Genomic DNA, 57,671 nt, shown 5'->3' with positions numbered 1-57,671 from the left:
TAGTGTTTGCAATTTCAAGGGCTTTTTGAGCGGCATTTTCCGCTTTCTGATGCAAATTTTGATTAGAATATGCAACTGCCAAAGTAAGCAAAGGCTCAATAGTAGAAGGCACATCATTGATAGACTGATAAAAGGAAATGCTTTTTTCGGCTTCTTCTACTGCCTTTTTCCAATCTTTTTGGTTTTCTGCAATTTTGGCTAAGGTAGCATAACAGTAGGCTACGCCTCCCCAATCTTCCATCTCTTGGGAAAGCACCAAACTCTTTTGGGTATAAAAAGTAGCCAAACTATCCCTTTGTGTTAGGGCGTAATCTGTTCCCAAATTCGAAAGGGCAATCACATAACTAAGTTCGTCATCGGGGTGACGGTATTTTTCGTGTAAAGCGACTGCCTTTTTGTAATAGTTAATTGCCGTTTCAAAATTTTGGTTCAAGCTATGAATACTACCAATATTAACTAAGGCAGCAACCGTTTTAGATTCATCTTCTTTATCAATTTCATATACTTTTTCGTAATAAATTAAGGCTTTGTCGTATTCCCCTTTGTAATAATAACCAATACCGACCGAATTAAGCAAAGAAGCCTCCATGCTCCTATCTTCGCTTTTGGGCTGCCATTCCAAACCTTTTTCTGCATACAAGATAGCCGAATCGTACTCTCCCATAGTAGAATAGGCAATACTTAGGGCAAAATAACTTTCTAAAATGCCCATGATATAATTTTCTTTTTGGCAGGCAATCAGACTTTTATTAGATAAAATAACAGCCGTATCAGGGTCTATGTAGCTATATTCATAAGCGATTTTTGTTTCTAAGAACAAACGTGTCGTATCGCTGGTACTGCTTTCGTAAAGCCGCCGCAAACTATCTATCTTTCTATTCTGGGCGAATAAAAATAGGGGCGAGAACAAAAAAAATGCAACAAAAAGGGTTTTGCACCCAAAAGAGGAAGGCATACCTTAGGGCTTTTTAGCACGTAAAAAAGGGAAATGCTTTTATTTATGAAGGATTTAAAGCCAAAGATAATATTTTTTCGCAAAGAAGGGCGTTTTTTTTTCGCCTATGTTAAAAAAGTGAAAAGAAAAAACCTGACACCTCTCTCCTACCTGCGATAACTGCGAAAAAGGCTCTGTATTTTCATCTGAATTACGCCAAAAAAAGCCTCTTTGAAGATTTTAGACGACATTTTAGAAACACCTTTGGTGCGGTCGGTGAAAATAATGGGTACTTCTACTACTTTGAAGCCATATTTCCACGCCGTAAATTTCATTTCTATCTGAAAAGCGTACCCTACAAATTTTATCTTTTCGAGTGGTATGGTTTCTAAAACGTTGCGGCGGTAACATTTGAAGCCTGCCGTTGCGTCCATGATGGGCATGCCCGTAATCAAGCGGACGTACATGCTTGCAAAATAAGACATCAGCACCCTGCTCATAGGCCAATTCACCACATTTACACCCTTGATGTAGCGCGAGCCGATAGCTACGTCGTTTTGCCCTTCTGCACAGGCTTGATAGAGGCGTACCAAATCTTTGGGGTCGTGTGAAAAGTCTGCGTCCATTTCAAAAATATAGGCATAGCCCCAAGCTAAGGCTTTGGCAAAACCATGCAAATAGGCAGTTCCTAAGCCTAATTTGCCCTTGCGCTGCTCTAAAATAAGCCTTCCGCCCCACTTCTGCTGCATCTGCTGTACCTTTTGTGCCGTTCCGTCGGGTGAGCCGTCATCAATAATTAGGACATCAAAAGGAAGTGGCAAGGCGAAAACAGCTTCGATAATGCCCTCGATGTTTTCGATTTCGTTGTAGGTAGGAATGATAACGATACGCTCTTTCATCAAAAATATGCTTTTTAAAATAAAACAAACCTTGACAAGGCAAATCCTTGTCAAGGTTGTGGCAGAGAAACTTGTTTATTTAACCAGTTTCATCTCTTGGATAAGACGCTCTCCGCCTAATACTTTGTCTATTGTCCAGAGGACGTAGCGGATATCGACATTGATGCAACGCTTGTACTCTACATCATAGACTAAGTCGCCTGTCATGGCTTCCCAGTTGCCGTCGAAGGCAAGCCCTATGAGTTCGCCATTAGCACCAATGACAGGGCTACCCGAATTACCACCCGTAATGTCGTTATCGGTAATAAAAGCGACAGGGAGGTTGCCATTTTTGTCGGCATACGTGCCAAAGTCTTTTTTCTGAATTAGCTCCTTTACTTTGGCAGGAACTACAAACTCGGCATCATTGGGGTTTTCTTTTTCCAAAATACCTTTGTGGGTAGTGAAATAATTGAACTGCACGCCATCTTTCGGCGCGTAATCTCTTACCGTACCATAAGAAAGGCGCAAAGTAGAATTGGCATCAGGATAGAAAACCTTGTCGGTTTGCATGGCACGCAAGCCCTCTACATAGTCGCGCATTGCCATCATCAAAGCTCCCTGCGACTGACCAATGGCAGGGGCAATTTTCTGACGATAGTTATTAAATACGTCTAAGAAAAGGCTAAAACCTAAATCGCTTTCCATTGCCTTTAAAGAAGGATTTTTTGCAAAAGCCAAAGCGCGTTCTTTTGAAGTAAGGAAAGAAGAAGCGAACATTTTGTCGGCATACTTTTCCCAATTACCCTTGTATTTTTTCGCCACTACACTTTCGAAAAGGGCAGGCTGCTGGCTTTTAGGCACATCTTGGGCATAGAAGCTAAATAGTTTGGCAAAAACGCGCTTGTCGATAGTGGTATTGTATTCTTCGAAATGTGCATTGATAGCCGCTTCTTTTGCTGCTGCCGCTTCTTTTGTATCGTTGCCTGCTTTGAGAAGGTCGTAAAGGTCATAAAATTCGTAAGCCAACTCCATCAATTCTGCGCCAAAGGCGGCTTCTTGTAGGTAGATGTAAGAAAGTTGGTACTCTGTCATGGCTTTCTGTGCCTCCTCGATGCGCTTCAAAGCAGTGGCATAACGCTCTTCTCCGCTTTTATCTGCCCAATCTTGGAATTTGGCTTCATTCTCACGCTTCAAATCTACTGTTTTCAAACGCGCCAAACCTTCATTCTGACCGATAAAATACTTGTAGTAGTTGCTAATTTGTGCATATTTGGCAGCATACATAAGGCGTACTTTGGGGTCTTTGTCCATGCTTTCTTTCATCAAATTGAGGCGATTCTCACGCAATTTGATGCGAGCAGGATTCGACATTTCAAAATCTACCAAAAGGCTATATGAGGTTTTGTAGCGTTCTGTACGACCGGGAAAGCCAAAAGTCATGGCAAAATCGCCTTCTTGGATACCTTTCACCGAAACGGGCAGGAAGTGCTTAGGCTTGTAAGGCACGTTATCGGTGCTATAATCAGCAGGCTTGTTGTCTTTGTCGGCATAGATGCGCAAGATAGCGAAGTCGCCTGTATGACGAGGCCACATCCAGTTGTCGGTATCGCCACCAAATTTGCCTACCGCTTCGGGGGGGGCAGCCACCAAACGCACGTCGCGGAAAGTTTCAAACACAAAGAGATAGAACTCATTGCCGAAGAAAAAGTCCTTTACGATGGCTTTGTAGTGTGTATCCTTTGTAGCCTCCTCGATGATTTGCTGCTGTACCTGATAAGCAGTGCCATTTCCCATAGCGGCTTTCATTTTTTCGGTTACATCTTCCATACGCACCAAAAAAGAAGCCGTAAGCCCTTGATTGGGTAGCTCCTCTGCCTTTGTAGCCGCCATAAAGCCTTTTTCTAAGATGTTGTTTTCAGGCGTGCTGTGGCTTTGGATTAAATCATAAGCGCAGTGGTGATTGGTAAGCAATAAGCCTTCGCTCGAAATTGCCTCCGAAGTACAGAAATTAGAACCGGGGTTGCCATATCCTAAGCCAAAGATAGCATCTTTAAGGCTCGAATTATTGACGCTATAAATCTGTTCGGCAGAAAGTTTTAGCCCTTTCGCCTTCATGTCGACTTCATTGAGTTTGCCTAAAAGCATGGCAAGCCACATGCCTTCGTCTGCACGCAAGGGCGCGTAAGAAAGCAGGGTAAAGACTGCAAGTAGCAGTGCAAGACTTGTTTTTTTCATCTCTAAATTTGGTTTGTGAGTAATAGGTAGTCTATTGGGCGGCAAACTTACCAAATTCTACTCAAATTTCAATCGTGATGATGCAACTTTGTTGCATTAGGTAGAGAAAAGCCAGCAGAAAGCCCAATAAAAGGCAGAAAATAAAAAAAACGCCTCTTTAAGTGCGTTCTATCCCTTCAAAGCGGCAATGGTCTGACTTGGATTGGCAGAGGAAAAAACAAAACTTCCTGCCACTAAGACATCTGCCCCTGCCTGCACCAAAAGTGGTGCGTTGTGTGCATTCACGCCGCCATCAATTTCTATCAGCGTTTGAGTCTGGTGTTTGTTGATTAAAGCCTTCAACTTGCGCACTCTTTCGTAGGTGCGCTCGATAAATTTCTGCCCCCCAAAACCCGGATTGACCGACATCAGACAGACAACATCGATATCAGAGAGGACATCTTCTAAAAGCTCTACCGAAGTGTGTGGATTGATAGCCACTCCCGCTTTCGCGCCTAAGGCTTTAATTTGCTGTAAATTGCGGTGCAAATGAGGGCAGGCTTCGTAATGCACCGACACCACCTGCGCCCCCAATTCTATAAAAGCAGGGACATATTTTTCAGGCTCAACAATCATCAAATGCACGTCTAAGGGCTTTTGTGCCACCTTCGCTATCGCTTGCATGACGGGCAGCCCGAAGGATATATTGGGTACAAAAACGCCGTCCATGACATCTATATGCAGCCAATCGGCAGCACTTTGGTTGAGCATTTCTACATCACGCCCCAAATGAGCGAAGTCGGCAGCCAAAAGAGAAGGCGCAATCAGGGTAGGAGTTTGCATAGAAAGAGAGTAGGAAAACGAAAAACAAGATTGAGAAAGGCAAAGGTAGCGATTTTTTTAGGTTCGAAAAGTGCCTTTTCCCAACAAATGCTACCCCGAAAGCGCGTTTTTTTCTTACTTTTGTGGCGTTGTCGGGCGTTATTGCAACGGTCTGAACCCCCACCCTGCCCTCCCCCCATAGGGGAGGGTTCGAAAACCAAATCATTTTTTTCGCATAAATGCGAAAAAAATGATACGAAATTGAAGCCCCTCCCTTTTGGGGAGGGGTTTGGGGTGGGGTGCATTTAACACTTTGACGCAACTATGCCGCTTTGTCGCAAAAAATTGCCCTCTCCTTTCTAACTCCACTTTTGATGATGCCCAAACAAAAATTTTGTAGAGAATCGCTGGTTATCATGACCGAAATGGTCTTGCCCAACGACACCAACCCTTTGAACAACCTAATGGGCGGCAGGCTGCTGCACATGATGGACGTAGCAGGTGCGATTGCCGCACAGCGGCACTGCAATAGAGTCGTCGTTACGGCTTCGGTAGATAATGTATCCTTCGAGCATTGCATCAAAATTGGCAGTGTCGTTTCCATTCGCGCCTACGTAACACGTGCCTTCAATTCCTCGATGGAAGTTTATGTAGAAGTAATGGGCGAGGAAATCTTGGGAACAGGCTCTAAAACGGTAACCAACAAAGCCTATCTCACCTTTGTCGCCGTCGACCAAATTGGAAAACCCATTCCCGTACCTGATGCCATTGCCGAAACTGCCGAAGAAAAAGCACACTACGAAGGGGCTTTGCGCCGCCGCCAACTGCGCTTGGTCTTGGCAGGCAGAATGAAACCCGAAGAAGCTACCGAACTCAAATCTATTTTCTTTACAGAAAAAGCGTAGAGTTATCCGAAATGGCTTTCATTCGGTATCATTTTTTTTGATAAAAAACAAAAAATTGATTTGGTTTTCGAACCCTCCCCTATGGGGGGAGGGCAGGGTTGGGGGTTCAGTAGGTTTGTTCGAAACACAAAACCCTATTGCAGACCTTTTGACGCTATAAAGCATAAGATTATACTGCAAAATTTACTTTTAATTGTATCATTTAGAAAACTAAAGCCACAAGCAAAACCTTTTATTAGCAAGTGCAATATTTAAAAAATTAGTATATTTTTTTCATAAAAACAAACCACAAGTAAGCGACGGTACGGATTCAAACGCGCCCGACATTTTAAGTTTAAATAATTTAACCAAATTTTATTAAACTTCTATTAAAATTTTAGTTTCGCTTTTGGATAGAAAATGCTATTGATAGTCTAAAATTTCTGTCATTTTTTGCTGCACTTGCTTTTCTACCTCAATAGAAGCCTCTGCAATAAAAGAAACTAAGGTTTCGATTTGATTGAGTGAAAGCCCCGTTTCCGCGCTTGTTTCTATGTCGGAAAGGGTCTGATTGAATTGAGAAAGCCCTGTATAGGCGGTGCAGGATTTGAATTTATGCGCAAGCTGTCGCAATCCAGCCAAATCGCCATTTAGGAAACGTTGGTGCATTTGTTCGGGATATTCTTGCAAGTTTTTAGCTAAAATCATTAACATGGTCTGCACCATTTCCACTTGCCCATCTACGATTTCGTAGATTGTGGTGAGGTCTATCTGTTCTTGATACACTTTTTTAAGGGGTTTAGAAAGTAAATGTTTGATTTTTTGTGCCAAAGCAGTCGGCTCGAAGGGCTTGACCAGATACTCCAATCCCTGCTCTATTGCCCACTTTTGCCATTCCAAACTAAGGGCGGGCAGGATAAGTATGCCTTTCCCCTTTTCAAGACAAAGCTTCCAGCGTTCCAATTCGGAAAGCCTTGCGATACTTTTGGGACTAACGAAAAAAATCTTCGTTTTATTGTTAGAAAAAGCCGCTTCTACCTCGAAAGCCGTTGCTTCTGTGGGTATAACACGCTGCCAAGGAATATGGTTTTGGCTGCAAAAAGTCTGCAAAGCCCAACTTTCCGTAGGGTCTTCGGTATAGATAAGAGCCAGACAATCAAATCCTTGCGGCTCTGTTTCTTGTAGGGCAGGCTGCACCTGCACCTGTACCTCCACACAGACCTTTTCAAGCCCCACCTTACCTACAACGGTAGCGCGTGCCGCCGCCGCCCATTTTTGCATCATCCTAAATTCGGGAATACTCTCGATGTCTTGAAAATGAAGGTCTTGGAAGGTTTCGCTAAAAGGTAGGAAAGGCGACTGCTCCTGATTTTTCCCTGCATTTTCTATCCAAAGTGCAAAACCCGTTTTGTGAATTTTAATAGAAAGATATGTTTTTTGTAGCAAAAAGCGAACCCTTACCCATCTGACCAACATAAAAACCGCCTTTGCCAAAGCCAAGCTATCCACCTGCCAAAACGCAGGAAGAAGCGAAAGCGGCGGCAAATCTTTCTGTTTTATCTCTATTTTGCCCCCTTGTAAAAATTCGATGTGCCAAAAGGCTTTTTCTATTTCTTCTAAAAAAAGAGGCAAATTAAAAACTTTTTCACCCTCCTTTCTGCTATGTAGCGCGTAGTCCTCCAAAAGTTCGACGTGTTTGAGTGCGCTTTCGAGAGCCTCTTTTAGTCGCAATCCTTTTTCTTGTAGTGGCAGCAAAATAAGCTGTTGTAGGGCAGCCAAAGGCAGATGAAACCACTGCTGAATTTGTGCCTGAAATGCCTCTTGCTGACGGCGCAAAAGGTCTTGGTGTGTCTGTTCGAGCTGCTGATATTGGTGCTTTAAAGTTAGATAATCATTGCTTAGTTCTAATAAAGCGGCTTCATTCTTTTTTTTCTGCTTCAAAAAAAGTTCGTATTCCTGATTTTTATGATACAAAAAGACAAGCCACTTATCCTCCTTTCTTTCGAAAAAGACATCAAACCAGGTAGAAGAAACCTCGCCCTCTGCCTGTTGAGCAAGTGGAGGCGCAAGGGCAATTTTTTCGATAAAAAGCGTAGGCTGATTGCCTTCCAAAAAAAGCGGTTTGAATTTGGCAAGCGGCTTGAATAGCTCGAAGAGCGACACCTGCAAAGAAGCGGCTTGCGCCCTTTCCCTGCCTGCCTCCTCTGTGGGAAGAAGGGAAAAAAGGCTTTCACAACTTTGCACAACAAAGCCTTTTGCATCTAAAACTAAGACTTGCAAACGTTTATCGAGGGCTTGCTTTTTGAGCAAGTTTAAATCAAATTTTATATTAGAGTTTGAATCTTGCATAAAAAATAGCGAAAGGATAGATAGGGTATGGAAAGATACGAAAAAAAGCGCGTACCAACTAACTTTATAGGTATAAAATGGTTACTTTGCAAAGAATACCAACTGAAAACGCCTTTTTTAAAGGCAATTATTCCCTTTCCAACCATGAAAACAGTTATCATCACAGGCGGCACAGGCTTGGTAGGCACGCGCCTGACCGAAATGCTTTTGGCATCAAAGGCGTATAAGGTTGTGCATTTTAGCCGTAGCAGCAAAAAAACACACCCCTTAGTGGAAGTCTGCAAATGGGACGTAGAGCGCGGCGAAATAGATGAGCAAGCCTTTTTGGAAGCCGATTATCTCATTCATTTGGCGGGTGCAAATGTGGGCGATAAGGCTTGGATAGAAACACGTAAGCGCGAAATTTTGGATAGCCGCACCTATTCTACCCAACTTTTAGAAGAAAAAATACGCAAACTTTCACACCGTTTGAAAGCCTTTATTTCCACCTCTGCCATTGGATATTACGGCTACAAGTCGGGCGACCAGCCCAAAGATGAACAAGGGAGAGCAGGGGACGATTTTTTGGCACAAGTCTGTGTGGCTTGGGAAAAACCAGCCTTGCAGGTGAGAGAAGTGCGGACGGCTATCCTACGCATAGGCATTGTGCTTTCTGAAAAGGGCGGTGCTTTGGAAGCCATGCGCAAGCCTATTGCCCTTTATGCAGGGGCAGCATTGGGCAGTGGCAAACAGTGGGTTTCGTGGATTCACCTCGACGACCTATGCCGTTTCTTTATTTTTGCGATGGAAAATGAAAGTGTAAAGGGAATTTACAATGCGGTAGCTCCCAATCCTGTAACGAATGAGGAACTAACCAAAATCATAGCCAAGACGCTTCACAAGCCACTCTTTCTACCTGCCGTCCCCGAAGCCGCGCTTTATCTGCTTTTGGGCGAACAGGCGCAAATGCCTTTGAGCAATATCTATGCTTCGCATCTGAAAATGGCAGAAACAGGTTTTGAGTGGGAATATGAACAGGCACAGAAGGCAGTGCAGAATTTATTGGGCAAACGATAAAAGTCCAGACAGGTGTAGCGCGAAGCTCCAGCTTCGCAATAAAATCGGGATTAAACCCTATTTTTTGGGTCTGAAAACGCTTTTTTGTTTCAATTAAAAATTTAGGACAAGGCTGTGCCTTGTCCCTACATTTGTACCTAATTTTTAAAACCTAACCCAATAACACAACTTTGGAATAGGCTTAGAGGCGCGTATTTAGAGAAGCGAAAAGGTGAGCCAAAAAATAAGTTAAGCAATTAGCCAAAATTTTCGCCACTCTCGTCAGTGTAATCATTCCACACAAAAGAAACGACACGCCATTTCTTATCTACTAAGATGCACTGCAAACTGGCTCTACCATAGGTCTTGGGCAGGCTGCTATTTGGGTAGGCGATTGTGTAGTAGCTATAACGGTGCGCAATTTTGCCAAAAATTTCGGTCTTGTGGTCTTTTTCTGCTACGATAAAAGGTTGAAAATCGCGCTGCAAAGCCTGTGAGCGGTATATGGCAATAAAATTAGAAATGCTCATCAAAATAGGCGAAGTGCCATTGTTATTGATAAGACGCGCTTCGGGGGTAAGACATTCGAAGAAAGTTTCCCAATCTTGTTTGGGGTTTTGGCGAAAAGAGAGTACCTCATAAAATTTGGCGACCAGCGTGTCGAGGCTATTTTCGTGTTGTTCTTGTAGGCTACTTTCGGCATCTTGTCCGCTTTTAGAAGGCGTTTGGGCTACGGCTTGGTCTTTTTTCAACAAAGTGGAATCGGTCAGGAAAGTCATGGGCAGGGAAATTGAAGGGTGAGAGAAAGAAACGCTTTTGCCTATGCACAAGATACAACATTTTTCAGACTAAAAAAAATCGCGCCCGTACTTTTTCTATCCCAACGCCCACTTTACGCAAATTTGAAAGATACGCAACACAATTCTCAAAAAATTGCTATCTTTGCAGCCTTATTCTTTGATATTGTTTTTTTTACACTAAGTAAAAATGCTGCTATGTTGCTACAAAATTACCTCCTTCGCCTTTGGGAATACAATGAATGGGCAAATCAGACCTATCTAACTTGCTTGGTTCATCTTGAAGAAGCGGGTGTTGAGCTGCCGCCGCGCCTTGCCCTTCTCAATAGCCATGTGATATTGGCACAAAAGTTATGGCTTACACGCATCAAGGGCAATCCCGATTTGAGCATTGATATTTGGGAAAGCCTCCCTTTTAAGGCATTAAGTCCTATTTCGGCTCAAAATTTTGAGAATTGGAAGGCACACTTAGCCACTGCCGACGAAGCAGAATTGGAGCGAAAAGTGTCCTATCTCAATTTTGAGAAAAAACCATATATCAGCAGCGTTTTCGAAATTTGCATGCAGAATATCAACCATGCCAGCTACCATCGCGCCCAGTACGCACTTTTATTGCGTCAGCAAGGCATAAAGCCGCCCAATACCGACTTCATTACCCATGCACGCCTTATCAGCGGACAGCCCTTGTAGGCTTAGATTTAATAAAAAAAGACGCAACCTTTTCCTTTTTTTTTGCATCTTGCTTGTAAGATGGCTCTTTATTTTTGACCTCACCCTTACCTAAATTGCTACAAGATGAAAACGAACTACTTTTTTTTCGCACTCTTTTTTTTATTGATGCCCTTTCAGGCAGCAAAATCGCAGAATATCGCACAAGTAGGCTTTTCTTTGGCGGCAGGTTTGCCTCTCAACGATTTCAAGCGCGAATCGGAGGTAAATGTCAGCGGAGGGGTGAATGGCTATTTGCTTTTCCCGATTCTAAGTCAGCGTCTTGCCGAGCGCAACCTCAACCTTTCCTTAGGGCTTGATTTTGGATACCAAATTTATGGCATGGAGAGCTTTGATACGCAAGATTTTTACAACGGGAATTTCGTTACGGTAACAGAACGCACTACCAACAATATCGTACAGACTCACGCCCTATTGCGCCTTTCGCCAAAGGATAAGGGAGCGCGTTTGCAGCCCTATTTGGAAGCACTGGTAGGAGGAAAATATTTTTTCACGCGCACCGTTTGGGAAGAAGCAGGGGAAGTGTATGATTCGGTAGAAGACCATAGCGACTTTGCTTTTAGTTATGGCGGAGGCGGAGGAATCGGTATTCGCCTCTCATCTTGGGTTTATCTCGATTTGAGAGCCACTTACTTGCGCGGCGGCTTTGCCGACTACCTCACCGAAGGCTCTATCCTACCAGACCCCAACAACATCGATGCCGTTATCTATGATATAAAAAAATCGCGTACAGATATGTTGCTTCCACAGCTCGGCATCAATTTTAAAATTCAATAATAAAAACAGAAACTATTTTGTAAATATTCATTTTTTTGAGGCGTTGTTACAACGATAAAAGCCTTAAATGCACCCCACCCCAAACCCCGCTCCCACAGGGCGGGGCTTTTATTTGGTATCATTTTTTTGCATTTATGCAAAAATGATTTGATTTTCGAACCCTCCTCTATAGGGCAGTGATGTTAAGTTCTGTAAAAAAACTTGTTTTGTCAAATTAGAAACGAAATAAAATTGGGACTTAAACCCTAAGGCTCTTGAAGACCCTTAGGGTTTGGGGCATAGGACAAGGCAGTGCCTTGTCCCTACATTTGCATCTAATTTTTAGAATTTAACATCACTTATTTGCAACCCTACCCCAAATGGCTTTGTCTTTATGGGCAAACAACAACAACCCAAACCGACTTTTGTGGAAACAACGGCTTATCAGGAAAAAAATGCAGACATCATAGCCAAAGCCCAAGAAGGCGACCGTCGTGCGCAATACCAACTCTATCAAGACTATGCGTCAGCGATGTTCCACACCGCGCTGCGTCTTATGGGGCGCAACGAAGAAGCCGAAGAAGCCTTGCAAGATGCCTTTTTACAAGCCTTTCGCAAACTTGGCGAGTACCGTGGCGAAGCCGCCTTCGGTGCGTGGCTCAAAAGGATTGTGGTGCGCACTTGCCTCAATGCGCTACAAAAAAAACAGTGGGAATGGAGTCCCTTGCCCCCTGCGAGCTTGCAAATTGCGGAAGAGAGCGAAAAAGACCAAGACGCGCTAATTTTGCAGGTGCAAAAGGTGCAAAATGCCGTCCAGCAGTTGCCCGATGGCTTTCGCTTGGTGCTTTCGCTCTACCTTTTTGAAGGATACGACCATGAAGAAATTGCAGACATTCTACAAATTTCTGCTTCTACTTCTAAATCTCAATATAGCCGTGCTAAGAAAAAATTGAGAGAAATTCTGACGGTTCGTTGAAATTCAGCCCCTTCTTCTTCCCGAAAACACCTTTTAAACAGACTTTAAATCGCTTTTAAAAAATATGAAAACGCCAGATTCTAAACTCCCTTTGGAAAACCAACCGCCACAAAAGCCCGATTTGCTCGAACGCTTTGTGTTGGAAAACAGAACCGAATTTGATGGCACACACGCCCTACCCAATCTTTGGTCTAAAATAGAGCAAGAACTTGAAAAAGAGGCACTTGCAGAAAAAAATGACCCTACTAAAAATGTCAAAAGTGGGGCAGCCAGCAATATTACCTTTTCGCTGCGCCTTTTTATGAGCATGGCGGCTTCGGTTCTGATTTTGATAACGGCAGGCATTTGGTATCATTTTGATAAAGTAAATGAAAAAGAAATTGCCTTAGCAGAGCTTTCGCAAAAGGCAGAAAATTTGGACGCACAACTGCAAAAAATAGCCCCCGAATTGCTCGAAGCCGAATCTTTTTATCAATACCAAATCAAGAAGCAAACCCAAGCCTTTGTCCAGCTCGCAAGTAGGAAGGAAACGGCACAGCCCGAACTCAAAGCCGAAACCTTAGCAGAATTGGCACAATTAGATTCGGCTTATACTGATATGAAGGCTGAACTTTTGAAGGAACAAAACCCAAAAATTATCGAAGCCTTGTTAGAAAATTTGCGTATTAGAAAGCAGATTTTAGAACAAAGCATAGAAATTATAGAAACCATACAAGCAGATTACGAATCTATCCAACCGAAAGAAAAGGAGGAAAAAAGGGAAACAAGCCCTACACTTTCTCTTTAAAATCAAAAATCTTTTTTTAAAGTCATAAAAAATCTCATAATCTTATGAAAAATCGTATGCAAATTTTACCTACTCTCCTACTTTGCTTTCTCTTTCTAAGTGCTGCCTTTCAGAGTGCGGCTGCCCCTAAAATCGAGAAGGAAAAAACCATAAAAGCACACTACCAACTCAAAGCGGGGACGCTACTCGAACTTTCTAATAAGTTTGGGAAAGTCGAAATTCAGAATTGGGATAAAAACGAACTCGAAATCGTGGCACAGGTCATGGCTTGGGGCAAATCGGAAGCCGACGCACAAGCTAATTTAGACCGCATCACCATCTCACACAAGCGCGAGGGCGATAAAATCATCTGTCAAACCCAAATAGAAGAAAAGGCAAAGCGCGGAATTATTTTTGACAACAGCGGTTTTGAAGTCAATTATTTAATTAAAGCACCCGCCTCACTTATTTTGAATATTCAAAATCGTTTTGGCAATGTTTTTATACAAAAAAACAATCAAAATAGTACCGTAGAAGTGGCACATGGCAATTTTACCGCTACCGAACTCTTGGGCTTGTGCAATGTCATCGAGGTAAAACATGGCAACGCTTCTATCGGCGAAATGAAGGGCGGCAAACTGACCTTAGCACATGGAAACGGCAATGTGCAGCGCGGAGGCACGCTTACGGTTAATAACCGACATGGCAATTTTGAAAGCAATGAGGTTCAAAAATTAGAACTTTATGCAGGGCATGGCAACGTGCGTTTGGGTGCAGTAGGCTCTTTTGAAGGTGAAATCAAGTTTGGAAATTTTAATATTAAAAGGCTTAGTAATGGCATTATCCTCGATAGCAGCCATGGCAACTGCCAAATCGAGGAAGTTGTGGCAGGTTTTGAAAACATCAAAGTCCTTAATAGATTTGGCTCTGTAACCCTTTCCTTTCAAGCAGGTGCAGGGTATCAGTACGAAACACAAAGCGATTTTGGCAATATCAGCAACAAAAGTCCGCAAAATCAAATCATCGAAAACATCACAAAAGACAACCGCCAAAGCATCAAAGGCGAAGTAAAAGGCAAAGGCAGAGGCGTTGTCTTTATTCAAACCCAACATGGGAATGTGCGGATAAAATAAAAAAACAAAACTTTCTGGCTATTTTTGAGCAAGCACCCTCGCGCGAAGAATAAGTTTCTTATTTTTTGGGCGAGGGTTTAATGTTTGAAATCGGCTTTTCACTAACTCAAAAGGGCGATTCGCTAAATTCACCGCTAAGTCTGCCCAAAAAAGCACGTATTTTGAGCAGGTAGCCCTAAAATCGGACTTCTGCACCCAAAGGCAGGTTCTTTTTCCAAAAACACAAATTTTATCAAACTTTCAATTTTTATTTTTATTCTGATGAAAAAAATAGCAAATCTTATCGGTACTTTTCTCTTATTCGCCTTTGCAAGCCAAACCGCATGGGCGCAAAATCCGCAGGGAGTTCTTGACTATTTCAAAATTTTGCACCAAGATTATACCGAATTGAGTATGGTGGCAGCCTCCTCTGGCGGCTTTGTGATGCAAACAAGTGATGGCAATTTTTATCCAATCTTATTAGATTCCAAAAATGGTTATATGCAATATACCATAGAAGGCGAAGCCAGCACTACCAAAACGGTAGTTTTGTATAGAAAGGCAAACAAAGATGCCGTCATTGGCGTAACGGAGGAATTGCGCGTAGATGGTAGATTGGTTAATTATACGACACAATTTTATCGCTATCAAAATGGTGCTATGCAAGATATTACGGCACAGGTGCTGCCACGCCTCACACCTGCCGACTTTCTCAAATCTTCGGCAGATGCAAGCCGTCTTAGCGGTTTGGTTGATGCCTTGCAGGTTTGTATTGCGCTGCCGCGCTATGGCACAGTGGCAAAAAGCAACGTAGAGCCTACCGATTCGCAGGCGCAGTGGCAGCAAAATAAAAACAAGTTTTATTCTAATATAGAAATTCTTTGGGATAAAACACTGGGGAAATTTAAAATTGGCGCAAAGCAATAACTTTCTGAAACACAACTAAATTGAGAAACATGGCAAAAAAAATCTTTGTGATTGTGATGCTCGCCGTATTTTTAGCACTGTTTGGTTTTGCTCATTCTTGGTTGGGAAGCAGCCTCGAAGACCAAAAGCGATTAGAGGAAATAGGCGTAGCCTTAGATGCAGAGCTTGTCGAAATCGCGCAAAGCAGGTCTAACAAATCGACTACTTACGCACCCGTAGTGGCTTATCAGGTCGAGGGCAAATCCTACCGTTTAGCCTCCTCTCTTTTCACTAACGACGAAGCCCCTTTCCCTGCCAACATAGGGGAAAAGATGCCAATTAAATACAACCCTCAAAATCCCGAAGAGGCGACTTTTGTAGGTGAGTATGGCGCGTACTTGCACAATTCGACAGAGATAATGCTTCTTGTCGTCAAAGTGATGATGGGAATTGTTGTATTTATTTTTCTTTTCTTTATTTTTAAATTTATTCGTACCATTCTTTTCTAAATCTTAATATTTCTATGAAGCCTTACCAAAAAAATCTTCTTTTCTTTTTCGCTTTTTTCTTCGCCTGCCTTAGCTCCCTGCCGCTTCTTTCGGCTGCTCCCGACGGCGATTCTATCAAAGATGGCGTTTATATCTGGACAAACAAAGACACAGGGCAGCGCATGGGTATCACCGTCAAGACGGTAGGCGGTAGCCAAACTTATAGTTTCATGACGGAAGTCTATGGCGCAGACAACTGGTCGCCGATGGTGCGCAAGCCCGAACTCGATGGCGAAGGCTATGTGGTCATTACGGTAGAATCAGAACGATTGATAGAAATGTTCACTTTTTATATCAAACACCCACAGGAAAAAGCCGATGAAATTCAGGTTTCTATTTATACCGATAGAAATACCTACCTGCCTTTTAAAAGACAAAATTAGACTCGTTGTGTTTTCTGATTGATGTAGCCAAAACGCCTTTTGCATTGTTGCAAAGGCGTTTTTTTGTTTTTAGTACGATTTTTTTCTGATAGAAAGCGGCTTATTTGACAACCGTATGGATTCCGCCACTATGAGCAGGGTAGTTGCCTGCAAAATCAAGTACAACCTGACTGGTTACAAATCCTGTATCTGAAATAAGATTTAGGTAATCTGCCTGACTTTTATAGACGGTCATGCCCACTACGATATTAGAATTGGTGGCAGAAACCCATTGATATTCAGCCACACGCTCTGGACGCTGCGCTAAGGCTGCCAAAAAAGCATCTCTTTTTGTTTCGTAATCGCTTTTATTAAAGTTGCTATAAATAGATAAATCTCTGACGGCAATTTCGAGTATCTGCCCACTGCTTGCCAACTTGCTGGCATCTACCTCTGTGCCTGCCTCCAAAGGCTTCAAGACAGTAAAGACAAGCGGGTCGAAGGTGCTAAAAAAAGCGGCGGCTTCGGGCGAATTTCCAATCGCATTTCCGATAGCATTGTAGGTATTCAAATCTTCGTATTGCGTCATTCCTACAAATACTTGATTTTCATTCAAATCAATATTAGCATCATAGGGAAAAAACATGGCATACTCGCGGTCGTTTGAAGTGCCATTTTGTGCGGTGAGCAAATTGATAAAGTTAGCTCTTGCCGTTAGGAAATTGCTTTCCTGCCCTACTTTGACCTTGCGAATGGCAAGCTCTAATACGTCGTCTGTTTTGTTGGGCGCAGCCGCTTCTTCTTTTTTGCAAGCCGAAAAAACGACAAGTGCTAACAAGAAAAAAGCCAAAAGGGAGAAAGATGTTCTTTTCATTACGTTTGAGATATAAATTTTGGGTTATGATTTATTCACAAAGGTAGAAAAGGGGGTTGTGGCAAAGTTACCCTTTTGAAAAAGAAGTTACCAATTTGATAATCGCCAATTCTCTCTTATTTTGATAGACGCGGAGCGTTGCTACAATAGATTTTATATTTTTTCACTTTTTTTGTAATAAAACAATAGGTACTAATCCCAATAAAATAATAAGCAGCGAAGGCACAGCCGCCTCTGCCACAAATTCTTGGTCGGCTAATTCATAGGCTTTCGTTGCCAAAGTATCGAAGTTGAAAGGTCTTAGAATCAGCGTAAGTGGCAATTCTTTCATTACATCTATGGCAACCAAAATAAGGGCAGTCCGCAGGGCAGGTTGTAATTGTGGCAAAATGACGCGCCCCAACGTATAAAGCGAATTTTTACCCAAAAGCCGCGCCGCCTCCTGTGTGTGCGGATTGATTTTTTCGAAGCCACTTTCTACCGACTGATAAGCAACGGCTAAAAAGCGAATAAGGTAGGCTAAAAGTAGCGAGAGAATTGTACCCGAAAACACAAAGCCAATGCTAATGCCCTGTGTTGCTAAAAAAATCTTGATGCCCTTGTCGAAAGCCAAAAACATTGCCAGCACACCGATAGCAATAACAGCACCGGGGACTGCATAGCCCAAATTCGCCAAACGGTTGAGCCAAATCAGGGAGCGTCCCCAAAAAAGTCCTTCTTTTTTGCCACTACTTCCCAATCGCTGACTGTAAGTGAGTAGCAAACTCACCAGCACCGTAAGCAGACTTGCCCCCAGACAAAGCAAGACGCTATTGCGCATCAGCACCCAAAACGCATCTGTCCATATTTGCGCAAAAGAATGAAAAAACCAAACGGCAATTTGCACAAAAGGCAAGAGGAAACCTAAAAAAAAAGGCAGCCCACAGGCAAGATATGCCAATAGCGTTTCGCCCCAATTCAACTTTTTGCGCAAAAGCGGCACACTCCTTTGGTCTGAAACCTTGACCTGACCGCGCTGGTAGCGTTCGAAGAGGATAAACAAACCCACAAAGAGCATCAGACAAGCCGCCAAGCGAATCGCTGCCGTAACGTCACCAAATTTTGCCCAAGCACCAAAAATACCCGTAGTGAAAGTATTGACTCCAAAATATTTATACGTGCCATATTCATTCAAGACCTCCATTCCTACCAAAAAAAGCCCCCCCACTAAGGCAGGACGCGCCAAAGGAAGGGCGACCTGAAAAAAGGTTTGGTAGCGGTTTTTGCCCAAAAGCCAAGCCGCCTCCAAAGCCTGTGCCGACTGCTTTTCGAAAACCGCCTTGCTGATACCAAAAAGATAAGGATAGAGTGCCAAAGACATCATCAATGCCGCCCCCTGCCAAGAGAGAATCCCCGTATCGAGGAAGTTGCCGCCATTGAGTTGGCGTAGAAAAATGCCGATACTGCCCGTATAAGATAAAGTAGCCGAATAGGTATAAGACAAAATATAGGCGGGAATGGACAAAGGCAGCAACAATGCCCACGAAAAAAAACGCCGCCCCCAAAAATCCGTCGTCGCGACAAGCCACGCCGAGGGAACTCCCCATAGGAGCGTGAGCGAAAGTACGCTCCCAAGCTGCACAAGCGAGCCTTGTAGGTAAAGTCCTAATAAATTTTCGGTGATATGCTGCCACGCCTTACTCTCTTCTGCAAAAAGGTGAAAAAGCAAGTAGAGTATCGGCAGAAGCAGGATAAAAAGACAGAGAAATGCAGTTTTTTGCCAAATGTTCATAGATAGGGAGTCATAAATGGATTTGGGCAAAGGCGATACAGCAAACCCTAAGCCTCTTGAAGACGCTTAGGGTTTTGCCTTAACCAATCGTTCTTTTGGTAAAGAATTTAAGCCTAATAATTTCTCTTTCACTTAGATAACGCCACTGCCCACGCGAAAGCGTTTCTTTGGTCAGACCTGCATAAACGGTTCGGTCTAATTTTTCTACTTCATAGCTCAAATGCGAAAACATGCGGCGCACAATGCGGTTTTTACCGCTGTGCAGTTCTACGCCTATCGTCTTTCTATCGGGCGTTAGAATGGCGATACCGTCAGGTTTGATAAAACCATCTTCGAGGGTAATGCCCTCGACCAACTTCTGAAAATCGGTATCCACAAAGGGCTTATCTAATTCTACTCGATAAATCTTCTGAACGCCATAAGAAGGGTGCGAAAGTTTTTTCGCCATCTCTCCGTCATTGGTGAGCAAAAGCAAGCCTGTGGTATTTCTATCCAATCGCCCTACGGGATAGATGCGCTCTAAACAGGCTTCACGCACCAAATCCATGACGGTAGGTCTGCCCTGTGGGTCTTGGGTAGTGGTCAGGGTATCTTTGGGCTTATTGAGCAAAATATAGACGTTGCGCTCTTTTCGCAATACTTTATCGCGATATTGTACCACATCTTTTTGCGAAACTTTGTAGCCCAACTCGGTTACGACATTGCCATTGATGCTAATTGCACCTTTGGCAATGAGTTTGTCGGCTTCGCGTCTTGAACAAAGTCCAGAGTTGGCGATATAGCGGTTGAGGCGTATAAAATGCGTGTCCTCTTCGGTTTGCACGCCTTTGGTGCGTCCGCTTTTCGTATTTCGGCTCTCTTTGGCAAAGTTCCTACGCTTAGGATTTTCGTCTTGGTTTCTGTTTCTTTCGCCTCTCTCTGTTTGCTTCCTTTCAGAAAAGCGCGTAGTTTTTCTAAAATCAGAGCCTTTTGTTGTCTTTTTGTCAGCCTCAAAATCAGATTCAGCACCCGATTTAGGCTTAAAATTAGACCTTTGAGCCGCCTTGGGGTTTGTTTTTGCCTTCAAACGCAAGGCATCTCTTTGGGACAATTCTCCCTCCTGCTGCCTGCTCCCCTTCTCGCGCCTATCCGTAAAACGGTCGACAGGGCGGTCGGTGGGGTGAAAGTTCTTTCGGTCGTTTTTTCCAAAATCCTTATCAGACTTCTCGCCGTTTCGGTCGGCATGCTTGGGGTTCGTATTTTTCTGGAAAGCCGCTTTTCTCTGTGTGGGTGCGTCTGTTCTTCGTCGTTTTTCGGTTGGCTCAAACTTGCTGTCGAGCTTTCCTTCGCGCTTAGGCTTATCAAAGCGCGTATCTCTGTTGGTGTCTTTGTTCGAAGGGCGTGCTTCTCTTTTGGGGTTGGCTTCGTTTTTAGACAGGTTTTGCTCTCTTTTGGCAAAAGGTTTCGCTTGGGCGTTTCTTTTTTCCGAAGGCGTGTCTTTTTTAAAATTCGAATTTCTATTTTTCATTTCTTTGGGTCTGAAGGCGATGGGTCTGAAAGGTACAAAGTGGGAAAGGCGGGTTTAGAAAAGGGCGACATCGTCAGGCGCATCTTCTTGGGGTGATTCTTTCTTTAAAATCTCCTTTAAAGAGCCTTCTTTGAGCGTGCCTTCTTTGGTACGCAGGCGGAAGGCAGGCAGGCTCTCCAAAGCGTCTGCTTCCTGCTCTTGGCTCAATACCTCTTCGGGAATGGGCAAATCTTTGAGCGTATGGATACCGAAATAGCGCATAAACTTGCTGGAAGTGGCGTATAAGGTAGGACGACCAGCTGTCGTATCCTTGCCCTTGATGACAATTAGCTCATTTTCTAATAGCTTCTGAATGGCATAATCGGCACTGCTGCCCCTGATTTCTTCTATCTTTTGTTTGGTAATGGGCTGTTTGTAGGCAATCAAAGCTAAGGTTTCCAAAGCCGATTTAGAGAGTTTGCGCTTGGTGCGTTGTGCCAATAAATGGTGAAGTAGTGGCTCATGCTGGGGTTTGGTCAGAAATTGATACCCACCTGCTACGGCGCAAATCTCCATGCCGCTATTCATTTGGCGATAGCGCAAAATCAAGGCTTCGAGATGCGCTTCCAAAGTGGGTAGGCTAAGGTCGGGCGAAATTCCTTGAAAGGCAGCAAGGGCAGAGGGGGCGGCTTGGGCTTGGTTTGAATCTTGGGCAGGCTCTTGTATAGACTCTTGCTCAAAATGACTTGGCTCTGCCTGCTGCTCCACTTGGTAGTAAGATTGCAAAATACGCTGCATTTCCTCTAATTTGAGGGGCAGATGGGCGCAAAAAATCAGTGCCTCTATTTGCCCTAAGAGTATCGGACTAATAGAAGTAGGCTGAAAAGTTGAGTCAGGCGTTGGCTCTTGTCTAAGATGCAGGTCGGATTGCTCCATCTCTTCTGCTCCCATAAAGGCAGGGTTTTGATAGTGATTTGCAAGGGCGCGGCTTACCTTTTGGCAAAACAAGCCACAGGCGAATTTGCCCTTTACAAAAGAATTGGCAAAGGTAGGCTTTTTACAAGAATTTTCCAAAAAACAAAACTTTTGAGTTGCATTTCTTCGCCTTTGTAACTTTTGTTACACAAAAAATCGCCTTTTATGCCTTCCTTGCCTTCTCTTAGGCTTTATTTTTAAATCTGCCCACCAAAAACGCTCTTATGAAAATCAGACCCAACACTTGGCGCATCTTTTGGCTACTTTCCTGCCTGCTATTTTTTACGACAACAGAAAAAGCGGCGGCGCAAGATGCTGCACTTTCCCACAAAAAGCACAAAATTATCCTACAATTTACACAATCGGATAGCTTGGCGCAAAAAGGCTTGCTCAAAAATCTCAACAACCTAACCCAAGCCCTACCGAAGGCACAAATTCGCCTCGTCTTTCATGGGCGCGGTGTAGATGCCCTCTTGATAGATAAAGGCTTGTTTATCAAAGAGTTAGAACTTTTACAACAACAAAAAAAGGTAGAAATGGTAGTCTGTGAAAATACCCTTCGCGAGCGCAAAATAGAAAAAAGCGAACTGGCAACCTTTTCTATGTTCGTAAAGGCAGGCATTGCCGAAATTGTCCTTAAACAAGAAAAAGGCTGGAAATATGTCAAGTTGGGACAGTAAGCAAAGTTGGAAGAGTCTGCTATTTTATACGTTTCGTTAGTCTTTTGTATAGGTAAAACCATATAGTAGGGTGATACCAAAGGTTTCCCTTCTCTTGACTGCTACGGTCTTGCGTTTGGATTTCATCTTTCAATAAGTTAGAAATCGCTTGTTTCATTAAGATAATGCCCTCTCCTATTTGAAGATAGGGATAGGTTGCAAAGTTATCTTTTGAGGTGGGATTTATCCTACTCTGGAGCAAAACCTTTCCTGTATCTATTCCGCTATCTACAAAATGAACCGTAACTCCACAATTTTGCGCATCTTGGCAAACCATAGCCCAATATCCTCCATGCACTCCTCTGTATTGAGGTGTTATGCCTGTGTGTATATTTAAAAAGAGAGCGTCAATACTATTTAATACTTCTTTTGATATAATTCTTGTTCCATTTACAATTACAATGTCGGGACTCTCTGCCTTTAAATAGGCTATGCAAGAATTGGAATTGACAGACTCTACCTTTTTTATAATCTGAGAAGGAATGGCTTGTTTATTAAGATTGTAGTTTAATTCTATTAAATTTATTCTTTTTTTAGATGTATATTCTAATGTTTTTTGAACAAAAATTTGAAAAAAAATCTGACCAAGCACCTTTACATAGCCAAGTTTTTTAGTTCTATTTTTTAGCAATTTTTTTTTACTTATTTTGTCCTCCACTACTACTCCTGCAATAGAAAAGTCTTCTTTTAGTGCGTTGTAAAGGTAGGTTGAAAATCGCCCTCCTTCAGTGAGCATAATAATTTTTTTGTCCATTATTTATTTGTTTTTGTGTTTTGTAAAAAGATAGCTAACTCATTCATGGTAATACTTTCAAAATCATATTTTGTTTTTAGTGTTTGATAATGCATAAGTATTTTATCTAAAAAACTAAAATTTCTCTCTATATTTATCCCAAAATTATGTGGATGCCACCACAAATGATATATCTTGCCTTGTTGAGCGGCATAAGTCATACTTTTTAAGATTCGCCTCAATCGTGCTTGCTCAAAGAATTTTAGTTTTGAAGAGTAAGGGCGCAGAAATCTGCTTGATGGAATATCAAAGGGTAAATCCTGCCTGACGATATCTGCTATCGAATAGCAATTATGACCTGAAATATTGACGTAAGAATCTAACAGCCTGAAAGCTCTTCTTATTAAATTTTCCTCCTGCTGGTTGGCTGCGCTATGAAACCAGACTCGCTCATTTCCTCTATAAGAAGTAATACCCAAATTTTTGATAACCTCTATATACTCACTATTAAACTGATTTCTTGGAAAAACTAAACTTTTAATATCTATACCTTTGTGCCTCGCTATCTCAATTGCAGCTAATATATCCTCTTTAAAGTTTTCCTTAGTTTGCCCCGCTTCAAGACAATAGTAATGAGAAAAAGTGTGAGTCGCAATCTCCTGATTGGGGTATTTTCGGATATGTTCAACTAATTCAGAAGCAAAATGATATTTGTCTTCTGCCTCTTTTAGTAATTCAAAATGTTCGTTGTAAGGCGATAGTTGTGCGTTTCTATAGTTGGGTTTGCTTTGCGGGCAGAATAACAACAGTTCTTCTTTTGAAGAAGCAAATAAAAAACCTACGGTAGCAAAAGTCGCTTTTATGTTGTATTTTTCAAAATACGCAAGCATTTTAGGGAGTGCTTCCCAAACTCCCAAAAGATTCTCCCCATAGTCCTCTACTGTGCGCTTATCTCGTACTCCCCACATGAGTTCAAAGTCTAATGAAATTACAAATTTTCCTCTTTTATTCATATTGTTTAATGTAAAGATAAAATTTTATCAAGTGATAAGAACGCGGCATTTGACTATTTGAAACACCGCCTACAAATATAGGAAATAAAAACAAAAGCACTGCAAAACGCTCTTAACCTGTAAACTTTTAGCGTTAAATTTGGTACTATTGTAATGGCATGCAGAGTTATTTTTTACATATAGTTAATTTTTTAAAAAAACTCATTTACAAATAATTTTATTAAAATTAAAACTATAAATTCAAAATATTTACAAACAAAAGAAATACTACTTTATTTGCAATGCGTCAATTCCCAAACCAAGACCTGCCGCCAATAGAATAAAAGTAAGCACACCCAAAAGGTAAGCCAAAAAGCCTTTCAATTAGTTTCGCCATTTTTGGCTATTTGAGGCTGATTTTGTCTTTGATTTTTTCGATAGCACTGCAAATAATGGCAATATCGGCAGGATAGCGCAAAGCATCTTGGGCAATCAATTCGCGCATCTGCCCTACTTCATATTCCACTACGCCTCGTGCCTTATTTTTAGGATAGGCTTCTATGGCTAAAAAACAGTAGTTGAGCGCGTTTCCTTCTAAGGGGCTATAACGCAAAACGGCAGTTTTCAAAAATTTAGATGCCTGGTAGCCCGTCTGTACCAATAATTCGCGCTTGGCGGCTTCAAGTGGCGTTGCATCTTGTGCCAAAATACAACCCTGTGGAAGCTCGACTTGTCCCGCCACATCTGCTTGTAAAAAAACGACTTTTTGTGCAGGCGTAAGGGCAAAAACACTTACCCTATCGGCAGGACGCAAGCAAGAAGGGTATAAATAACTCGATTCGGTTTCCGCAATCAATTCGGAAGGCAGAGGTGGGGTTAGGGTCATTTTGGCATTTTTTCGAGAAAGCAAATAAGATATTGGGGCAACACAATCTGGTAGCCTTTTTTAGGCGGCAGGCTTGCCCTTGTTGTTCGGTTGGGTATGGAGAAGCACTCAAATATAAGTCCTTTTTTGAGAAATAAGTTTCAAAACCTGACAAAAAGGCGGTAAAAAACGCTTTTCGGCTTGTTTTCTACAAAAAAGCCGCCCCCAAGTTGCTAAGATAAGATAGCTTTTCGTTTTCTATTGCACCTCCGCGCTACAAATCGCCACTCCCGAAGAAGTGCCTATGCGCTCTGCCCCTGCCTGCAAAAACGCCCGCGCCTGTGCAGCCGTCTTGATGCCACCAGCAGCTTTGATGCCTATTTTTCCTTTTATGATTTGATTTAAAAAAGCAACATCTTCTATCTTTGCGCCCAAAGGATTTTGCAGACAGTCCTGCGGTTGGAAACCAACTTGGGCAAAGCCCGTTGAGGTTTTGATAAAATCCGCCCCTGCCTCCATGCAAATTTGCGCTGCCAAACTTAGCTCCTCACGATTGAGATACGCCGTTTCTACAATCACTTTCAAGATTTTTTCTGCCTGATGCGCCCTTTCTGCCAAACGCGTAATTTCTACCTTTGCCCACTGCGGCTGCGGAATTTTAAAGGCAGTTAGGCTCATGACCATATCTATTTCGTCCGCGCCATCTGATAAGGCTATCTCCAATTCTTTCAATTTTGCCTCCGTTCTTTGAAAACCCAAAGGAAAGCCAACTACCGTAACGAGCTTTGTATCAAGCCCTTGTAGTTCGCGTTTGGCTTTTTTTACCCAAAAAGGCGACAGACAGATGCCCCCAAAAGCATATTTTTTTGCCTCCGCTATCAAATTTTCTAAGTCTTTTTCCGAAAAAAGCGGCGAAAGATTGGTCTGCTCTATAAAAGGCGCGAGTTTTTCAAAATCTTGATGTTGCATATTTTGATATTTTATATTTCCGAAATTTCTATTTTTTGAGTTAAATCAATTTGATAGGATTCGTGTAAAAAAGCCTTTGTGCCGAAACCCTCTTTCCAACGTAGCAAATTTAAGTTTGTTTTCCCACTTGGTCGTACTTGGCTGATGCCAAAACTGAAAAAAAATGGCACTTGGTCGCCTTTTCTGATGTCCCAAAGAAGTGGATTTTGCAAAATCTGGTCAAAGAGAAAATCTAAGGCAAAAGCCTTGCGCCCTACGCTATTGCTGGCGATATACTGCGCATGAAGGCAAGTGCGCGTTTGGAAAAATAGCACCCCTGCCACAATTTTTTTTTCTTTTTCTACCAAAAAAAGCGACATATTTTTCGGAAAAAGCTGCATCAGACCCAAAATTTCGGTAAAACTATGAGTAGGCTCTTTCCCATGCCGCTCGGCTAAGTTTTGATGTAAGATTTCCCAAAAAATTCTAATTTTTTCTACTTCTTCAAAGGAAGGCGGCTTTTGGGAAGCAAGCACAATTTTTTGAATAACAAGCGCGTTTTTTTGGGCTTTTTTCAAATTTCTTTTCTTCTGTGAATCGTATCGCAATTCCTTTGTCCAATCTAAAACAGCGGAAGTTTCTATGCGAACTAATTTTGCACCCAAAGCAAAGATGATACGGCGAACTGCCTGATTTTCAAAATTATTTTGGTAGTCGGGCAAGGCATGATAGAGCAGGGTTTGTATTTTTTGGGCTTGTAAAAAGCGCAAAATCAGCACCCAAATTTTTGCCATTTCTTCATATCGCAAAGTGGGCAAGGCGAGCAATCCTGCAAAGGAAAGCCCTTGGTAGGAAATAGCCGTTTTTGCTACAATCGGTTTGACTTTGTCTTTCTCCTGTCTTTTTTCTGACAAATTTTCCGAAGTAAGATTAAGCGGCAAAAGCGCGACAAGCGTATTTTTTTTCCAAACCATCATCGAAATTTCTTCAAACCTGCCCGCTTGGTGCGCCTGATAGGTACGCGAAAAAAAGAAGTGGGCATAAGGCAATTTTTCCAAAAAGCTATCCCAATAGTGGCTTTTTTCAGGGGTGAAGATTTCTAAGCGATAAGGCGTTTTTTCGAGTTCGCTCATGGTTTTTGGCGAGTTTGTCCTACGTTTTGGGGCATTTCACATCAAAATTGCCCTACTTCTATTATCTTTGTCGCTACAAATTTAGTTTTTTGCCACCAAAAAAGGCGCGTTTGTGCTGCGGCATTTCATTTCTCATCTCAATTTCACACCATTATGCGCATTGCAGTTATCGGTACAGGTTATGTAGGTTTGGTTACGGGAGTTTGCTTTGCAGAAAAAGGCAATCAGGTCATTTGTGTAGATATAGACCAAGCCAAACTTGCACGCCTTCGCAAGGGCGAATGTCCTATCTATGAACCTGATTTAGACACACTCCTTGAAAAGAATATCGCCGCAGGGCGGCTGCATTTCACTGACCAGTTGGCAGAGGCAGTAGCCGCTTCTACGCTCATTTTTTTAGCCCTCCCCACGCCACCGGGAGGCGATGGCGCAGCCGACCTTTCCTTTGTCTTGGGGGTTTCGAAGGAAATAGGCAAGATTTTGAACCAGTTGGACAATCCAGAAATGAAGGTCATTGTGGATAAAAGCACCGTTCCTGTGGGTACTGCCGATAAAGTTCGCGCCTTGATAGCAGCCGAAACGCAAGCCCCTTTTGCGGTTATCTCGAACCCCGAATTTTTGCGCGAGGGCTTTGCCGTAGAAGATTTTATGAAGCCTGATAGGGTAGTGGTAGGCACAGATTCGGCGCAGGCGCGAAAGCTGATGTATGATTTATACGCGCCTTATTGCCAAAATCCGCAGGGGCAAATTCTTTTCATGGACGAGCGTTCTGCCGAAATGACGAAGTACGCCGCCAATTCCTACTTAGCCATGCGCATTTCTTTTATGAATGAAATTGCGAATCTTTGTGAAAAATTAGATGCCAATGTAGATGCCGTAAAAGTTGGTATCGGTTCGGATACACGTATCGGCAGTAAGTTTCTCAATGCAGGTATCGGCTATGGGGGCAGTTGTTTTCCCAAAGACGTGCAGGCTTTGGCACAAACGGCACAAGAGCAGGGCTATGATTTTAAAATCCTCAAAAGCGTCATGCAGGTAAATGCGGCACAGCGGCTATTTTTTGTAGAAAAGATAAAATCTTACTTCCAAAATCAATTAGCAGGCAAAACGATTGCCGTTTGGGGCTTGGCTTTCAAACCCAATACAGACGACATCAGAGAAGCCCCTGCCCTCGACATCTTGAAAGCTTTACTGGAAATGGGCGTAAAAGTCCGCACTCACGACCCCGAAGCCATGCCCGCCATCGAGCGCATCTTCGGTAAGTCGATTGTTTTTTGTCAAGACCCCTATCAAGCCCTCGAAAATGCAGACGCCTTGGCAATCCTAACCGAATGGAAAGTCTTTCAAGAAGCCGACCTAAACCGCATGGCAAGTCTTTTGAAAGCAAAGGTAATCTTTGATGGTAGGAATATCTACGATTTGGCGCAAATGCAGGCACAGGACTGGCATTACGAAAGCATGGGTAGGCAGAAGGTTGTTCCCCTTTTGCGTCCGCAGGCTTAAACCAAAACTAATAAACTTTGAAAACTAACAGTTTTCAAAAAACTGTTAGTTTTTAAAGTTTGTGCGCCCTGCTCTCTCTAAGCGTGCCAAAGTTTTTCCTATTTGGGCAACGCTATTTTTTTCTTTTGTTAAAAATCGCTATTTTGTCGCTTCTTTTCCTATTTTGCCTCCTTTCGAAGATTTCTATGCGTTCTTCTTTTGTAGTAGTTACGGGTTTGTTTCAGACTCAAAATAATTGGCTTTCGTCTGTTTTGGCGCATTGCCCTGAATTAGATTTACAGGCGTTGGATTGGGAAACGTTCCTACCTACGCCGTTGGAATTTCCATTCCAAAACACAACCCATCAGCCGCTACAACTGAAAAGCGAGGCTTTTTTAAAATCGTTGCCGCACCCTCCTTCGCCTGCCAAACCTGCCAGCAGTTGGCGCAATTTTTACACCCAACTCAAAGCGGGTTATGAGTCTTATTTTTTGAAGAAGAAAAAGCCACAAATCCTGCCCCTTCTCTTCGAGCCACGCACGCTTTTGTTGTTGGAGTGGTTAGATGCCGAATTTGATATCGAGGTCGTGATTTTGATACAACACCCTCTATTTTACCTAAGCCGCAAGGAAGAGATGCCCGATTTCAACAATTTTGGCAATCAGCCAGCCCTTGTGGAGCATTTTTTTCCACTACAAGCCAAACGCATAGAAAAACTGATGCACGCCCAACTGCCCGACTTCAAAAAGAAAACCGCCTATTGGCAAATCATGGCAGATATTATTCGCCACTACCAACGCCATTATCCGCATTGGTGCTTTTGGCGATACGAAGATTGGCTCAAACAGCCACTTATGCGCACGCAGGAATTTAGCGACCTTCTCGAACTTAGCTGGTCGCAAAATCAGCAGGAAGCAGCCCTTCAAAAAGAGCAACCCCTTTACCTTGTCGAGTCGCAATTTAAAGCCCTACCCTTCGAGCAAGCCTCTTACATAGAAAAACAGTTAGCCGAAAGTATCGCCTATTTCTATCCCAAAGGCAAGATTTTGGGGTGATGGTCTGATGGGGGGACACAAGTTTGATGACGTTATGACCCTGAAAAGGATTTCATCTGCCACCTATAAAAAACTCAATAGGTAGAGTTGTTGTATCCGTCTTTGTTCCTTCTTAGAGGGCGTTTGGAAACTTACTTGGGGTTTTGTATTTTAAATGCACAAGGAAAAACTTTTCACACCTACCTTACGTTTTATAGTGGAGCTACTTTCTTAATTTTATGCGGTTTTAAACTAACCATTTTAACCATGAAAACAAAAGACCTAATAGAAGAAATCCAAAAAATTCCCATAAAGAAACGCCTCTTGGTCATTGAGCGTTCAATGTGCTTGATACGCAAACAGGAAGAAGAGCAGATGAAAATGGCAGCGGCTAAATTATATACCGATTATCTTACAGCTAATGAACTAACAGCATTTACAAATCTTGACGCTGAAAATTTTTATGAAACAAGGTGAAATATGGCTCATAAATCTTGAGCCAACCGTAGGCGCGGAAATGCAAAAGACAAGACCTGCAATCATTGTAAATAGCAATGCCTTGGGAAAGTTGCCATTGAGAATTATCGTACCAGTAACAGAATGGAAGGACAGGTGTCAAATTGCACCTTAGATGATAAAAATAGAACCAAACAAAAAAAACGCATTAGATAAAGTATCAGCAGCAGACTGTTTTCAGGTTAGGTCAGTTTCTCAAAGTAGGTTTATGCAGAAAATGGGGGGCGTTTCTAAAACGGTAATGACTGAAATACAAAAAGGGCTTATAAAAGTTTTATCGCTTGATGAAGAATAGCGTGCGGTGCGGTCTTTAATATTTTCAAAAACAGTACAAACCCGTATTCCTCACACTGCTATCAGTCCCAACAAGCAGATTACGTAGAGTTTTTTCAACTTGTAGTCGAGGAGGCTGTTGTTTCTAATATTTCTTTAAAGGTTTTAAGTTAAAAACCTCTAAAAGCCAAAATCGTCGTCGTCGTCTGTTGTTGGGTTGCGCTTAAAGGTCTTGACTTGGTTAAGAGTGGCTTCGTCCTCTTTTTGGTCTGACAAAAAAGACGCGCTCCTCTTTACATAGGTTTCATAGGTTTGGCTCTGCAAACCATCTACTGCCCAAGCCTTGACCAAAATCGGAATTTGATGCGTTTGAAAGGCGGCGAGGATTTTTTGGGTAGTTTCGGTTCGTGCCTTCCATATCCCAAATTCGGGGCGGGCATAAAAAATAACCTCTAAGACGATTCCCATTTCTGAAATTTGCTTGACCCCAACGATATGCTCCTGATGCGTAGCCTCGCCCTCGATTATTGCCTGTTGGCACAGTTCTACCGCTATTCCCAACTGTGAAGCCGTAAGCGAAAGTGGCAGATGCAATAGAAAAGTAGCCCTAACACCTTGTGCTGCCGAAATATTGACGACTTCCTTGTCGCTAAATGTTTTATTCGGAATCGCCACTAAGGTATTGTCTATAAAACGGCGAATGAAAGTAGTGCTAAGTCCGATGTCTTCCACAAAGCCGTCGTAATCGTCTATCAAGATGCGGTCGCCAATTTTGAAGGGGCGCACTACGATAATGTTAATCCCCCCAAAAATATTCATGACCGTATTTTTTGCCGCAATCGCAATGGCAATACCCCCAATTCCTAAGCCCGTTAGAAGCCCTGCGATGTCGTATCCAGCATTGCTCAAAGCCTCGATAAGGGCAATAGACCAAATCAAGACCTTGATAACGCGCTTGGCTATCGGCAGAAGCCACACATATTGAGAACCATTTTTTTTGCTATAAGGCATCAAATACTCCTCGGCTAAGGCTTCCATCACACGCACCAAAAGCCACGCTGCATTGAGGGTTAGGAAAAGGTATAGAAAATTATTAAACTGTTCGTGAAAGGCATCAGAAAAGGCAAGCATCTTCAAAGCCATTTTGAGGGCAGCAATGCAAATAAAAATAACTAAGGGTTTGTGGCTGCGCTCTAAAATAATGTCATCTACTTTGGTGGAAGTACGGTCTGCCAAATGCCCAACGCCTTTTCTAAGCAGAAAAAGAAGCAAGAAGCCTCCCAACAAAATAGCAGCGAAAACGCCCATAGCCAAAAGCCATTCTTGGGCAGTGTTGTCATAAAAACGGTACGCTAAAAATTTTTCCATTGCTCAAAATAAAATCAAACGTGATAAAGTCAAACGTGCAGGATTGAACACGCTTAAATTAAATTTGGGTTCAGACGCACAACCCTAATTTTTTATGCCTACAAAGGTGCAAAAAATCAGACAAAAACCAAACCGTAACTTTTTGTAGCGAAATCGCACCCAACAAATCGTTTTTCTTGTTTTGAGATTTGCCCCTGCCTATACTTTGCAAAATCTATAAGCGGCGGCAGAAGTTTTCATCGAAGAAGCAACTCTGTGTTTTCCAAATAAAATGACTACCTTTGCATGCCCAAAATCTTCTTGCAGTATTTTAGTAGATAGAAACAAAACGATAATGGCTTCAAAAAAATGTTCATTTTGTGGTGCGCCCGCGAGTACGCGCCAACTTTTAGTGGAAGGCGCAGACGAAAAGGTCAATATTTGCGATGTATGCATCGAGCAAGCGCACCAGATTCTGACACAACAGCAAAAGACCGTCAAAAGCAATAACTTTGCGCCACGTCTTATCACGCCACGCGAACTCACTGCTCACTTAGACCAGTATGTCATTGGGCAGGAAAAGGCGAAAAAGGTCTTGTCGGTAGCCGTCTATAACCACTACAAGCGTCTTTCCCAAAAAATAGGACAAGATAACATTCGCATTGAAAAATCGAATATCCTCTTAGTCGGCTCTACGGGAACGGGCAAAACCCTTTTAGCACGCACCTTAGCCCAAAAGCTACAAGTGCCATTTTGTATCGCCGACGCAACGGTGATTACCGAGGCAGGGTATGTAGGCGAAGACGTAGAAACCATCTTGACGCGCCTTTTGCAAGCCGCCGATTACGACGTAGAAGCTGCCGAGCGCGGTATCGTTTATATCGATGAGATAGATAAAATCGCACGCAAATCAGACAATCCCTCCATTACGCGCGATGTCAGTGGTGAGGGCGTACAACAAGCCTTGCTCAAACTCTTAGAAGGCAGTATCGTCAATGTCCCCCCACAGGGCGGGCGCAAGCACCCCGAACAGCGCATGATTGCCGTCAATACAGAAAATATCCTTTTCATCTGCGGCGGTGCATTCGATGGCATCGAGCGTAAGATTGCACAACGCATCAACTTGCGTTCTTTGGGCTTCAAACAAAAATCGACAGGGAGCTTTTCACAGCAAGACCTCAAAGGGTCGGATTTGATGAAATTTGTCAATGCCCAAGACCTGCGTTCTTTTGGTCTGATACCCGAACTTATCGGGCGTTTGCCTGTGGTGGCACACCTCAATCCGCTTGATGCGGAGGCTTTGCGTCGAATTTTGGTAGAACCCAAAAATGCCATCACCAAGCAGTATCAAAAACTTTTTGCGATGGAAAACATCGAGCTTACCTTTGCAGAAGAAGCCATCGATTATATCGTAGAAAAAGCCGTCGCCTTCAATTTGGGCGCACGCGGTTTGCGCTCTATCTGTGAAGCCATTATGCTCAACGCCATGTATGATGCCCCTTCGAGCGGCGAGCGTAGCCTGCATATAGACAAAGAGTATGTAGAGGCGCAACTTATTGCCTCCGACTTTATGCAAGCCCTACAACAGGTTTCCTAAAATTGGCTTCGCCGTTGTTTGGTTCGCCGTTGTTTGTGTCCCACAAATGACCAAAAGCCCTTATTAGTTCTTATTTTCTTCATTTTCAAACGCTTATTCCTTTCTATGAAACGCCTTTCTATTGACGAAATTCTTACCAAAAGCGAGCTACGCGATACCCAAATTACAGTGCAGGGTTGGATACGAAACGAAAGAGGCAATGCCTATGTCCGTTTCATCAATCTCAATGATGGCTCTACGATTCACAATTTGCAAGTAGTGGCAGATGTGAATAATTTTAGTGAAGAAGTAAGAAAAGATTGGAATACAGGGGCTTCTTTGAAAGTAGAGGGAAAGTTGGTAGCCTCACAGGGCAAAGGGCAGAATGTAGAACTTTTGGCGGAAAAAATAACCCTTTTGGGTGCTTCTGATGCCGAAAAATACCCGATGCAGCCGAAGGCACACTCGATGGAATTTTTGAGAGAAAATGCACACCTGCGTATGCGCACCCAAACTTTTGGGGCAATTTTCCGAATCCGACACGGCTTGGCTTTTGCCATTCACCAATATTTCCACGAGCGCGGTTTCTACTATTGGCATTCTCCTATCATTACCGCTTCTGATGCCGAAGGTGCAGGTGAAATGTTTAGAGTTACGACTTTAAACTTGGAAAATCCGCCCAAAAAAGAAGGTAAAATCGACACCGAAGCCGACTTTTTCGGCAAAGCCACAAACTTAACCGTTTCGGGACAGCTCGAAGGGGAATTAGGTGCAATGGGTTTGGGCAAAGTCTATACTTTTGGTCCCACTTTTCGCGCCGAAAACTCAAATACTGCCCGCCACTTAGCCGAATTTTGGATGATAGAACCTGAAATGGCGTTCTATGATTTGAAAGATAATATGGATTTGGTAGAAGATTTTTTAAAATATCTCATCAATTTTGCCTTAGAAAAATATGCTGATGATTTGCAATTTTTAGATGAGCGTTTTGAAAAAGAAAACAAACAGAAGAAAAAAGAAGAGCAGGCAGAGATGGGACTTATTGAAAAGCTCCGCTTTGTGGTGGCAAATGATTTCGAGCGACTCACTTATACAGAGGCGATTGATATTTTACTGCAATCAAATCACTACAAAAAGAAGAAATTTCAGTATGATGTCAAGTGGGGCGTAGATTTACAATCCGAGCATGAGCGTTATTTGGTAGAAAAGCATTTCAAAAAACCAGTCATTCTTACCAACTATCCAAAAGCAATCAAAGCCTTTTACATGCGAGAAGATGAGCCATTGGCAGACGGCAAAGAAACTGTATCGGCAATGGACGTGCTTTTTCCCGGCATTGGGGAAATTGTAGGTGGCTCACAAAGGGAGGAGCGTCTGGAAAGATTGCAAGCCCGAACAGACGAAATGGGCATTAGCGAGGAGCTATGGTGGTATCTTGATACGCGCCGTTTCGGAAGTGTTCCTCATTCAGGTTTTGGCTTAGGTTTCGAAAGGCTTGTTCTTTTCGTTACGGGCATGGGCAATATCCGCGATGTCATTCCTTTTCCAAGAACACCTAAAAATGCGGAATTTTAGTAAAAAAAGACATAACATTTTCTCGATGTTATGTCTTTTTTTTGCGCCTATAAAATAAAAAAATAGCAATGTTGCTAACAGAAACACTTTTGGACTGCCGTTACCAAAAAGCCGATAAAGTTTTCACGCCCAAAGCCTTACTTTTGATAAAGCCTTCGCCATAGTCGGCTTCTATTGCCTGCCCCAATTCGCGTGCGCGTGCTTCGAGAAAATAGAGAAAGCGCGGCGAGGAGATAAAAGTCTGATTATCAGAGCCATCACCTTGATAATCGGGGTTGTGAAATTGCGAACTAAAGGCTTTGATGGCTTCCATTTTGGTAGCCCAAGTATGTGAGATGTCGAGGATAAAATCAGGGGTGAGGTAGTCGCTTTGTATGTAGTGAAAAAGTTGTTTAGGACGAAAGGCAGTCTGAATTTCCCCCTCGAAGCGCGTTTCTATCTTTGCCAAGCCACTCAAAAAGCAGGCTTCGCGCACTAATTGTGCAGCACGCCCATGGTCGGGGTGGCGGTCGGAAGGTGCATTTGCCAATACGATAGTGGGTTGGTAGCGTCTTAGATACTGAATGATAGCCAATTTATGGCGGTTGTTGTTTTTGAAAAATCCGTCGGAAAAGCCTGCATTTTGGCGCATACTAAGCCCCAAGATTTGCGCCGCCGCCACCGCTTCTTTCTGACGCAAGTCGGCACTGCCGCGCGAACCCAATTCACCGCGCGTTAGGTCGAGGATACCTACTTTTTTACCTTCGGCAACGGCAGCCGCCAAAGTGCCGCCACAACTTAGTTCGGCATCATCGGGGTGGGCGGCGATGGCTAAAATATCGAGTTTCATAGCGATTTTATTTTTCGTGTTTTATGTTAAATTTATTTTGCAAAAGAAGGCGCAAGAGCCTGCAAAGTGCCGTCGGCTTCCCATTGCCCTAAGACGACGCTTTGCAGTTGGTTGGGCAAATGGCTTTGATAGGGTGCAGAAAGACGGACATAATTTTGCGTAAATCCGAAAACTTTTTCTTCTTTTACCTCCTGCTCCCAAAGGACGACCAACTCTTTTCCCATTTGAGATTGATAAAAAGCCTGACGTTTTTTATCCGATAAAATATGCAACTGTTTCGACCTTTCGGCACGCACCGCAGGCTCGACTACGCCCTGCATCTGGATAGCCTTCGTATTAGGGCGTTCCGAATAAGTAAAGACGTGCAGGTAGGAAATAGGCAATTCGTTTAGAAATTGATAGGTTTCTAAAAATTCCTTTTGTGTTTCCTGTGGAAAGCCGACAATGACATCTACGCCAATACAAGCCTCTGGCATCAGGGTTTTGATTTTGGCAATTCTATCAGCATAAAGAGCCGTTTTGTAGCGTCTTCGCATCAGACGCAAAATGGTGTCGCTACCCGATTGCAGGGGAATATGAAAATGGGGAACAAAGCGTTTTGAGCTTGCCACAAATTCGATGATGGCATCGGAAAGTAAGTTCGGCTCGATGGACGAAATGCGAATCCGCTCGATGCCCTCCACTTGGTCTAAGGCGCGAATTAGGGTCAGAAAATCGGTTTTGCGCTCCCCTTCGATAATGCCAAAATCGCCTGTATTTACGCCTGTGAGTACGATTTCGCGCACCCCCGAAGCGGCAATCTTGCGGGCTGCCTCTACTACATTTTCCACTGTATCGCTTCGGCTTGCCCCTCGCGCTAAGGGAATGGTGCAAAAAGAGCAGTTGTAGTCGCAACCGTCTTGCACCTTCAAAAACGTGCGCGTGCGGTCGTTTAGCGAATAAGCAGCGGTGAAAGTATTTGCCTGCGAAATTTCGGAGGCACAGACCTGCACCGTTTCTTTGTGTGAAAAATCATCTAAGACCTCGAAAAGGCGGAACTTTTCGGCTGCCCCCAAGACGGCATCTACCCCTTGAATCGTCGCAATTTCTTGCGGTTTGAGTTGGGCATAGCAGCCCAAAATGATGACAAAGCTATGGGGCGCGATTTTTTTCGCCTGCTTGACAATTTGCTTGCACTTTTTGTCGGCATTTTCCGTTACCGAACAAGTGTTGATAACAAATACATCAGGCGTTTCTTCAAACTCTACGCGCTGATAGCCACGCGATTCGAACTGACGCGCGATAGTGGAAGTTTCCGAAAAATTGAGCTTACAGCCCAGCGTATAAAAGGCTACTTTTCTCACGAGTCTTTTTTTCAAACGATTGACACAAAGAAAACCAAAGATTCGGCAAAGGTACGAAAAAATGGCACATAACCGTCGCCGAGGGCGTTGCCCGTCGGCGAGGTTTTTTAAAAAACTTTTGCCTTTCGGCGTTTTTTAAAAAAACCTTTGAATCTTGAAAGGCTTGGAGGGAATGGAGCGTTTGAGGTATGCGATTACTTGCTATAAACAAATAACAATAAACTGAATTTATAGTTTATTTTTCACAAAAAAGTATAAAAATGAAAATTACAGGATTGTTATTTCTTGTCGTAGGATTTTTGGTCGTATTCTACAAAGACGCAGGTTTCTACGGATTTGGAGGCTATGTCAGCCATGCTTGGGAAAATATATGTCTTATTTTTATCTTATTTATGCTTGATTTTTTATTTTTAAAAACAAAAAAATATAAAAAGTTTTAATGTTTTTGCATACTTTATAAGTATTTAATCCAATAAAAAACACAAAATTTAAAACAAATATAATACTACTTGCTATTTTCCCTTTTTCAATTCCAAAAATCTAATAAGTTTTTGATAGCTTCTTGGAAAAGTTTGGGGGCTTTGATGCCTAAAATAAGTTTGCCATTTTCGTTGAGCAGGAAACCAACTTCTATTTCAATAATTTGCCGTTCTGTACTGCCATACAACACAACAGTTCGCAAAATTTTGAATTTTGGATAATATTTTTTAATATAGTTTTTTTCAATAAAATCATAATTTGCCAATTCTGCAATACCTTGTGAACGAAATTTGTATTTTTTACCTTCTATATTTATCACTTCACTACGCCCAAAATCTATTAAAATTAGGTCAGGAATGTGAATGATTTGGTCTTTGTCGCCTTCCTTATATTTTTCTCTGTCTTTGTATTTTGCCAACGGAATAGTATCGCCTTCTTTGGTAATGAAATAACCTTTTTCGCTTCCTGCGTGGTTTTCAAAAATGGACTCACCTTGCGTAAAGTTTTCTACTACTAAATGAATAAAAATCGTCCCCAATTTTTCACCTTCGATGTCATACTTCCAATAATTTTCATTTAATTCTGCTTTCGGAATAGTCAAATTTTGTAAAGAAATATCCAATTTATTAGCAATTTGGATAAATTTATTAGTTTTCCCTACATGCTGTTGTTCTAATCCATGTTGTGTAATTTCTATTTTTTTTGTCCAGCCTAACTTTCGTAAAACCGCACAAATGATACTCAAAGCCCCAATATTTGGGTCGTGAGAAAGTCCGCCACTTTTATACAGTCTGCCCGAAATTTCAATTTTTGTTTTTGATTTGGTGAGTAAAATCGGCACATTTCCCACAGGAGCTTTTCGCATATTTGCCTTAAAATCAATGATTTCGTCTATATTTTCAAAAGGTACAAATAGGATGTCGTCTAATTTTTTACCTAAAATTTCTACGCCCAAAGTCAATAAAAGCCTTGTTCCAAAAATATAGGTTTCAGTTGGCTTTTCTTTTTGCTCTACTTGTAAATTGTAAAGCATTATCATTTTTACGTTTGGGTAATAATTTTTGATAAAAACAAACTTGCTACAACGCTGATACACGCCTGTATTTCGGCTTTCTTTGTCGTCTGTTTTGGTTTCTTCAATGGCATAAATAGGCGTATCGCTTTGTATAGGCTCTTTTTCTTGGTAGAAAATCAAAAAATCGGTAAAACTTGAATTTCCTGAAACAGTTTTAATGAAAACCTTATCCACTTTATTGCAACGAAAACCCGTTACTTCGTAAGTGAAAGTAAATTTGCCATTTTCCAAAATGGGTAAAATTCGCAAACTATCTATAAAGCACGCAAAGCCGTAATCCTTCGCAAATTTTTGAAAGATAGTGGCTAAGACTTCTTTTTTTGGTCTTTCTTCTGTAAGAAACCAAAGATTATTTTTCATTTTTTATTGGTTGAAAAAAGTTTCTATTTCTTCTGCTAATTTTTTAAAATGCTGTAGAGCCTCATTTTTTTCGGTTTCATTCATACTTGAAATATGATTTGCAAAAGAAATCTTTGATGACTTTTTGACTTTATTTTCTAAAAAAATAAAAGCCTCGTTATTTTCAAGTGATTTGAGTAACTCTGAAACATTTTGTTTTCCTTTGTCCCATTTTTTATAATCTTGGCATAACAAAGAGATTTCATCAGCACTTCTTTTTTCAAGAAAACCTAACTCTTTTGCTTTGTTCCAAGATGCTCCAGAGTACATTTCTTCGAGTGCAATAGGTATTTTTACATCCTTTGATAGCCAAGACGTAATATGTTTAGGTTTAGTAAAATAACCTTTTATTACTTTTATTTTGGTATTTGGGTAATTTTTTAATTTTTCCTCAATAGGGTTGTATTTTTGACTTCCTGCGTCATCATCATCAAAAATACTGAAAATTTTGGTGTTGCCTTGCTCTATAAATCGTATGGTTTCATCTTTTAACCAAGTTGCACCACCTGTATCATCAAAATTACAACGCACTGCAACAAAAGTATGAAGGTTAGGTGCAAACAGTTTAATTACTTCCTTTATAATAATTTCATCAGATTTTCCTTCTACTAATACTGTCGGTATTCCATCAATTATATTTTTTGATTTGGTAATTTTATTTTCCAAATCTTTATAGTCTTGGTAATTAAAATTTCTTTTCTCAAAGATTTTCCTTTTAATCTTGTCTTTAAACTCTCTACTTTTGAAGACAGAAATGCCATATTTAAAAATCAAATATGACACATATACTATAAAAGGCAATGGCAACACAAATACATAATTATTTGACAAAACACCATAACCAATAAAAGTTAACAGGAAAAATACTGTTAGCAGAATGTATGACTGAATACGAGTTTTACTACTTTCTCCTTCAATAGACTTTTTAACTTCGTTGAGAGTTCGGTAGGCTCTTGTTAGATTTTCATAATTTTCTTGTTCTTTCTTAAAAAGTTCTTCATCTGACTTTCTTTTTAAGTCTCTTTCCTGTCTTTTTAGGCTCTTTTCATAATTTACTTTTTGTTCGTCTGTCCTTTTTTTGCTTTCTTCGGTATGCTGTTTGAGTTTTTCATCAACTTCATTTTTGATTTGCTCTATAAATTGTTGCCTTCTTTCCTCTTCTAATTGCTCTTTTTTCTCATACTCTTTCAATGTAAAGTTAATTTTTTCAGCAAAAGCAACTTCATCATTTATTTGTGATAAATCATCCACTAACTTCAAATTCTCAATTGTTTTTTCAGATAAAGCCATTGCTACTCTTGCACATTCTTTATCTGAAATGTTATTTTGTTTAGCGTATTTTTGAAATTTATCATCTAATTTTTTAAGTGTCTTAGCACTTGGTGTAGCGTTACTAATAGTTCCTGATATTAGCCTTGATAAACCTAACTCTGCAATTTCACTTGAAGGTATCACAGAAGGATTAGATAGCCAAAGACGATTAACTAAATCCTCCGCTTTTATCACATTACCTTGATTACCCTTTTGTAATGAAAGCAAATAAGGCATATCACTTATTGAATTAACAAACCAGCATTTCGCATCCTCAAAGTTGGCAACATATCTATTATCTCTTTTAGCTTTAACATACTCAATAACAGTTGCATCGTGTAATGCACCTAAAAAGCCTTGTTTTTTCTGTTTTTTTTCTCTTTCTTTTAATATTTCATATTCTTTACTATATTTAGCCTTATTTTGATAAGTTTCAGTATGAGGAAGAATGTTAATCTGATAAGTTAAAGTTAAATCTTCTTGAAAATTGTGTGCAATTCTCTCTAAGTCAGTTCTACCATACTTGTTTCTGTCGCAAGCACCATAAACACTTTCTTCATCTATCTTCTTTGCTAAAAAGGATGTTTCATACTCGCTTGCACATCTCATTAATAAATTTTTAGTTTCATTTATTGTATCTTGCAAAACAGACAATTTATGTCCCATTTGGGTACATATTTCAACTATTTTTTTACAAGTGTGGAATGATGCAGTAGAATTTAGATTTATTAAACTGATTACAAAATTTGTGTCTAATACAAACTCTATTTTATCAGGTAGATTTTCAAATTTTAGTTCAAGATAACTTGCAATAATAGAACCTAAATAGACTCTTTTAAGTGGATTAAACATATTGGGAATTTCTTTTACAGAACGTAAAAAATCTGCTTGTAGTAACTCTGTTTCTTCATTATTAATATTTTCATTTTTATGAGCAAAAAACTTAGACAGAGATTGCTTATTTTTTTCAATGTAAGCATAAATAGAAGGAGTTTTCTCTAATTTTACACCTTTGCTTTGTAGATATGTTTCAAAACCTGCTTGTATTAAATCTATTTCTTGTTCTTGTGCAGAAATATCATCTTCATAATCAGCAAAAATGTAGTTTCTCATAATAAATGAACCGTCATTCTCAAATGCTTGAAAATTTACAGCATTATTATTATTATATTCTTTGGCAATTTTTTGAGTAATTTTTTTTACCATTGGATAAGGCATATCAAGACCATATTTGTTATCTATAGCTTTCTTTAACTCATCCAAAATGCCTTTTGTAGTCCCATTGGCGTAAAGTTCAGAAAGTACCCTTTTCACCAAAGGAACAAAAATATCTGAAAAGTCTTTAAAATTTTCGTTTGTTTCGTGAATGTAGGCAAGAAAGCCATAAGCGAATGCACGATTATGATTCATATTTTTTGTTGTTTAAAATTTCCTCAAAATATAAAGTTGTTCCTGAATAAATTTCTTGGTTTTACTCTCACCGTTGGAATTTGATTTGAAACGAAGATAATCAAATTCTACTAATTCCACTTCGCCAAAACTACCCAAAACAGACAAAACTTTGTCTTGTGTCATAATGCCTTCGCTGTTGTAGCTCAAAATCAATTTTTTGTAGTTGGCATTTTTGGCAATATTGTAAAGTTCTTTTAAGCCTGATTCTGCATTGCAAAATTGTGATTTTTGGTTTTCATAATTTCGCATACCCGATACGCCTTTTATGCTTGGATTGTCATATTTGGCAATAGTTTCCAATAAATGATAATTTGGGGCATATTGCCTTTGGTTGTAAGGCGGGTCTAAATACAAAATGTCCGCTTGTATTTTTGAAATCAACTCAACCGAATTTTGATTAAAAACTTTGTTTTCTTTATTGCTAACAATAATTTCAATAGGTCGTAAAATCATTTTTTTTACTGCTCTTGCATCCCATTTTTTTTGAAATGCGGCATAAACTCCCGAAATATTAGCGTAAAAAGGCACAGTTTCTATTAGGCAAGCTAATAAAATATAATATTCATTTTCAGTCAATAAATTTTCATTTTTCCAAGTTTCAATTTGCAGACGAATAGCGTCAATAATTTTTCCGTTTTCGTTGCTAAAATACATTCTCGGAATATCTAAGTCTTTCGTTCCTTCGGGTGTGTAATTCTGAAAAATAAAACCTTCTTGTTGTGGGATAGTATTCAAAAAATCAACTATTTGCATTAAAGGACTTGCAAAAAGTGAATGGGTTTTGATGTCAGTTTTTGATAACAATTTTTCAAAAGTAGGCACTTCGTTGTTTTCAATATAAGCCTTTTGCAAGACAAAAGAAAAATACAGCAAATCAGAAGAAAAAACTTGATAACCTTTCTTTTTGAAAAACTGCCCTACATTGCTTGTGCCTGCAAAAAAATCAAAAAATAAATTACCTACAATATCTTTATTTTGCAAAATTTGAAAGATTTTCTCTACCAAATTTTCCTTATTTCCAATAAATCGCATCTAACCAAACAAATTTTTAGGTGTTGAAGATTCATAGTTCGTTATCAAAACTTCTATGCTTGCATTTTTCTCACGTACCAAAGTTTGGTAATTAGAATTGCTATAATCTGCACGTAAGTAGTTGATTTTCAAATAATTGTTTTTAGTAAGCCAATTTTTCAAAATCTCGTTTTCTTTGCCTTTGTGTTCCAACACATTAGACAAAGCAAATTTTATATTTCGCTGATGTAGGTTTTCTAAAATTGCCAACAACTTGTATTCTTGGCTTTCATTCCAACCTGTAAAACCACGCTTTCCATCATTGTATGTACCCAAACTAATTAAATACGGCGGGTCGCAATAGACAAAATCGTTTTCAGTTAAATGCGAAAAGTCAAATTGAGCAAAGTCAAAGCAAGTAAATTGAACATTTATTGCCTGAATTTTACGGACAAATTGCATCAAATTTGTGCGCATGGTGTCGTTAAAACTGCTTCTTTCGCGTCCAAAAGGATTGTTAAACTCGTGAGAATTGTTAAACCGAATTTGATGATTGAACGAAAAAGCCACTAAAACAAATAAATCCAAAGGATTTTTATGTTGGTTGTAATGCTCACGCAGTTTTTTGTAACCTTCTTCATTTGTCAAAGACAATTCAAACTTATTTATCTGATTTTCAATATGTTGTAAAATTTCAGAAAGATTATGTTTTTGAAAATCTTGGTACATTTCTACCAAAAATTTCAGGTTGTCATTACAAATCCTCTTTTCTGCTTTCACATTCAAACCTACATTACAGCCACCTGCAAACAAATCAACGAAAGTATTTATCTCTTTTGGAAATAAAGGTAAAATTTGCTTCAACAATTTATATTTTCCACCAATATAATTAAGTGGTGATTTGATTTGTTTAGAAGTCAGTTTTTCAGCTATTGATTGCATTTATCTATTTTTTCTACGAAATTACGAAATTTTCGGTTTCGTTTTTCTTAAAATGACAGGCAGCAGGGGTTGCTCCTGCACCATTACTCATTTCCCTCAAATTCCCCAAAACCACCTTTCCCAAGAAAAGTACGAAAGCTACGCCAAACCTACAAAACTCTCCCCAAATTTCCAAATCAAAAATGGGATTTTCTAAAAAAAGAAAATTATAGCTCATTTTTAGATTACTGCACTATTTTTATCCGTATCTCCTGACAAAACTGGATAAAATTTTGAAAAGACTGGATATGATTCGTTTTTTGATTTCGTAAAATTAACTCACGCAAAAAGTATTCTTCGGCAACGCTTTGTGGGTTTTTCTTGCTATAATTTACATTCCGCTCTGCTAAAAGCTCTTGTAAATAACTCGAATGAAATACGGAAGTTGAGCTTTCAAAATCAGGTAGTTTTCCCATTAGTTCAGGGTCGTCTTTTTTGACATTGTAAAACTCTATACATTCTTTTAAAAAATTACTGTTTGGATTTTTCTTGAAAATTTTAGGATTCGCTAAAAACCATGTTTCTAAACACTTATTTTGCACAATTATTTTAAATTTTGTTTTAGAATTGAGGTTAATATTTTCTTTTTTCATAAATTCCAAAATTTCCTGCCTGCAATCCTCTACACTTTGCTCATCTGCATCAAGGCAAATTACAAAATAATCATAATTTCCTGCATTGTTAATATCAATAACACAGTTTCGCAAATGATTATCGAGCAACGAAGGAAAACCATTGCCGCTAAACATAAAGTAATTATTTTTGACAACCGTATCAAAACTTGTGCTTCGTTGCAGTTCGGGAACAAGATAGGACAACCACTTAGGGTAAACTTTCATCTCTGTTCGTTTGCCTTCTACTAAGAAATAAATGTTCATAGTTGTTCCTGTCCTGTTTGATATTCTTCTAATTGAATTAGTTGCATAAAAGCACTATGTTTAGACTTTCCAATGCCAAACTTATCAATATTATGCGTTTTAATGATGCCCGCATTGCGCGTTACTAATTTCCAATTATTGAAACTAATTGCATCAATAATATAAGGGTGATGGCTCGTTAAAATAAACTGTAATTGCCTTCTTGAAGCCAAAATGTCATTCGTAATTTCGTTTATACAGTTGATACCCAAACTATTTTCAAACTCGTCAATTAGAAAAACAGTACCTTCTGCACACAGATACAATTCACTTAATTGCATAAGAGTACGAAGCATGCCTGATGAAATACGATTTTCACTTATCCAATTTTTGACACTTTTTTCTTTGATTTGAATAAAAGGATAATCTTTTAACAAATTAGACATCTCTTTATCTTTGGTGTCAAGCGGTGCAATTTTTATATCTTCAACCTGCGGAAAAATATCCATGAAGCGTTGTCTTATAATGGAAAAAGTTTTTCCATCTGCCTTTTGCAAGAAGAATAGCTTTAATCCTATATCTAATTCACTTTCTTGTATTTTTTTTAAACTGCTATACTTTTTTGTAAGTTTGTTGGCGTTTAAAAGATTAAGACGAAACCCACCTAATAAATTTACAAACATTGTATGGTCTGCAAAATGTAATTTTTTCAAACCTTCGTGTGCTGGTTTTACCCGTTCTTCCTCTTTGAGTAGGCTCAAGATGCTTTCTTGTTGTGATAACTTGATGGTAGGCTGCCCATTAAAGATGATGGTATCAGAAGTCCTATCTACAATTAGGGCATCATCTAAGAATAATTTTTCAAAAATAATCTTGGGTTTGTTGCTTTTATCTTCATTATCGCCATCAGGAAAAATTGAAACACCTTTGTTTTCAAATTCGCCTTGCCAAATGTATTTTTGCTTGCTAAGTGTTTCAAACTCAATATTCCACTCCACTCCATTGATAGATTCTCCCTCTGCAATTTCTTTCAGTTCCATTAAAGCCCTCAAAATTTGCGTTTTGCCCACACCTGACGCGCCTACCAATAGCGTAAGTTTATTGAGTAATAATTCTTCCAAACGCCATTCTAACGATTTATCCTCAAATTGAAATTTTGATATTTTCATAAATACTGTTATTTATTTTTGGACAATAACTTTTCCTTTTAGAACATAACTCATTTATTATCAAGGGAAACCACCCTTTCCAAGAAAAGTACGAAAGCTACGCCAAACCTACAAAACTCCCCCCAAATTTCCAAACCAGAAATGAGGTTTTCTAAAAAAAGAAGGTTTTTATTTAAACTTAAAAAACCCTAAGACTTTTGCAGAAAAGGCTTAGGGTTTTGTGTTTTTTAGTCTTCTTCTTCCAACATTTGGCGTTGTCGGGCTTCCCTTTCCTTCTGTTCGGCTTCGCGAATAGAGCGCACCTCCTCGATTTTATCGATGGGGCAGGGATACCCAAAAAGGCATTTGAGTTGAATGGCTTGCGCCACTTTATCAGGCACCATTTCTTCCCAACCCTCTTTCCCTTGTTTAATCATTTCTAAGACGTTGTCGGAAAAAATGTGCAGGATATTGGGATTGACCTCTTCAAGAGTCGCTAATTGGTTGTTGTCTAAAAGGTATTTGAAGAGAGAGGCTTGCTTTTCCGACACCTCGAAGTTTTCACAACCCAAAAGTTCTTTCGTACCGGGTATGCGCGAAGGATAGACATACAACTTGACATTTTGTCCGAAAAGTTTTCCAAATGCCTCCAAAATGCCGCCGCGTAGGTTTGTATAAAATTTTTCCGCAAAGACATCGCCCAAAGAATAAATACCCAAGACGATACCAATTTTTTTGCCGCGCGTAAAAAGCGAAAGAAACTCGACCAAACGGTAGTATTCCTGATAGTTTGAAATCATTACCGTATTTCCCAAAGAGCAAAGAATATCTACCCTATCTAAAAAGTCTTGTTCATCTATTTGCCCTTCGGCGCGTAAGTTGCTCAAAGTCAGTTCGGTAAGCACCAAAAAATCGTCTTGCTTGACATCTTTTTCGGCAAGAAACGCCTTTTTCCCACATTCGAGCATATCCACATTTACGTGCGTTACGGGGCGAAAACGCCCCCTTAGTGCCAAAATGTTTTTCTTGTAAAGAGCCTCCGAAGGCTGCAAAACATTTCCGTCTGCCCCAAACATGGCGGCATTGCTCATGCCATTCTTGACTAAGCGCAGGCTCATCAAGCGGTTGTCGATGTGGCTAAAATCTTCGCCTACGATACGAAACATATCCACTTCTACCCTATCACGCGTGAGGTTGTCCATAAGGGAGGTAACCATCAAATCGGGGTTGTCGTGGTGGTAGTAGCAGGCGTACATCATATTCACACCCAAAATACCGATAACCTGTTCCTGCAAAAATTTGTGGTTGTCTAATAAATTAACGTGAATAACCAACTCACTTGGCTTGCTATTGGGGTGCAGTTGGAATTTGAGAGCCAGCCAGCCATGTCCGCGATTGGTTTTCATAAAATTAAGCACTTCTACCGTATTAGAGAAGGCAAAAAAACAAGTATCAGGACGGCTTTCTTTTAAGCGTTCTTCCACCAAATCATACTCATAATTGACCATTTTGAGTACGCGCGATTGGCAGACATACCTGCCACTTTTTTCAGCACCATAAATGGCATCACTAAACGCCATATCATAAGCCGACATCGTCTTGGCTATCGTACCCGAAGCCGCCCCAGCCTTGAAAAAATAGGCTGCTACTTCTTGTCCTGCTCCAATTTCGGCAAAAGTGCCATAGATACGAGAATCGAGGTTGATGCGCAGGGCTTTCTGACGGGTAGTAGGAACGGAATTTTTGTTGTCGTTAGAATTAGGCATAAAAGATAGGGGCAGAGGTTAGAAATAAAGACAAGCCAATTTGTTTTTCAGACGGCAGTTGTCAGTTGTGGAAAGTCGGGAAATGCACCCCACCCCAAACCCCTGCCCCCATAGGGAGGGGCTTCAATTTTGTATCATTTTTTTCGCATAAATGCGAAAAAAATGATTTGGTTTTCGAACCCTCCCCTATGGGGGGAGGGCAGGGTGGGGGTTCAGGCAGTTCTTATAGCCCTATCCACTCACAACTACCCATCAGACGGCAAAAATAGTTCTCAAAACAACTATTTTAGGCAAAGATACGGCTTCTTTTGATAAAAGCGTATGAAATAACGGTGAAGGAAAAAGCGACTCCTTTTTTAGCCCTTTTTCGTCTTTGTGTTGTTTAATAGCCGTTTAATAGCCGTTTTCCCTTTTCTATCAACAGCAGTGGGCGTTGTTACAAGGGTAAAAGCCTCAAATGCACCCTGCCCCAAACCCTAAGGGTCTTGAAGACCCTTAGGGTTTAAGTCTAAATTTTATTTCGTGTCAAATTAGAAACGAAACAAAATTTGGGCTGAACCCTTTTTGTTTCAATCTCAATTCGGACAAGGCGTGCCTTGTCCCTACGTGGCATCTGCTTTTTAGAATTTAAGCATTACTGCTGTTTCCCCTTTCCTATCCTTGTGTCTTATCCTTGTGCCTTATCATTGTGCCAAACTAAACAAGACCTGCACCCCGAAGGCGGTAGTCTTGCGTGGAAAGGCGTTCAAGACCACAGGATTGTTGATAGTTCTATCAAAATATGCCGTTAGGCTAACACGCTGATTGACGGTATAAGATAGGGTAGGGCGAAATTGAATGTTGATATTGCCTGCGGTGGCTTTGCTTTCCTGACGCTCTTGGTCGTCTATTCTGCGCTGCACCGTGCGCGTATCGCGAAGGGTAAAGGCACAGCGGAAAGTCAAATCGTTGGGCAGCACAATGTCGCTAAAAGGAATCTTGACTTTTTGTTTCCTAAAACCGATGTCTATCAAAATGTCGTTGCTTCTTAGTTCCGTAACCTGCACGTTGGAAAGGGTAAGCCCTATGGTGCGCGTGCGGTTGAAGTTGAGCTTGATGGTAATATCGCTCTGCGTGCGGGCATTGATGCCAATAAGTGGCGAGAATTTTTCGGTAAATCCTACCTGATTCATGACATAAATCGGCACTAATTCGCCCGTTTCCGCATCAAATTGTGAGGCTAAGGGCAGGGCAAAATCATTGACATCTAAATTTAGCACCGAAGCATCATAGAGCAAAGAAGAAGTGTAGTTGCCTATGCTATAAAGCGAGGAATAGGCGTGTGTGAGGGTAAAACTTTTGAAGACCTCCTTAAATCGTTCAGTCTTGTGCAAGCCATTGTAATTGACCTTCCAATTAGGCAAAGGCAGGCGGAAAAACGCCGTCGTATTGCTTCCACGCCCCAAATAGGCTTGTAAAAAGGCAGGAATAATGACATCTTGGGCATTTCGAGTATAATCGCCTGCTTCGTTTTGGCTGCTCAAATCGCTTCTGATGCGCTCACGATTTTGGATAAAATCGTCAAAGATGGGCGAATTGCCAAAGTTGTCATCACGACTAAAAGCCGTCCGCAAGGCGATAGTGGTCATGCTAAAATTGCCACTGCGCACAGCCGTTTCGGAAAGATATTGGTTTTGATTGTAGCGAATGACCTCCGAAAAGTTGTTCGATTGGGTCTGTTGGGCTTCTATCTGAATTTGAAAATCGGGAATCGGCTCGATGTCGATGCGCACGTTCAAAGTGCGGCTTCGGTCTTGAAAGAGCGGATTTGTTTGGGCAACACTCTGCGAGAGCCAATCCCTGCGTACCATCTCTTGCAAATAACTGCGATTTTGTGCGCCAAAGGCAAAGGGCAGCAAGCTGGTAGAGCTATTTTCCACACCCAAAAATTTAGGCGTGAGCATAAAACCGGGCAGCAGGGTGCTACTATTTTCCGAATAACTCACATTGATTTTCTTGACCGCCAAAAGCAAACCCATTGCCGAGCGGCTACCCGATTTGATAAGGGTAGGATTCTCTTTTCGCATTTTTTGCTTTTGCTGCAAAGCCTTCAAACGCGCCTCTGTGGTATCTTTCCTAACCTGCGTCTTGGCTTGTTTTTTCCACCATTTGCGGCTTATTTTTTCTATCGTACTCGAATCGAGCTGCGCTTCTACAAAGGTAGAATCGTTGCGGCTTTGGCGGCGTTCTTTTTCTTGTTCTAATTTTGCCACGCGCTTCTCTTCGAGCGTTTTCTTGCGCTTTTCTAAGCGTTTGATTTTGAATTGGAGGCGTTTTTTCTTTTCCTCTTTGTAGGGGATAGTTTCGGGTTTTGCCTTCGGATTCAAGACCTGCCGCAAAAAGGCACTCTTGTTATAGAGTTTGGTCATATCTATCTGCCCATTGATAGATTTTTGGTTGCCATTTCGCGCCACATGCCCCAAGCTATCAGCGATACCAACTGCGCCTGCCGTCCAAGTGTAATTAGACGAATAGCGAAGGTCGGCATTGATAAAATCAGTAAGCGGAATTTTATCCAAAGGCAGACGATAATTGAGAGCGGAGGTTTGGTTGTAGAATTTCATTCTACCAAAATTCTTGAAGTTTGTCCACATAGAATCGGCAGCCTCACGATTGACCTCGCCTGCGGGTTCGTCTATGATGGCGTTGGCAGTGGCGTTGTAGTCGAGGGTCAGATTTTTAGAAAGATTCCAACGCACATTGTAGAGCCTATCAAACATAAAAGATTTCTGATACATAGGCAAGATACCGTCTGTGGTTAGGTCGGAATTGCGGTATTGCGTCTTTTGGTAGTGGCGCGTCAGATTGCCTGCTACGGTGATATTGGTGGGCAGGGGCGTGAGGTTAAAATCGCGCAGGAGTTTCAAAAAGGGCGAATTAAGGGCTTCATTCTTTTTGAACGGCTCCCAAGGTTTGGCTTTGAAGCCGTAATTATAGGCAAGTCCGCCGCTGGTGTTTCGGATTTGGTCGGCGGCTAAGGTAATGCTGCTTCTTTCCGATTCCATGTAGGCAAAATTTGCCGTTAGGTTTTCTATGTCCCAAAAGTGGAGTTTTGCCCCTTCTTTCACCTTTGTCTTTCGGACGTTGGTAAAATTCAGACTTCGCCTTTTAAACCTTTCGCTGACCATGTTTCTAAAATCGGGTTGACTCTGTGCATAGCGCGTTTCGATGGACTTGTCGAGTTCGATGTCGGGGTCTAAGGGATTGAAAAAGGGCGTTTGTACGTCGCTTTCAAAACCGACATACATAGGCAAAGAGATGCCCAAACGGTTTAGAAAGATTTTGTCTAAGGCAACATTAGCACTTACGTCGTAATAAAGCGAACTAAACCGTTGGCGTTGTGCAATTCTATCCTGAATACTGCCCCAAAACGGCGAGGAATAGCGCAGGGCAGCATTGACGTTGGCAAAATCGGCTAACTGTGCCTGCATGGTCGCATTGGCAGCCCAGCCGCCACGCTTATTAAATTCGGTTACGCGCAATTCATTCGCCCAGATACAAATATCTTTGGGCAGGGCATCAGCCGAGCGCGGATTGCGCACGCCTATCATAATAAGCTGCACATTGCTAATATCAGGATTGCCCACTACGGTTAGTTTGTACTTTTCGAAAATACGCGAATACGGCACTAAAATATTCAAGCCCTCTTTGTTGCGTTCATTTTTGGTATCTAAAAGGGCATTGATGGGCAAATCGATTTCATTTTCGGAAAGCCAAATTTCCTGTGTAGTACGCGCCGAGTAGGGCGTGATAGAAAGCGGTACTTCAATTTCGTAGTAATTGTCTTTAAAATCTGTACCCAAGCGCAGAAAGGCACTCATTTCCCCATCTTTTGCCGTTTGGCTTTGGGCATGTAAAAACATCTTGACCCTGCCGTAATTGATAAGGTCGTAGGTTACGTTTTTGAAGGCAGCGCGGCTGTCGGTATCGCGCAATTCATCTACACACATCTGCAAAGATTGCTCATTGAGGCGTGCCTGTGTAATGGAAGTGGGGTCTATATCGCGCACAAAGCCGGGCGGCACTACATAGGGGATAATATTTTCACCCGAAGCCACGCCATTGCGCTCGATGCTGACGGTAGAAAGGCGAAAACCAGATTCATAAGGCTCGATGGGTAGGTCTAAATCGGGGTCGCGCAGGTCGGAAAAATAAGGTCGCCATTGCGCTCCTACTAATTGAAATTGTGCCATGCGCAGCACCACTGGCTGCTCCCATTCGGTCAGATAGAGGCGCATAAAGCGAATAGATTTGAAGCCCTCGATGCCGCCTATTTTATCCGAAAACTGCTGTATTGGTATTCTAAACTGATACCAACTCACCTGCTCGCCTGTTTCCTCGTGTGTAGTCGTAACTTTATCTACTACATAAGGATTTTCTTCCAAACGTCCGGGCGTAAGGTCGACTTTGTACTCGTAGTAGGCTTCGATGTCGTTGATGGTATTGTCCCTATTGAGGTCTTCATTGTCGGGAAAGACGCTATAAGCTGCCGTACCTGCATTGGCGGGGGAATTGTTTTCTAAGTTGTTGAAATTGAGATACCTACCCAATATTTTCTTGTTCTCTTGGTCGTATCGCTCATCTAAATAGTAGCGGAAATTGTCGTTGGAAGGGTCGAGTGAAATGCGTTGGAAGGCGGCAGGGTCTAATCGCGATTGTATGGTTTGAAGGTAGTCGGCAAAAAAGGCGCGTTCCTGTACGTCGTTAAGCCCATCTAACCCAACATCTTGCCTTTCTCTTGCGCCTTCGTCGGAAGAAAAGGCATTGAGTAGGAATTGCTGCCTTGTAGCTAACCCCCAAGCGGTGGTGTCTAATCGGGCAGCCAAGACTTCGTTTTCGTTGGCGGGCAAACCGTTCTCGAAATTGTGGCGTGTATCGGGAATGAGGTCTTCTGAAACGCTACCCAAATTGAAATACAGAGAGCCGCCTGTGGTATTGGGCGCACCTGCACCTTGTGGCGTTTCTACCCTTCCGTTGGGCGAATTGATGAAGGGGTCTAAAAGCCAAAATTCTATGTATTGGATATTGATTTTATCAAAATCGATGTCGGTAGTGATGCCCTTTGTAATCGCCCCAAAGTTGTCTTTCGGATTGCGCAACGTGCCATCGCGATTGAGGTCGGGATTGTAATTATACTGCCCTCTTTCAGAAGGGAAATAAGCCAAATTAAGCGTTCCTTCGGGGTTATTGAGCTGCTGGGCATCTCTGCCTTGGAAAATTTCATTGAAAGAGATGATGCGTGTGTAATGGTTGTTTTGGTCTTCGCGCGTGATATTGGGAGGCGGACTTTGTCCGAAGCCGCGATTAAAAAAGGCAGTAAAATCTACATTAAACCACGTCAGTTTGGCGCGTTTGTAGGCATAAGCAAGCGGATTGCCTTCATTGGCGCGAAAGCGCGTCGGGGTGCTACCCAAGACCCAAAGGGTAGGTTGGCGCGTGAGGTCGAAGGGAATTTCAGAAGTTTCGAAGTCGTCGATGTAAGAAGCCGCTTCGCCGCCTTGCCTTTTGATGAGCTTGTTTTCACCCGGAATCAGATGCGCAAATTCACCGCGCAAAGAAATGCTCGAAGGGGCTTTTGTATCGATACCCGGAATCTTATCCACTAAGCGCGTCAGCAGCCCCGATTGGCTTTGATAAGTAGAATGTAAGCCCCAGACGGTATTGCGGATAGGCTCTGTGCCAGTGGTTACGCGCGTGATGATAGGTCTTTCGTTTAGGTGCAAAAGCGTCGCACCTACTTTAAAATCTTTTGTAAAGTGATATTCGGCATCTAAACCCATCAGGTTGCGCGTTTGGAAACTGAAAAGGTCGGCTCTTTCGTATTGTATCAAAATATCTTTGCCCGAACTAAGAACGCCCTGATTCAAGATGCGCACCCTGCCCATTTGATAATCTACGGTAAAATCAGTACCCTCATTAAGCCTTGCGCCGCCTACGGTTACGCTTACCGAATTAGGGGAAATATTGATACCGGGTAGCATAATTTCGTTGTTGCTCGAACCCTGATAACTGCCTTTGAAAAAGAACTTGCTTTTATTGGCAAAAAGCACCGCATCGGCTTGTGTGCCGCGATACAATTCATCGAAGACATATTTATTGATAAACTGTATTTCCGAACGTTCATCAAAACGCGCCCTTAAATTCTGACCAAAAGGCTCTAAGGTAGGGAAAATAATTTGCCCTAATTGTGGATTGATGGTTACGCCTTCTACATAGTCAAAATTGCCATCAGGTTGAGGGTCTAAATTGGGGTTGAGGCGGTCTAAACCTGTAATTTGCACTAAGGGAATGTCTTTGGTGCGCTGCCCCTCGTGTAGGCTTGGGTTGTCCATGCCCGTTAGGTCGTCGCGATACACGATACGAAACTGAAAGCCCTCGCGCTGAAGTTGCGTCGTTTGCAGGGAGTAGATATTTTTCATCATCAAATCCCAAATGGGCAAATCCGTTCTTACGGTGGGCAAATTCAAAACTTTTAGCAAGACCACGTCACCATCTGCCGAATTTTGATAGTCTTCCGTTAGCTGTCCTACCTTAAAAACTTGCCCATTGTAGGTATATTCATAGGCTACTGCCAAAATTTCATCTGTGCGCAAAGGTTGAAGCAGGGAAATATAACCAAGTTGTGGGTGAAAACTAAACTCATTGGGTTTGAGCTTGCGAGCCGAGCGCAAAAACACATAGTCTGTGCCGTTTTCCAAGCGCAAAGGCGGACTTTGCAGCGCGTCCGAAATGGCGGTAGGCTCTTTGGGTAGGTCTTTGATTTGGGCAAAGAGTTCGTTGGCATTGTTTCCTGCCGCGCCTGCATTTCCATTCCAACGGCTTCTAAAAGGCTTTCCCTCGCCTAAATCTAAAAATCCTACAATATTGCGCTGCGATTCTGTGTCGTTGTTTCGATTGGTTACATAAATTTCTACGCGCGTGATATTCACACCCGAAGTAACGGTAGGCATCGTGCGCAAGGCATTTTCGTAATTATCGCGAAAAAAATGCCCTAAAAAATAGTGCCGATAGCCTTCGTATTGGTCGGCGCGAATTTCAAAGTTTTTGCTCTGTGCGCCATTGCGAATGGTGAGGGTTTCGGTTCTGCCCCTTTGATTTGAAAAAAGCGTATTTATCCAAAGTTTGCCAAAACGCAAGCGCGTAGAGATGCCAAAAAGATTCTGCCCTGCCGTAATAAGGGTATTATTAGATTGCATGCTCACATTGCCAAATTGTACGTTTTGCACAATATCCTGCTCATAGCCATTGTAGCCCTGATTGAACATGTTTTCGTACTGAAAGATGGCTTTTGTATCAAAATTAGAATTAAGATTGATTTTATCGCCAATCTTACCTGTAAGCCCCAACTGAATCCGCTGGTCGAAGTTGATGCCCCCATTGCGCTGCAAACGGACAGGAATGGCAGGATTATCTACGCGCTGCCATTTGCCCCCAAAATCTAACAAAACTGACCCTGTGGGCTGAATTTCTATCTTATTGCCGCCCAAAAGGGGACCTAAGGCACTGGGTAGCTCTACCTCAATCTTGGGGGTTCGCCCTGTGCTTACGTCGGTTTCCTTTTTGCCACTGCTGGCAATGTTGCGCTTGAAGAAGGCTTGCTCGTCTTGATAGCCCTTCCAAAGGCGATACTCCGCTACCGAAATGCTGCCTACTAAGTTTTTTTCGGCATCTTCGATGTAGTATTTCGTACCTGCCGAATCTAAGCGGAAGCGGTAATTTTTATAGATAGAATCGGGCATCTGCCAAAGCCAAGAGCTTCGCTCTACCTGCGTGCGAGGGTCGTTGAGAAAGCCGTCCCTTTGGTCGGGCAAAAGCTGACGGGCATCTTGCCTCTGGCTTGTATCGGGCAGCACATAGCGAACGGTATCGTACTGTGCAAAAAGAGCCGCAGGGCTACCTAACAGAAAAAAGCCGCCAATGCGCAGCACTTGAAAAAGAATAGAATAGAGAGAAAGGCTATGAGATTGCATAGCAAGACCGACAAAAGAGAATGTCCGCATGTAAAAAGACTACTTAAAACAAGACCAACTTCGATAGAGAAGTCTATCCTGCCGAGAAAAAGGGTATAAAATTGAATATGCCACGCCTCGACCCTATCAAACCGCCCTGCCGCCTACAAAAGCCAGACCTTCGAGGGTTGGGGCTTATCGATTTTGGGTTCGTGTTCGGAAAGGAAATAGAAAAGACGCAAAGTAGAAGTTTATGCCATAAGCAATAGACAGAGAGGAATACAGAAAGGCAAAGGTAGCAATTTTACAATTTTAAATAAAAAAACGCCAAATTCAGTACCAGCAAAGCGGCTCAAAGGTTGGGTCTTGTTGGAAATTGCCGTTGTAATTAGTGAGTAGAATTTAGAATAGTTTTTGGGTGCTAAACCCCAAGCACTTTAACGCTTAGGGTTTTCAGATAGGGGATTTTTGTCTTAGAAAAAGCAAGTCAGGGCTGCAAATATTGAAAAAAAATCTCAAACCTGCAAATTTTAGCTTTCTCAAAAAGAGGTTTGCCAAAAAATAGGGTTTATTTTTCGACTGCTTGCTTTTATTTTTTTAGGAAAGCCCCACAATTTCGCCCGCTATGATGTCCATAAAGAGTGCCTGCGGCACTTTGGGAAGCCCCGGCATGCGCATGATATTCCCCGCCACAGCCACGATAAAGCCCGCCCCATTATTTAGGATAAGGTCTTCGATGTGTAGCTCGAAATCTTGTGCTACGCCTAATTGAGTGGGGTCGTCGGAAAAAGAGTATTGCGTCTTGGCAATGCAGACGGGTAATTTTTCTACTTCCCATTCTTTGCCCCATTTCTGTATTTTTTGTAGCGATTTTTTGGCTTTTTCGCTCAAAATGATGCCCTTTCCACGATAGATTTGAGTCGTGATTTTGTGTAATTTCGTCGGAATGTCGTCTTCCAAATCATAAGTAAAATGCAGGGGTGCGGCAGGTTTTTCAGCTATCGTATCTAATACTTTCTGCGCCAATTCCATAGCCCCTGCGCTTCCCTTTGAAAAAGAATCGTTCAGGGCAAAGGCTATGCCCTGCGCCTGCGCCCACTTTTCGAGGTAGGCAATTTCGGCTTCGGTATCGAAATGGTATTGATTAAAAGCCATCACAACCGATTGCCCGAAGGCTTGCAAGTTTTCCACATGCCTTTTTACATTTTCTAAGCCCTTTTCCAAGCCCTGCAAAGACGGCATCTTGATTTGGCTTTCAGGCACGCCCCCATGCAGTTTTAAAGCCTGTGAGGTTACGACCAAAACCGTCACCTTTGGAGCAAGCCCCGCCTTTCTGCACTTGATATTAAAGAATTTTTCCGCACCCAAGTCTGCCCCAAAACCTGCTTCGGTAATGACATAGTCGCCAAAACTAAGGGCTAATTTTGTAGCCAAAACGGTATTGCAGCCGTGTGCAATATTGGCAAAAGGACCGCCATGCACAAAGGCAGGCGTATTTTCTGTGGTTTGCACCAAATTGGGGTGAATGGCATTTTTGAGCAAGACCAAAATCGCACCCGTAACACCTAAGTCCTGCACCGTAAAGGGCTGATTTTGAAAGGTATAACCCAAGACGATACGGGCTATTTTTTGGCGCAAATCGTCCAGACTTTCTGCCAAGCAAAGAATCGCCATCAATTCAGACGCAGGCGTAATATCAAAGCCCGTTTCCTGTGGTAAGCCATTGGCATTGCCACCCAAACCCGACACCATAAAGCGCAAAGAGCGGTCATTGACATCTAAAACACGCTTCCAAACAATTTCTTTGAGGGCTTTTTCAGTCCCACGATTCTGATATTGATAGTTGTCTAAAAGAGCTGCTATCATGTTGTGCGCCGAAGTAATGGCGTGAAAATCGCCTGTAAAATGCAGGTTGATGTCCTCCATTGGTAGCACCTGCGCATAACCGCCGCCTGCTGCGCCGCCTTTCATGCCAAAACAAGGACCCAACGAGGGTTCGCGTAGGGCGACAAGTGCCTTTTTGCCCTCTGGCGCAAGGAGTTTGGAAAGCCCTAAGGCAAGCCCCACCGAAGTTGTCGTCTTGCCGATACCTGCTTTGGTAGGCGTAATGGCGGTAACTAAAATAAGATTGTTTTGTGCAATTTGGGCAGGCGCAATCAGCGAATAAGGCACTTTGGCGATATGTTTCCCATAAGGAATAAGTGCCTCTGCGTCTATGCCCAGCGTAGTGGCAATATCTTGAATGGCTTGCAGGGGCGTTTGGCGTGCAATTTCGATGTCTGTTTTCATGGGTCTAATCAAAAGAATGAGAGGACGTGAGAAGTGGTGAATAAGTAGGCGATACCCTGCAAAGTTCGACAAAATTTGAATAGCCACAAGGGTTTGCGCTTTTTACGTGATTACCTATTACAAGTAATTTAGTAGTCAAAACATTGCCCAAATGATTAGATAAATCGTACTGTTTTTTACCTAAAATGCGATTTTTCTTTTTGTTTTCCTTGCCTTTGAGCGCACCCAAACGACCCCCGTTGGGCGTAGTCTCCGACTACGACCTATCAGTGCGGCAAATCTTTGATTTGCGTTGTAAGATACTGCAAAAATAGCAAAAAACAAGTACAAAATGCTATTTTGTCTATGTTTTAATAGTAGCAGCCCTGCAAA

At 41.8% G+C, this 57,671-nt stretch carries 45 protein-coding genes and 1 pseudogene (1 of these 46 running past the window's edge); 18 read left to right on the top strand and 28 right to left on the bottom strand.

Translation table 11 applies throughout. From position 1 onward, the window contains the following. The 4 genes from G500_RS0119710 to rpe all read right to left on the bottom strand — a co-directional run. On the bottom strand, window positions 1-862 hold the 5' end (the start) of the coding sequence (locus G500_RS0119710) for a PP2C family protein-serine/threonine phosphatase (protein ID WP_161626166.1). The gene continues 1,250 nt to the left of window position 1, outside the view; 862 of the gene's 2,112 nt are visible here — the first part of the coding sequence; it begins with the start codon at window positions 860-862; its stop codon lies off the left edge, out of view. A 239-nt stretch (window positions 863-1,101) separates the two neighbouring features. Further along, window positions 1,102-1,833: a polyprenol monophosphomannose synthase gene (locus G500_RS0119700; RefSeq protein ID WP_027003790.1), complete on the bottom strand. Its 732-nt coding sequence runs from the start codon at window positions 1,831-1,833 to the stop codon at window positions 1,102-1,104. Between the two features lie 75 nt (window positions 1,834-1,908). Next, on the bottom strand, window positions 1,909-4,050 hold the full coding sequence (locus G500_RS0119695) for a S46 family peptidase (protein WP_027003789.1): 2,142 nt from the start codon (window positions 4,048-4,050) through the stop codon (window positions 1,909-1,911). 168 nt (window positions 4,051-4,218) lie between these two features. After that, entirely contained in the window at window positions 4,219-4,872 is a 654-nt protein-coding gene (rpe, locus tag G500_RS0119690) for a ribulose-phosphate 3-epimerase (RefSeq protein ID WP_027003788.1), read from the bottom strand. Between the two features lie 356 nt (window positions 4,873-5,228). On the opposite strand from rpe, the gene G500_RS0119680 reads away from it, so the two are divergent. After that, entirely contained in the window at window positions 5,229-5,756 is a 528-nt protein-coding gene (locus G500_RS0119680) for an acyl-CoA thioesterase (protein WP_027003786.1), read from the top strand. A gap of 402 nt (window positions 5,757-6,158) precedes the next feature. On the opposite strand, the gene G500_RS0119670 is transcribed toward G500_RS0119680, so the two are convergent. Beyond that, on the bottom strand, window positions 6,159-8,084 hold the full coding sequence (locus tag G500_RS0119670) for an Hpt domain-containing protein (protein ID WP_154657239.1): 1,926 nt from the start codon (window positions 8,082-8,084) through the stop codon (window positions 6,159-6,161). A gap of 144 nt (window positions 8,085-8,228) precedes the next feature. Between G500_RS0119670 and G500_RS0119665 the strand changes: the two genes are divergently transcribed. Next, window positions 8,229-9,140, top strand: a complete 912-nt coding sequence (locus G500_RS0119665) for a TIGR01777 family oxidoreductase (protein WP_035758273.1) — start codon at window positions 8,229-8,231, stop codon at window positions 9,138-9,140. A gap of 236 nt (window positions 9,141-9,376) precedes the next feature. Here the strand turns inward: G500_RS0119665 and G500_RS0119660 are convergent, their stop codons facing one another. Beyond that, window positions 9,377-9,898 (bottom strand): hypothetical protein, encoded by a 522-nt coding sequence (locus tag G500_RS0119660; protein WP_027003783.1) that lies wholly within the window; start codon window positions 9,896-9,898, stop codon window positions 9,377-9,379. Between the two features lie 123 nt (window positions 9,899-10,021). Between G500_RS0119660 and G500_RS0119655 the strand changes: the two genes are divergently transcribed. The 8 genes from G500_RS0119655 to G500_RS0119615 all read left to right on the top strand — a co-directional run bounded on the left by G500_RS0119655 (window position 10,022) and on the right by G500_RS0119615 (window position 16,092). Next, window positions 10,022-10,606, top strand: a complete 585-nt coding sequence (locus G500_RS0119655; RefSeq protein WP_154657238.1) for a DinB family protein — start codon at window positions 10,022-10,024, stop codon at window positions 10,604-10,606. A 105-nt stretch (window positions 10,607-10,711) separates the two neighbouring features. After that, complete coding sequence (locus G500_RS0119650) at window positions 10,712-11,422, top strand: outer membrane beta-barrel protein (protein ID WP_027003781.1); 711 nt, start codon at window positions 10,712-10,714, stop codon at window positions 11,420-11,422. A gap of 373 nt (window positions 11,423-11,795) precedes the next feature. Further along, window positions 11,796-12,377: an RNA polymerase sigma factor gene (locus tag G500_RS0119640; RefSeq protein ID WP_086047980.1), complete on the top strand. Its 582-nt coding sequence runs from the start codon at window positions 11,796-11,798 to the stop codon at window positions 12,375-12,377. A gap of 64 nt (window positions 12,378-12,441) precedes the next feature. After that, on the top strand, window positions 12,442-13,164 hold the full coding sequence (locus tag G500_RS0119635; protein WP_027003779.1) for a hypothetical protein: 723 nt from the start codon (window positions 12,442-12,444) through the stop codon (window positions 13,162-13,164). Between the two features lie 44 nt (window positions 13,165-13,208). Next, complete coding sequence (locus tag G500_RS0119630) at window positions 13,209-14,276, top strand: DUF4097 family beta strand repeat-containing protein (RefSeq protein WP_027003778.1); 1,068 nt, start codon at window positions 13,209-13,211, stop codon at window positions 14,274-14,276. Between the two features lie 261 nt (window positions 14,277-14,537). Further along, complete coding sequence (locus G500_RS0119625) at window positions 14,538-15,182, top strand: hypothetical protein (protein WP_027003777.1); 645 nt, start codon at window positions 14,538-14,540, stop codon at window positions 15,180-15,182. 29 nt (window positions 15,183-15,211) lie between these two features. Next, window positions 15,212-15,670: a DUF3592 domain-containing protein gene (locus G500_RS0119620; protein WP_027003776.1), complete on the top strand. Its 459-nt coding sequence runs from the start codon at window positions 15,212-15,214 to the stop codon at window positions 15,668-15,670. Window positions 15,671-15,684: 14 nt separating this feature from the next. Beyond that, window positions 15,685-16,092, top strand: coding sequence for a hypothetical protein (locus G500_RS0119615; RefSeq protein ID WP_027003775.1), 408 nt, complete (start codon window positions 15,685-15,687; stop codon window positions 16,090-16,092). Between the two features lie 100 nt (window positions 16,093-16,192). Here G500_RS0119615 and G500_RS0119605 read toward each other — a convergent pair whose 3' ends face one another. The 4 genes from G500_RS0119605 to scpB form a co-directional block, all read right to left on the bottom strand. Continuing rightward, window positions 16,193-16,945: a hypothetical protein gene (locus G500_RS0119605; protein ID WP_027003774.1), complete on the bottom strand. Its 753-nt coding sequence runs from the start codon at window positions 16,943-16,945 to the stop codon at window positions 16,193-16,195. A 163-nt stretch (window positions 16,946-17,108) separates the two neighbouring features. Next, window positions 17,109-18,716, bottom strand: a complete 1,608-nt coding sequence (locus tag G500_RS24365; RefSeq protein WP_051203941.1) for an ABC transporter permease — start codon at window positions 18,714-18,716, stop codon at window positions 17,109-17,111. Between the two features lie 79 nt (window positions 18,717-18,795). Continuing rightward, window positions 18,796-20,223 carry a pseudouridine synthase gene (locus G500_RS24360; RefSeq protein ID WP_051203940.1) on the bottom strand — a complete coding sequence of 476 codons (1,428 nt, stop codon included), beginning with the start codon at window positions 20,221-20,223 and terminating at the stop codon, window positions 18,796-18,798. A gap of 54 nt (window positions 20,224-20,277) precedes the next feature. Beyond that, window positions 20,278-21,276 carry an SMC-Scp complex subunit ScpB gene (gene scpB / locus G500_RS25345; protein ID WP_051203938.1) on the bottom strand — a complete coding sequence of 333 codons (999 nt, stop codon included), beginning with the start codon at window positions 21,274-21,276 and terminating at the stop codon, window positions 20,278-20,280. Window positions 21,277-21,401: 125 nt separating this feature from the next. Here scpB and G500_RS24350 point away from each other — a divergent pair, with 125 nt between their 5' ends. After that, window positions 21,402-21,857: a DsrE family protein gene (locus G500_RS24350; RefSeq protein ID WP_051203935.1), complete on the top strand. Its 456-nt coding sequence runs from the start codon at window positions 21,402-21,404 to the stop codon at window positions 21,855-21,857. A 19-nt stretch (window positions 21,858-21,876) separates the two neighbouring features. Here the strand turns inward: G500_RS24350 and G500_RS0119580 are convergent, their stop codons facing one another. The 5 genes from G500_RS0119580 to G500_RS0119555 all read right to left on the bottom strand — a co-directional run bounded on the left by G500_RS0119580 (window position 21,877) and on the right by G500_RS0119555 (window position 26,567). Further along, complete coding sequence (locus G500_RS0119580; protein WP_035758243.1) at window positions 21,877-22,650, bottom strand: formyl transferase; 774 nt, start codon at window positions 22,648-22,650, stop codon at window positions 21,877-21,879. Continuing rightward, window positions 22,650-23,642 (bottom strand): polysaccharide deacetylase family protein, encoded by a 993-nt coding sequence (locus tag G500_RS0119575; protein ID WP_027003772.1) that lies wholly within the window; start codon window positions 23,640-23,642, stop codon window positions 22,650-22,652. The genes G500_RS0119580 and G500_RS0119575 overlap by 1 nt, the downstream gene beginning before the upstream one ends. A 382-nt stretch (window positions 23,643-24,024) precedes the next feature. Next, a complete protein-coding gene (locus G500_RS0119565) occupies window positions 24,025-24,507 on the bottom strand; it encodes an NUDIX hydrolase (RefSeq protein WP_211220183.1) in 483 nt (160 codons plus the stop codon). A gap of 237 nt (window positions 24,508-24,744) precedes the next feature. After that, the gene (gene deoC, locus G500_RS0119560) at window positions 24,745-25,455 is read right to left on the bottom strand and encodes a deoxyribose-phosphate aldolase (protein WP_027003770.1); all 711 of its coding nucleotides are present in this window, start codon (window positions 25,453-25,455) and stop codon (window positions 24,745-24,747) included. An 11-nt stretch (window positions 25,456-25,466) separates the two neighbouring features. Further along, window positions 25,467-26,567: a hypothetical protein gene (locus G500_RS0119555; RefSeq protein WP_027003769.1), complete on the bottom strand. Its 1,101-nt coding sequence runs from the start codon at window positions 26,565-26,567 to the stop codon at window positions 25,467-25,469. Window positions 26,568-26,720: 153 nt separating this feature from the next. Between G500_RS0119555 and G500_RS0119550 the strand changes: the two genes are divergently transcribed. The 4 genes and pseudogenes from G500_RS0119550 to G500_RS26400 all read left to right on the top strand — a co-directional run bounded on the left by G500_RS0119550 (window position 26,721) and on the right by G500_RS26400 (window position 29,894). Then, complete coding sequence (locus tag G500_RS0119550; RefSeq protein ID WP_027003768.1) at window positions 26,721-28,070, top strand: UDP-glucose dehydrogenase family protein; 1,350 nt, start codon at window positions 26,721-26,723, stop codon at window positions 28,068-28,070. 185 nt (window positions 28,071-28,255) lie between these two features. Continuing rightward, entirely contained in the window at window positions 28,256-29,104 is an 849-nt protein-coding gene (locus tag G500_RS0119545; protein ID WP_154657237.1) for a hypothetical protein, read from the top strand. 246 nt (window positions 29,105-29,350) lie between these two features. Continuing rightward, window positions 29,351-29,560 carry a hypothetical protein gene (locus G500_RS25810; RefSeq protein ID WP_027003766.1) on the top strand — a complete coding sequence of 70 codons (210 nt, stop codon included), beginning with the start codon at window positions 29,351-29,353 and terminating at the stop codon, window positions 29,558-29,560. Then, a pseudogene (locus G500_RS26400) lies at window positions 29,547-29,894 on the top strand (type II toxin-antitoxin system PemK/MazF family toxin). Before G500_RS25810 ends, G500_RS26400 begins: the two are co-directional and overlap by 14 nt. 158 nt (window positions 29,895-30,052) lie before the next feature. Here G500_RS26400 and G500_RS0119530 read toward each other — a convergent pair. After that, entirely contained in the window at window positions 30,053-31,240 is a 1,188-nt protein-coding gene (locus tag G500_RS0119530; protein WP_027003765.1) for a mechanosensitive ion channel family protein, read from the bottom strand. A gap of 334 nt (window positions 31,241-31,574) precedes the next feature. Between G500_RS0119530 and clpX the strand changes: the two genes are divergently transcribed. Further along, window positions 31,575-32,816: an ATP-dependent Clp protease ATP-binding subunit ClpX gene (gene clpX / locus G500_RS0119520; RefSeq protein WP_027003764.1), complete on the top strand. Its 1,242-nt coding sequence runs from the start codon at window positions 31,575-31,577 to the stop codon at window positions 32,814-32,816. 105 nt (window positions 32,817-32,921) lie between these two features. Next, window positions 32,922-34,370, top strand: a complete 1,449-nt coding sequence (gene asnS, locus G500_RS0119515; protein ID WP_027003763.1) for an asparagine--tRNA ligase — start codon at window positions 32,922-32,924, stop codon at window positions 34,368-34,370. Between the two features lie 100 nt (window positions 34,371-34,470). Here asnS and bshB1 read toward each other — a convergent pair whose 3' ends face one another. Together bshB1 and mtaB are read right to left on the bottom strand one after the other, a co-directional pair. After that, window positions 34,471-35,199, bottom strand: a complete 729-nt coding sequence (gene bshB1, locus G500_RS0119510) for a bacillithiol biosynthesis deacetylase BshB1 (protein WP_027003762.1) — start codon at window positions 35,197-35,199, stop codon at window positions 34,471-34,473. A gap of 32 nt (window positions 35,200-35,231) precedes the next feature. Then, complete coding sequence (gene mtaB, locus G500_RS0119505) at window positions 35,232-36,542, bottom strand: tRNA (N(6)-L-threonylcarbamoyladenosine(37)-C(2))-methylthiotransferase MtaB (protein ID WP_027003761.1); 1,311 nt, start codon at window positions 36,540-36,542, stop codon at window positions 35,232-35,234. A gap of 260 nt (window positions 36,543-36,802) precedes the next feature. Here mtaB and G500_RS0119500 point away from each other — a divergent pair, with 260 nt between their 5' ends. Continuing rightward, on the top strand, window positions 36,803-36,982 hold the full coding sequence (locus G500_RS0119500) for a hypothetical protein (protein ID WP_027003760.1): 180 nt from the start codon (window positions 36,803-36,805) through the stop codon (window positions 36,980-36,982). Between the two features lie 86 nt (window positions 36,983-37,068). On the opposite strand, the gene G500_RS0119495 is transcribed toward G500_RS0119500, so the two are convergent. From G500_RS0119495 to G500_RS0119450, 10 genes are all read right to left on the bottom strand, one after another. After that, entirely contained in the window at window positions 37,069-38,457 is a 1,389-nt protein-coding gene (locus G500_RS0119495; protein ID WP_027003759.1) for a hypothetical protein, read from the bottom strand. Between the two features lie 3 nt (window positions 38,458-38,460). Next, complete coding sequence (locus G500_RS0119490; protein ID WP_027003758.1) at window positions 38,461-41,217, bottom strand: hypothetical protein; 2,757 nt, start codon at window positions 41,215-41,217, stop codon at window positions 38,461-38,463. 12 nt (window positions 41,218-41,229) lie between these two features. Continuing rightward, the gene (locus G500_RS0119485; protein WP_027003757.1) at window positions 41,230-42,291 is read right to left on the bottom strand and encodes a DNA adenine methylase; all 1,062 of its coding nucleotides are present in this window, start codon (window positions 42,289-42,291) and stop codon (window positions 41,230-41,232) included. After that, on the bottom strand, window positions 42,292-43,212 hold the full coding sequence (locus G500_RS0119480; protein WP_051203931.1) for a DNA adenine methylase: 921 nt from the start codon (window positions 43,210-43,212) through the stop codon (window positions 42,292-42,294). It abuts the gene before it with no gap. A 13-nt stretch (window positions 43,213-43,225) separates the two neighbouring features. Continuing rightward, window positions 43,226-43,429, bottom strand: a complete 204-nt coding sequence (locus G500_RS0119475) for a hypothetical protein (RefSeq protein ID WP_027003755.1) — start codon at window positions 43,427-43,429, stop codon at window positions 43,226-43,228. Window positions 43,430-43,436: 7 nt separating this feature from the next. Next, complete coding sequence (locus tag G500_RS0119470) at window positions 43,437-44,129, bottom strand: hypothetical protein (RefSeq protein WP_027003754.1); 693 nt, start codon at window positions 44,127-44,129, stop codon at window positions 43,437-43,439. Further along, window positions 44,126-45,277, bottom strand: a complete 1,152-nt coding sequence (locus G500_RS0119465) for an AAA family ATPase (protein WP_027003753.1) — start codon at window positions 45,275-45,277, stop codon at window positions 44,126-44,128. The genes G500_RS0119470 and G500_RS0119465 overlap by 4 nt, the downstream gene beginning before the upstream one ends. A 227-nt stretch (window positions 45,278-45,504) precedes the next feature. Next, complete coding sequence (locus G500_RS0119460; RefSeq protein WP_027003752.1) at window positions 45,505-47,022, bottom strand: hypothetical protein; 1,518 nt, start codon at window positions 47,020-47,022, stop codon at window positions 45,505-45,507. Window positions 47,023-47,705: 683 nt separating this feature from the next. Continuing rightward, on the bottom strand, window positions 47,706-55,031 hold the full coding sequence (gene sov / locus G500_RS24340; protein ID WP_161626165.1) for a T9SS outer membrane translocon Sov/SprA: 7,326 nt from the start codon (window positions 55,029-55,031) through the stop codon (window positions 47,706-47,708). A gap of 576 nt (window positions 55,032-55,607) precedes the next feature. Continuing rightward, window positions 55,608-57,299, bottom strand: a complete 1,692-nt coding sequence (locus G500_RS0119450; protein ID WP_027003751.1) for a formate--tetrahydrofolate ligase — start codon at window positions 57,297-57,299, stop codon at window positions 55,608-55,610. Between the last annotated feature and the right edge of the window lie 372 nt (window positions 57,300-57,671).

Origin of the sequence: Hugenholtzia roseola DSM 9546 (genome assembly GCF_000422585.1) — a bacterium.
Taxonomy (GTDB): domain Bacteria; phylum Bacteroidota; class Bacteroidia; order Cytophagales; family Bernardetiaceae; genus Hugenholtzia; species Hugenholtzia roseola.
The sequence above is the reverse complement of the archived record's forward strand: the minus strand, read 5'-3'. Positions and strand labels throughout refer to the sequence as shown.

Bases quoted from the DNA above. Each gene is read 5' to 3' on its own strand.
- G500_RS0119485 (WP_027003757.1), bottom strand. From the start codon at position 42,291: ATGCGATTTATTGGAAATAAGGAAAATTTGGTAGAGAAAATCTTTCAA.
- G500_RS0119500 (WP_027003760.1), top strand. From the start codon at position 36,803: ATGAAAATTACAGGATTGTTATTTCTTGTCGTAGGATTTTTGGTCGTA.
- deoC (WP_027003770.1), bottom strand. From the start codon at position 25,455: ATGCAACATCAAGATTTTGAAAAACTCGCGCCTTTTATAGAGCAGACC.
- G500_RS0119700 (WP_027003790.1), bottom strand. From the start codon at position 1,833: ATGAAAGAGCGTATCGTTATCATTCCTACCTACAACGAAATCGAAAAC.
- G500_RS0119480 (WP_051203931.1), bottom strand. From the start codon at position 43,212: ATGCAATCAATAGCTGAAAAACTGACTTCTAAACAAATCAAATCACCA.
- G500_RS0119680 (WP_027003786.1), top strand. From the start codon at position 5,229: ATGCCCAAACAAAAATTTTGTAGAGAATCGCTGGTTATCATGACCGAA.
- G500_RS0119650 (WP_027003781.1), top strand. From the start codon at position 10,712: ATGAAAACGAACTACTTTTTTTTCGCACTCTTTTTTTTATTGATGCCC.
- G500_RS0119465 (WP_027003753.1), bottom strand. From the start codon at position 45,277: ATGAAAATATCAAAATTTCAATTTGAGGATAAATCGTTAGAATGGCGT.
- G500_RS0119545 (WP_154657237.1), top strand. From the start codon at position 28,256: ATGCGTTCTTCTTTTGTAGTAGTTACGGGTTTGTTTCAGACTCAAAAT.
- G500_RS0119495 (WP_027003759.1), bottom strand. From the start codon at position 38,457: ATGAAAAATAATCTTTGGTTTCTTACAGAAGAAAGACCAAAAAAAGAA.
- clpX (WP_027003764.1), top strand. From the start codon at position 31,575: ATGGCTTCAAAAAAATGTTCATTTTGTGGTGCGCCCGCGAGTACGCGC.
- G500_RS0119550 (WP_027003768.1), top strand. From the start codon at position 26,721: ATGCGCATTGCAGTTATCGGTACAGGTTATGTAGGTTTGGTTACGGGA.
- G500_RS0119565 (WP_211220183.1), bottom strand. From the start codon at position 24,507: ATGACCCTAACCCCACCTCTGCCTTCCGAATTGATTGCGGAAACCGAA.
- G500_RS0119575 (WP_027003772.1), bottom strand. From the start codon at position 23,642: ATGAATAAAAGAGGAAAATTTGTAATTTCATTAGACTTTGAACTCATG.
- G500_RS0119475 (WP_027003755.1), bottom strand. From the start codon at position 43,429: ATGAGCTATAATTTTCTTTTTTTAGAAAATCCCATTTTTGATTTGGAA.
- G500_RS0119630 (WP_027003778.1), top strand. From the start codon at position 13,209: ATGAAAAATCGTATGCAAATTTTACCTACTCTCCTACTTTGCTTTCTC.
- G500_RS24350 (WP_051203935.1), top strand. From the start codon at position 21,402: ATGAAAATCAGACCCAACACTTGGCGCATCTTTTGGCTACTTTCCTGC.
- G500_RS0119620 (WP_027003776.1), top strand. From the start codon at position 15,212: ATGGCAAAAAAAATCTTTGTGATTGTGATGCTCGCCGTATTTTTAGCA.
- G500_RS0119580 (WP_035758243.1), bottom strand. From the start codon at position 22,650: ATGGACAAAAAAATTATTATGCTCACTGAAGGAGGGCGATTTTCAACC.
- G500_RS0119450 (WP_027003751.1), bottom strand. From the start codon at position 57,299: ATGAAAACAGACATCGAAATTGCACGCCAAACGCCCCTGCAAGCCATT.
- G500_RS24365 (WP_051203941.1), bottom strand. From the start codon at position 18,716: ATGAACATTTGGCAAAAAACTGCATTTCTCTGTCTTTTTATCCTGCTT.
- G500_RS0119640 (WP_086047980.1), top strand. From the start codon at position 11,796: ATGGGCAAACAACAACAACCCAAACCGACTTTTGTGGAAACAACGGCT.
- G500_RS0119615 (WP_027003775.1), top strand. From the start codon at position 15,685: ATGAAGCCTTACCAAAAAAATCTTCTTTTCTTTTTCGCTTTTTTCTTC.
- G500_RS25810 (WP_027003766.1), top strand. From the start codon at position 29,351: ATGAAAACAAAAGACCTAATAGAAGAAATCCAAAAAATTCCCATAAAG.
- bshB1 (WP_027003762.1), bottom strand. From the start codon at position 35,199: ATGAAACTCGATATTTTAGCCATCGCCGCCCACCCCGATGATGCCGAA.
- G500_RS0119660 (WP_027003783.1), bottom strand. From the start codon at position 9,898: ATGACTTTCCTGACCGATTCCACTTTGTTGAAAAAAGACCAAGCCGTA.
- G500_RS0119555 (WP_027003769.1), bottom strand. From the start codon at position 26,567: ATGAGCGAACTCGAAAAAACGCCTTATCGCTTAGAAATCTTCACCCCT.
- sov (WP_161626165.1), bottom strand. From the start codon at position 55,031: ATGCAATCTCATAGCCTTTCTCTCTATTCTATTCTTTTTCAAGTGCTG.
- G500_RS0119490 (WP_027003758.1), bottom strand. From the start codon at position 41,217: ATGAATCATAATCGTGCATTCGCTTATGGCTTTCTTGCCTACATTCAC.
- G500_RS24360 (WP_051203940.1), bottom strand. From the start codon at position 20,223: ATGAAAAATAGAAATTCGAATTTTAAAAAAGACACGCCTTCGGAAAAA.
- G500_RS0119605 (WP_027003774.1), bottom strand. From the start codon at position 16,945: ATGAAAAGAACATCTTTCTCCCTTTTGGCTTTTTTCTTGTTAGCACTT.
- G500_RS0119470 (WP_027003754.1), bottom strand. From the start codon at position 44,129: ATGAACATTTATTTCTTAGTAGAAGGCAAACGAACAGAGATGAAAGTT.
- asnS (WP_027003763.1), top strand. From the start codon at position 32,922: ATGAAACGCCTTTCTATTGACGAAATTCTTACCAAAAGCGAGCTACGC.
- G500_RS0119460 (WP_027003752.1), bottom strand. From the start codon at position 47,022: ATGCCTAATTCTAACGACAACAAAAATTCCGTTCCTACTACCCGTCAG.
- G500_RS0119625 (WP_027003777.1), top strand. From the start codon at position 14,538: ATGAAAAAAATAGCAAATCTTATCGGTACTTTTCTCTTATTCGCCTTT.
- G500_RS0119530 (WP_027003765.1), bottom strand. From the start codon at position 31,240: ATGGAAAAATTTTTAGCGTACCGTTTTTATGACAACACTGCCCAAGAA.
- G500_RS0119635 (WP_027003779.1), top strand. From the start codon at position 12,442: ATGAAAACGCCAGATTCTAAACTCCCTTTGGAAAACCAACCGCCACAA.
- rpe (WP_027003788.1), bottom strand. From the start codon at position 4,872: ATGCAAACTCCTACCCTGATTGCGCCTTCTCTTTTGGCTGCCGACTTC.
- G500_RS0119665 (WP_035758273.1), top strand. From the start codon at position 8,229: ATGAAAACAGTTATCATCACAGGCGGCACAGGCTTGGTAGGCACGCGC.
- G500_RS0119695 (WP_027003789.1), bottom strand. From the start codon at position 4,050: ATGAAAAAAACAAGTCTTGCACTGCTACTTGCAGTCTTTACCCTGCTT.
- G500_RS0119670 (WP_154657239.1), bottom strand. From the start codon at position 8,084: ATGCAAGATTCAAACTCTAATATAAAATTTGATTTAAACTTGCTCAAA.